We start from the raw sequence: 41,328 nt of genomic DNA on the forward strand, positions 1-41,328 counted from the left end.
GAACAGGAAGGGGATTTCCATGAAAAGATATACCATGGCCATTTTGGCAATCATATTTCTTATCATACTTGGCGCTTGTGGAACAGGCGAAAAAAGCGACACCAAGAAGGACAATGCAGAGGATCAGCAACAAGCAGGAGAATCTGCTGATGGTGAAAGGGTCATTAAGCAATTGGGCAAAGAATATACCGTCCCTGAGAAAGTGGAGAGAATTGTCATCGTTGGAGCCATTGAAGCGATGGAAGATTCGATGGTACTTGATGTAAAACCTGTCGGTGCCAGTACAACCGGTGGCGAATTTCCTAAGCTATTCACCTCCACCGTATTAAGTGATGCAGAACCGATTGGTGAAAAGACAGAGCCGAATGTGGAATCTATTTTACAACTGAAACCAGATGTCATTTTAATGAGTACCAAATTCCCTGAGGAAACGACAGAAAAAATGGAGAAGCTCGCACCGGTTATACCAATCTCCCATATTTCCGATGATTGGAAAGACAATCTGGAAACACTGGCTGCTTTAACTGGGAAAGAAGATGTTGCCAAAAAGGCACTTCAATCCTATGAGAAACAATTGGAAGATACAAAAGCCGAATTAAGCAGCTCTGTTAAAGATGAAAAAGTGTTGGCAATCCGTATCCGTAACGGCGATATTTTCATCTATCCGGAGAACGTTTTCCTCAATGCGTCTTTATATGAAGATTTAGGTTACGAAGCACCAGAGGAGGTAAAGGCAGCAAAAGCGCAAGAAATGCTTCCACTGGAGAAACTTTCAGAGATCGATCCCGACTATATTTTCGTGCAATTCGAGGCTTCGTCCAACCAAGATGATAAAAATGCCTTGAAAGATCTGGCAAAGAATCCAATTTGGCAAAGCTTAAAGGCTGTTAAAAACGATCATGTATTTGAAAATGTGATCGATCCGATTTTAGAGGGCGGACCGCTATACAGCAGAACTGAATTCCTGAAAGCCGCTTCCGATAAATTATCAGATTAATGCAGGTGGTTAAGATATGAGCAATCCATTGAAAAAGAATACAAAATGGATTTGGATGGTTGCTCCCTTTCTATTTATAGCTGTTGGCGCGCTATCCATCATGTTCGGGGCAAAGGAAGTAACTTTCCAAACATTCATAGAAACGTTCACACATTTTGATGCGAGCAACCCGGATCACCAGATCGTGATGCATGCACGCCTTCCAAGGACGATTGGTTCATGTCTGATTGGTGCGTTCCTGGCAATTTCGGGTGCATTAATGCAGGGGATGACAAGAAACTATCTTGCATCCCCTTCCATTATGGGGGTTTCCGATGGGTCTGTATTTTTCATCACATTAGGTATGGTATTCTATCCAGAGGCAAGTACTCTTGAGCTTATTTTTCTCTCTCTGGCCGGATCCGCATTTGGCGTGGCAGTAGTATTTGGTTTGGGTTCCCTATTGCCACATGGGCTGTCACCTGTGCGTTTAGCCATTCTGGGAACGATTGTCGGAACATTTTTAAGCAGCCTGGCCTCTGCGTTCGCCATTTACTTCAAAACATCCCAAAATATCAGTTTCTGGTATAATGCAAGACTTCATCAACTGGATCCTTCCATGATTAAGTTGGCTATTCCATTTGCTGTCATTGGTCTTGCCCTGGCAATCTATTTATCCAAATCGATTACCATTCTTTCTTTAGGCGATCAAGTAGCTACAGGTCTTGGAGAAAAAGCCGCACGTGTCAAATGGCTAACCATCCTTACTGTCGCGATATTAACAGGGGTTTCCGTTGCAATAGCCGGGAAAGTAGCGTTTGTCGGTCTGCTCATCCCACATATAACACGCTATCTAACCGGTTCGGATTATCGTTTGGTCATCCCTTGTGCTGGTATATTGGGAGGAATCTTTCTTTTGTCAGCCGATTTCATCAGTCGTTTCCTGAATAGTCCGTTTGAAACACCAATCAGCGTTGTTACTTCTTTCATAGGCGTTCCCTTCTTCATTTATTTAATCAAGCGTAATGGAGGGAAAGCGCATGTTTAAACAGGAAAAGAGGAAATTCATTGCTTTCTTCGGAATTGGCACATTCATCTGCATCGTATTATCCTATATCAGCCTGGTAACTGGTACATACGACATGACTTTTAAAGACGTTTGGAATACATTACTCCGTAACAATCCGCAGCCAGAACTGGATCTTGTCATCCTGGAATTCCGATTGCCTCGTATCATCATTGGAGCGCTGGTAGGATTAGGACTGGCTGTGGCAGGGACCGTGATCCAGACGGTATCCAAAAACGGGCTTGCAGATCCCAGCATCATTGGAATCAATGCCGGTTCCGGATTAGCAATTGTTGTTTTCATGTATTTTTTTATGGGCACATTAACGTCTGAAAGCTTACTTACAGCACTTTCCATGCCCATTTTCGGCTTTATCGGAGGGACCGGAGCAGCGTTGATTATCTTCATATTGGCATGGGAACAGGGGAAATTGGACCCGCAACGCTTACTTTTACTTGGGATTGCCATCAGCACCGGGCTTAGTTCCGTATCTCTATTTTTATCTTTAAAAATGTCATCGTCTGATTTTGATTTGGCGACTGTCTGGGTCACAGGGTCTATCTGGCATGCTAATTGGTACTATCTTTTTGCTATGCTGCCTTGGTTTATTTTCTTCCTGCCAGTCATTCTCTATAAAGCGTATGTGCTGGACATTTTTCAATTGCAAGAAGAAAGTGTCAAGGGGCTGGGGGTACAGACAGAAAAACAAAAAATCCTGCTTCTATTAGCAAGTGTCGGTCTGGTTGCGGCATGCGTATCTGTTTCAGGAACAATCGGATTCGTAGGGCTGATTTCTCCGCATATCGCCCGCAGGCTCATCGGCAACAAGCACAAATATATTTTACCGCTAAGTGGCGTGGTCGGCATGGTACTTGTTATTCTTGCTGATTTAATTGCCAAGAACATTGTCCAGCCTGCCGAAATTCCTGCTGGTATTATCGTAGCGATTATTGGTGTACCCTATTTTGTGTACCTGCTGTTCAAGGCAAAAGTATAAAGTTCCAATTTAAAAATAGGCAGGCAAATCCATTAAACAAGGACTTGCTTGCCTTTCATATACATTCTTCCCGGAAATCACGTACCACCTGTGATAGGAACGGCAACAGCATAGAAATATGACTTTCTCCCTGATAGCGTGCAAATCGTGTGGTCAATCCTGTCCCTTTCGCTGCCTTTACTTTTTGAAATACCTCTTTGGCTCCATCTGCCATTCCCGCCGGCTCTTCGCTGCCCACTCCAATAAATAACCTGATATGTCGCGTGTGATCCGAAGATGCTTCAGCAAGGTACTTCTGCACATACGTATGTATAATATGATTTTTCCACCAGATCGAGGGGCTTCCAGCCGCATAATAGTGAAATAAATGGCTTCGGGTACATAATGTATAGAGCACGCAAAAACCACCTAATGAATGCCCGAATATCGCTTGGCGAGTGTGATCAATCGCTATCCATCGATCAATTTCCGGCATCACTTCTTCCTCAATGAAATCTAAAAACGACTCAATGCCGCCATTTTTTGGCCAATCCATGCCGTTTTTTCTTTTTGATAATTCTTCAGAACTTGCCGGCAACGTATAATCCACGAATCTCCTTTGTGTAACATGCGGCAAGTCGGAGTCGTATCCAATTCCAACAACGACAGCGGGTTCCTGTTTGCGCGGACCGCTTGATTGAACACGTATCGTCTCCGTTACTGTAGCAAATATCGCATTCGCATCCAGTAAATAATAAACTGGAAATCCATTCGGCGGCGCCTTTGTATCCGGCCTCCAAAGCATGATACGATAGGTTGCTCCTTGCTTGTTTCTCATGGTCCATTGTACTGCGTTTGGGATCTGAAACGGTTTTGCAGCTTCCATGTTGATCTGCTCCTTCTCATTCATCATCTTTAGTGTAATGAAAAAACATCTGCATGGACATGGAACATTTTCGGAAAATGACTGGACGAATCACGGACAGAGTTCGTCGATGGAATCCAATTTCCGCAAGTGCGCATGTGCAGAATTTTCCAGCCAGGGATCGGATGGTACAAGCTTTATATTCCCCGTCCGGACTGCTGGCAGCTGCTGCCACTCCCTCCTTTGCTTTAATAATTCCCAATGCTTGCGTGTTTCATTATCCTGGCGTACCAGCATGAAAATGATATCGATTGGCAGCCTGCATAATTTATCCACTGTAACTGGGTGATGTTTTTGATCAAAGGAATGATCGTGCGGCCGGCTTAAATGTAAATCTTCAAATAGAAAGGAAAACAACGGATTGTCTGTCTCCATAAATAACGAATCACCAACCATGCGGATCACTGCTGGTTTCTTGTTTTTGAGCACTTGTCGGCACTTTGCATGGATGTGGGCAGCCTTTTGATCATACGCCTGAAGCCATTTGCTAGCCAGGTTGGTTTTCCCCAATTTATCCGCTATGTATAAAAATTGATCCCGCCACCATCCAGATTGTTGCTTAGGCAAATAAATGACTGGGGCTATTTTTTCCAATAGTTCTTGTTCCCTTGGATGAATCGCCACCGAGGTAATAATGGTATCAACGGGTTCTCGTCGGAGCTGCATGATATTTGTTTCCCAATCTTCATTGACACGGTAAGCACTTAACGGCACTGGTATTTCTTTGCGATAATGCTGATAATAATAAGACGTCCATTTCGGGTGTAATGGTGCAGCATATGGCATCAATCCAAGCGGGATAAGGTGGCCGATAACATCTGACGTATAGGCAACAATTTTTTGATTGACGTTCTTCATATAATTCGTTGGTGTCATACCTGTTTCCTTTTTGAATTTACGACTGAAATAGAATTCATCCCTATACCCGATTTCATGGGCTATCTCCCGTACTTTTAAACTGCCCTGATTCATCAGCCGCTTTGCCGCTTGCATTCGAAGCTCTGTCACGTACTCCATCACCGTTTTGCCAAATCTCTTTTTAAATACTTCGGCAAAATATTTACAACTGAGTCTGGTCAAACGCGCCAGTTCATGAACGGTCATATCTTGATTATAATGTACATCAATAAATTGTTTTACTTCCTCTATAGACAAGCAGGATTTCACATCGGCCGGTACATGGCTGTCAATCATTTGTAATAAAAAGTATTGGAAGCTTATTTGACAGCGGAATTTATTCAAGCCAGAGGAACGATGCCAGGCCCGATATATTTTTTTGCAGGATGATCCAACATTCCAATCATCACCCAGCTTTAAAACATGCGTAAATAATGGCCCATCTACCTTTATCACCGGCTGGCTGTTTTTCTGTTCCTCGTATAGTTTCATATAAAAAATATACGCCTCAAAATGCTGATTGTTTGCATGGATACCGATGATTGATCCCGGTTTACACGCATATGCTTCACAGGCATGCAATTGAATTTCTTGTTGATCAACGTGCAATAATAACTGTCCACGTGATGCAATAACAATCGCATGTGACTGCAGAAAATGGTGGTCAAGACGCTTTATATCCGAATGGTTCAAATGATCGACAGCGTCCAGTTTGATAAATATATTTTCTGTCCCCCATTCAAAAAACGTGCATGCTTGCTCCATATCAGGATCATCCTCCAAAACATAATCAATAATGATAATCATTATCACTTACTATGATACTATGGTACTCCCCCACTTGTCTATATAGAGTAAAACGCATTCGTTGAGCAGAGAATAAATCGATCCCTTTTGTTCGAATTAACTTACCATTTATCAACAGCCTATGATAAGTTTTCTTTCAAAATAAATGCCACGTATTTCTCTTAATGTCGTATGAATCCTTGTCGTAATTCAATTTCTACCGGAACTACATTTATACAATATAAAATGAAGCTTGCATCATCTTGAGCAGAATAGTATAATAACTGATAATGATTATCAATCTCATTTATATAAATCCAAAGCCACTTTTTTCCCTGTACGGACTACGTAACCGTCGTGGACTGGAGTTAGTTCTAATGAGATTTTATCATTAACCCAATATGTCTGGAGGTAGAGATGAAAAAAATTTTAATTCCGATGATGCTTGTTTTTATATTATTGATCAGTGCATGCGGGAAGCAGCCAGCGGAAAAGTCGGATGGTGAAGAATCCAATCAGGATAAAAACGACACAATTACATACCAGTCGGAAAACGGCCCCGTTAAAGTTCCTGCCCATCCGAAAAGAGTCGTTTTATTGTCTTCGTACGCAGGAGAAATGTTGTTCCTTGATGTGAATATTGTCGGGGTTGAAGAATGGTCAAAAGAGAGCCCGTTATTTAAAGATAAGTTAAAAGATGTACCTACTGTTTCGGATGAAAATGTGGAGAAAGTGATGGAATTAGACCCGGATTTAATCATTGGGGCAAGTGACAATAAAAATTTAGACAAATTTAAAGAAATAGCTCCTACAGTAACCTTTACGTATAATAAAGTGGATTACCTAACGCAACGTCTGGAAATTGGTAAACTAGTAAACAAAGAAAAAGAAATGCAAAATTGGATTGATGATTTTAAAACACGTGCTGAAAAAGTTGGCGAAAAGATAAAAGAAAAAGCTGGTAAAGACGCAACTGTTACCGTAATGGAAAGCTATGATAAAAGCATCAGCGTCCTCGGTGATGGATGGGGAAGAGGAACCGAGATACTTTACCAGGCAATGAAGTTGAAAATGCCTGATAATGTTAAAAAAGTTACCAGCAAAGAAGGGTATTATACCATGTCTACAGAGGTTTTTCCTAAATATGTTGGTGACTATTTGGTTATTACGAAATATACAGACCAAGACAATTCATTTCAAAATACGAAATTATATAAAAATATACCTGCTGTGAAGAACAATCATGTGTTTGAAGCGGACGGGAATACATTCCTGTTTAATGACCCAATCACGTTGGATTATCAGTTAGACTTTTTCGAAGAGCACTTTTTAAAGTAGGTTAAGAGGAGAAAAATGGATGAAGAAATGCCTCATCAGATCACAGATTCTGATGAGGCATTTCTCTGCTTGTATTTATTTGATTATTTCTTGCATCAATTGCTCACTGCGCCCTGTCAGTAATTCATGATGTGAAGAAACCATAGCTGTTCTCGTTGCATCTGGTTCGATAAATTGCTTCGCTTTATTCACTGCATTAGCCGCATCCTGGAAGGCTCCAGCAATCAAATGCAGTTTGCCGTCATGCATCAGAATATCGCCAGCAGCATACAACCCTGGGACGGATGCTTCACTGTTGCTGCTTCCTGCAATGAAATACTTATCTCTCATATCAACGTGAATCGAACTGTTTTCCAACAAAGCAACATCATGATCATACCCATGATTGATAATGATTTCATCGACTGGCAACGTATGTACAACCCCGGTTTGGGTATTTGTAAGTACAGCCTTTTCAATTTTGTTTCCGTCCGCACCAACCATTAAATCAGTGATAGTTGTATGAACAAGACATGCAACGGCGTTTGCTTCCAATCGGGTTACTTGTGACTCATGGCAAGAGAAATTACTTCGACAGGCAATAAAGATTTCACCCGCAACAGGAGCCAACGTATTCGCCCAATCTGTAGCAGAATCTCCCCCGCCGGATATAAGTACCCGTTTGTTTTTAAAGTTTTTTAATGATTTGACACTATAATGCAGGTTGTCAGCTTCCACCTGTTTCTTATTTTCAAGCTGCAACTTTTTTGGCGTAAATATACCACTTCCAACTGCTGCAATAATTGTCTTTGAAAGATGAGGCTGGCCAGAAGCAGTCATGATTTCAAAGACATCTTCTTCATTTTTATGAAGGGCAGTCACTTTTTCATTTAAAACAACCTCAGGATCAAACGTCAGCCCCTGTTCCACCATATTATCAATCAATTTCTGACCTGGAAGCGGCGGAACACCGCCAACATCCCATACCATCTTTTCCGGATACACATGCACTTTGCCGCCAAGATGGGATTGGAATTCAATAATCTTCGTCTTCAGCCCACGTAAACCACTATAAAAAGCAGCGTATAACCCTGCCGGACCGCCGCCAACGATCGTCACATCAAAAACTTCTTGTTGTTTATCATAGACCATATTTTCATCCACCTCACCATTGATAATGATTATCATTTACAATTAGAATACCCTTTATACGTTTCATTTGCAACCTAAAGTTCATGTATTTTTTTATTACCTTACAAAAGTGCGTGAACTCATAAAGTAAGAGTTACAACTAATAACGTGATTGACATTTTACTATTTTCACATTATATTTATGATAGTGATAATGAGAATCATTATCAGAACATAGTTTGGAGGTTGGAATCTTATGTTTTGCTTAGCCACTCAGGATATCAACATCTGTTACGGTGATCGCTGTATAGTCAAAGACCTTAATATAAAAATACCTAAGCATAAAATCACAACCATCATCGGTGCCAACGGATGTGGAAAATCCACATTATTAAAAGCAATTACACGCATTATCCGCCATGATTCCGGTTCCGTGCTGCTTAATGGAGAACATATTTCCAAGATAGCTACAAAAGAACTCGCAAAAAAAATGGCCATCTTGCCGCAATCACCTGAAAGCGCAAGTGGACTAACTGTTGGTGAATTAGTTTCCTATGGCCGTTTCCCCCATCAAAAGGGATTTGGCAAACTGCGCGCAACCGATTGGGAAGTAATCGACTGGGCATTGGATGTAACAGGTACCATGCCATTCAAACACCGACCCGTAGATGCATTATCAGGCGGGCAGCGCCAGCGCGTATGGATTGCCATGTCTTTAGCACAAGAAACAGATATCATATTCCTTGATGAACCGACAACCTATTTAGACATGGCCCACCAGTTGGAAGTACTGGAATTGCTGCAAAGACTGAATGTAGAACAAGGACGCACGATCGTGATGGTACTGCATGATTTGAATCAGGCCGCTCGCTTTGCTGACCACATGATTGCTTTAAAGGATGGAAAAGTCGTCCAGTCCGGGGATTGTCATTCCATTCTTACAAAAGAAGTGCTGCAGCAAGTCTTTGAAATCGATGGCGAGATCGGTATTGATCCACGAACTGGAAAGCCAATGTGCATCACGTACAATTTAATACGAACCGAGGAGAAACCTGCTGAGAACAAAAACAACTGGAAACCCGCTATTTTGAATCATTCCATTTCTTAACATCTGTTGAGACATGAATATTCAGCTGATGACCTCACTATCAGTAAGAATAAGGATGCAAAAAGGAAAAAGCATTTTCGAACATATTTCATGATCCAAAAAATCTACGTAAAGAGAAGCTAAGATGATGCGACTAAATAATTCGAGTTTGAAATTACCATTTTTATATAAATTTATACTAGGCTGTCTTGTCATGGCAGGTGTTTTTTTCGTTGCTATGGTTCTTGGTGCTGCTGACATTTCCATCAGGAATGTATGGAACGCGATAACATCGAATATGAACAGTGAACAGCTTTCGGTCATTCGGGAAATCCGATTACCACGCGAACTGGCAGTGATGCTGGTAGGCGCTGCGTTAGCGGTGTCTGGTGCAATAATGCAAGGTATGACAAGAAACCCATTAGCTGATCCAGGATTGCTTGGTTTAACTTCTGGTGCAAATGCGGCGCTTGCAATTGCTTTAGCGCTGTTGCCAACACTTTCCCCTTTTGGAATAATGATTGCCTGTTTTATCGGAGCGGCAGTCGGTGCCGGAACGGTCTATGGAATCGGGGCTGTCAAAAAAGGCGGGTTTTCTCCATTTAAAATCGTTCTTGCCGGTGCAGCCGTATCCACATTTTTTCAAGCAATGGCAGATGGCGTGGGTCTCTACTTTAAAATATCGAAAAACATTTCCATGTGGACTGCAGGCGGAGCGATTGGAACAACATGGCAGCAGCTCCAAGTCATTGCACCTGCGATTGGGATTGGAATGTTAATCGCCTTATTTTTATCCAGGCAAGTAACCATTCTCAGTTTGAATGAAGAAGTAGCTGTTGGCCTTGGCCAGAAAACGACACAAATGAAGTGCATTCTTTTCGCAGCCATCGTTATATTAGCTGGTGCGGCCGTTGCATTAGTTGGAAATATGGCATTTATCGGATTGATGATTCCACATATTGTACGGGCGATTGTCGGTACAGATTACCGTCATGTCATTCCAATGTCCATAGTGGTTGGCGCAATATTCATGTTATTGGCAGATACAGCAGGAAGAACATTATATGCCCCCTTGGAAACACCAGTGGCATCCATTATCGCCATTCTCGGCCTGCCCTTCTTTCTATTCATTCTACATAAAGGGGGCAGAGCTTTTACATGATCGATTCACACAAATTAAGAAAACAACGTCTTCTTATGCTTGGACTGACTGCTCTTATTATCATTACTGTTATCATTAGCATGGGGCTTGGCTATTCGACGTTATCATATGATCGCATATTGCCAACACTGTTTAATCAAGGAACGTTTAAAGAAGAATTCATCCTATTTTCTTTACGCATGCCAAGAATACTCATTACATTATTAGCTGGCATGGCTCTGGCGCTTTCAGGAGCAATTTTACAAACCTTGACCCATAACGACTTGGCTGATCCCGGTATCATTGGTATCAATTCTGGTGCCGGTACTGCTATAGCCATCTTCTTTTTATTTTTCCCGATCGAAGTCGGCTCATTTGTTTATGTACTGCCCCTGGTTGCATTTGCAGGTGCCTTTATAACGGCTGCGATCATTTATGCTTTTTCGTACAGCAGACATACAGGGCTGCAGCCGATGAAACTGATTTTGACTGGCGTCGGTTTCTCCATGGCACTTTCCGGAATAATGGTTATTTTAACTTCTTCTGCGGAAAAGGAAAAGGTAGATTTCATTTCGACCTGGTTGGCAGGAAATATTTGGGGGACAGACTGGCCGTTCGTCTGGGCCATGCTTCCATGGTTGATTATTTTCATCCCATTCACCCTTTACAAAGCACAGCAGCTGAATATATTAGGATTAAATGAACCCGTTGCTATCGGTGTCGGGATAAAAATTGAACGAGAACGCCTTTTTCTTTTGATCGCTGCAGTTGCATTGGCTGCCTCTGCCGTTGCGGTAACTGGCGGTATTGCCTTTATTGGATTAATGGCACCACATATCGCGAAAGCCCTGGCAGGTCCGAGACATCAAGCATTTTTGCTTATCGCCGTTTTAATTGGCGGCTGGCTGCTCTTGGTAGCGGACACCATCGGGCACAATATTTTAGAACCGAATGGTGTAGCGGCCGGTATCATTGTGGCAATTTTAGGAGCGCCATACTTTATATACTTGTTACTAAAAAGTAATTAGCATCCCTTCTATTTCATCCAAAACCCGATGCTGGCAGGTACCCCTTGCCAGCATCGGGTTTTTTATTATAAGAGGAAGCAAAACTGTTCCCAATTTCCTGCTTTTCCCCCTCTACAAATGATTTAGTTGACTTTCAACCAATCACCAGGCGGGTTATCCATTATTCCCTCCTGCCTATTGTACACGACCTTTCCCCGGCTAACTGTATGTGTCACGCTGCATCTGAAATGTTGACCGATATAAGGACTGTGGGAATAACGGGAATATAAATCACTCTCTTTTACGTGGTGATCCACATTTAAATTGACTACTGCAATATCTGCATCGGCGCCAACGGATAGTGTCCCCTTTTTCGGATATAACCCAAAACGTTTTGCCGGATTTAAGGAAATAAGTTCTGAAACTTTATTTAACGGTATCTGCCTTTCTATATGAGCCTGGTCAATGATGGCTTCTAATGAAAATTGTCCACCTGTAATTCCACCCCATGCTTTTAACATATCGTTCTCATAATCGGTTTTCATAGAAGTCGGACAAGGTGCATGGTCGGATGATATCATATCTATCTTTCCTTCTTTAAGCGCCTCCCATAATGCCAATCTTTCTTCTTCCTCCCGAAGCGGTGGCGCACATTTCGCAACCGCACCTAGTCTTTCAAAGTCTTCCATATTAAACAACAGGTATGGAGGACATGTTTCAACTGTTACATTCACGCCTCTATCTTTTGCTTCTTGAATGAGATCCACTGTTTTAGCATTGCTAACATGTACGATATGCAAAGGGCACCCGGTTTCTTCCGCAAATAGCAATGCTCGGGTTACGGCTTCCATTTCTGAAATAATTGGCCTTGTTTCCGCATAATCACGAGCACTGTTTGCTGATTCTGCTTCTTTTTCTGCAGTCAGTTTTTGGATTATTTCTCCGGATTCAGCATGTAAGGCCAATATTTTATTTAACTTAGCCAGTTTTTGCATTCCACGATATAAGGTTAGATCATCAACAAATTCAAAGTCTTCCGTACCCGCTTGTAACATAAATGATTTAAAACCAACTACCCCGCGCTCAGATAGCGTTTCCAATTCATCTATATTACCTGGGACCAATCCTCCCCATAATCCAAAGTCAATAACAGATTTGGATACAGCTATATCCGCTTTATCTTGCAATGCTTCGTCGTTAATGGTCGGCGGAGCGCTATTCAAAGGCATATCAAAGAATGTAGTGCATCCACCTGCTGCCAATGCTTTCGAACCATAATCAATGCCTTCCCATACGGTACGCCCTGGTTCATCCAAATGAACATGCACGTCAATCAACCCGGGCATCACATATTGGCCTCTTGCATCTAATATGTCACCATCACCATGGATCGTGTCATTCAACTCAACAATCACACCATCTCGTATAGCAATATCCATTTTGCGCGTTTCTGTTGGCAATACAACATTGCCGTTTTTTATAATTAGGTCAAATTGCTTGTTCAAACGAATCACCCCACCAATTTATTGTTCAACGTGTATGTTGGTTTGTCTACAACTTTAACCACTTTCTTCATCAGAATATAATACAACAAGATACTTAATAAAAATCCGACAAAAAATGAATATTCTCCAAAAGCCAAACTAATGAAAAAGGATATTCCATAAGCAATAAATCCTCTTACATTATAATTATTTTTGTATTTGAACGCTCCTGTGCCATCCGTTTTATAAAATTCCTCAATGTTTAATTTTCGTTTACGTAACAAATGATAATCAGCGATCATTATGCCAATAACCGGTCCCATTAATCCACTGGATACGACATTAAACCAAACCAAATTATTCGCTAACAGCCATGGCATCGTCACCAGACCTAAAAATCCCGCAATAACCGTTGCCTTTGCCCAGTTTATCTTCGGGAATATCTGCATAATCGTATAGGCAGCAGGCATTAAATTTGTTCCAGTATTGGTGGACCATTGGGCAAACGCCAGCCCTACCATACCTAAAATTAAAATGAATGGAGAACTGATACTTCCAGCAATGATTTGAACTGGATCCCATTCTCCGGTAAAAATCCCGCCAATTAAACCTACGAATAATTGAACGGCGGACAGGATAACAAATCCTATTAACTGTGCGGCGATCGCTTTTCGATTACGAGCAAAAAACCCTTTTTTTGTAAGATCCGACGAATGACGAAGTTTGCGTGTTATATCCGGACTATTCATCCCCATAGCAATCCAAGATCCTATCATTGCTACTACCCCAATGATAAACGAACCACTTCCATCACCGGACATCGCAAAAATGTCGTAAAATGTTGCATTATTTTCTTTCATTAGCCAAAATGTTACCGAGCCGATCAGTATCGCTAATACCGGAACAGCAATCCAATCAAAATTTGCCATTGCTTTTACCCCAAAAGCAGCATTCCATATTTGTAGTGCGCCAAATATAATAAGAATCAGTGTTAAATTGGAATAGCCAATTAGTATACCCAAGATCATATTCAGAGCTGCGGCCCCGATCCATGTTTGAAAGCCGAACCAGAAAATACACACAAGCATTCGAAATACAGCCGGAAAATTAACACCCTTATATCCGAAACAAGCTCTAATATAGACAATAAACGGCAACCCGTAAACGATTCCAATATCACCAGTAAGAATTAACAACGTAGTGACAAACAAATAGGCAACCATAAGACCAAGCATAATCGCTAGCGGTGACAATCCGGGATACAATTGCGCTCCAATTGTAAAAACTCCCATGTTAATAGCCATTCCAGCCCACAAAACCGTAAAATCTTTATAGGACATATCTCTCTCTTCACTGGTAGAAGGGAGCATTTCCGGGTTTCTATCAAAGGGTATATTATTCTCCATTCACAAAACCTCCTAAATAGTAGTTTACGAAACGTTCAAATGTTACTGCCAACCAATAACTTGTGCCACAAATAGTGCAATGCCCCCTATTATTAACCAAATGCCCATTAGCGGTGCGAAGAATTTAATCCACTTTTGATACGGTACTTTGGCCATCGCCAAGGTAGCCATAAAATAGCCCGATGTAGGAAAGAATATATTTGATAACCCATCCCCTAATTGAAATGCCAGAATCGTCGTTTGTCTTGAAACATCGACTATATCAGCTATTGGAATCATGATTGGCATGGCAATAACAGCTTGTCCACTTGAAGAAGGGACGACAAAGTTTATGATCGTTTGCACCAATAACATCCCCACAGCAGTGATACCTGATGGTAAATTTGCTACTAGCGAACTTAACGCGCTAATGATCGTGTCCATGATTAATCCATCTTCTAACAGCAATGCAATTCCTCTGGCAAAACCTACAACTAATGCGCCAACTAACACTGATTTACATCCGTTGGTAAATTCATGAGCGATCGTGTCCAATTTCATCCGGTGTACCAAAGCAACTAAAACGGTGATGAAAATAAAGACAGCTGAAAGCTCAGTCAAATACCATCCATGATTTATAACGCCATAGACAAACACTACTAAACCGCCTAATAAAATAATTCCAGTTAAACCATGTCGGTAGTTTGCTTTCGTGTTATTATCCTCTATCTCAACTTCGATTGTTTTATCTTCTTCCTTGGTCAAACTGGAATCCGGGTTTTTCGTAATCTTCTTTACATAGTGTAAAATATAAAGGGCCCCAGACAGTAACATTGCAAGAAAAACGATTACCCTCAAACCAATACCAGATCCGATTTTAACCTCCGCTAGCTGTTGAGCAAGTCCCACCGAAAAGGGACTAATTAATGCAGTACCAAATCCTGCTGTTACTCCGATTAAAGTAATGGCTACCGCAGTCATCGAATCCCACTTATTCGTCAAGCTTAATGATAGAATGATAGGAATATAGATTAATGTTAATTCCGGTGTACCGATAAACGATGCGATTAAACCAAAGATTACCATGATGATCGGTATCATAAAGATTTCTTTACCTTTAAAAGCTTTTGTAAAACGATTTAACCCTAGATCGATCGTCTTTGTTGCATGGATGACGCCAAAAGCACCTCCGACAATTAATACAGCGAACACTACTTCTCCTGCATCCACCAATCCTCTAGGTATAGCGGATAAAATATCCATTATACCGGATGGATTAGAAGCGATATGATGATACGTGTCTGGATCAATAACTTCGCGTCCATCTACACCATCCGTACGTTGGTATTCTCCAGCTGGAACAATCCAGGTAACAATTCCGGCTAGAATAATCGCTATAAATAACACGATAAAAATATGAGGCATACGAAATTTCATGCAATTTCCTCCTGATGTTTTTGAATATACTGAAAATTGTTCGTGTATGGGGTAGTAGTTATTGTATTCATAAACCTATTGGGAGGCGCATTCATAAATTAGTGATTTGAACTTAATCAAATATACATATCATGAATGCGCACACGACCAATTTGTGAACCACCTAGCGAACCTTTCAAAACTCCACCAATACGTTTACCGCCTATATCAAAATGAATAGCTACCAAACTTACTTATTTAAATAATGAACGGCAGTATCTAATAGGAGCTCTGTACCTTTTGCAATATCTTCAATAGCGGCGTATTCTTCAGGGTTATGGCTGCCGCCGGTTGAACGGACAAATATCATCCCCATATCTGACAACTCCGCCATAATCTGGGCATCGTGTCCTCCGCCGCTCGCCATAACAAGCGCCTCTATATCCAATTCCTTACTTTTTTCTTCCATTACTTGGATTACCTCTGTGCTTGAAGGAGATGGTTGCGTTTTCTTTTCGTTAAACGTAAAGTTCAAATCCCTTTTCCTCGCGATACGCTCTGATGCTTCTTGTATTGTTTGGTACATATGATTAAGTTGTTCCCTATCAAGATGACGAATATCGATGGATAACTCTACTTTCCCTGGAATGATATTTGTTTCCCCTGGATATACATGAAGCGAACCTACTGCACCCACAGCCGAATCACCAAAGTCTAAACAAGTTTTCTCCACTTGTTCAATCAGCTCGCTTGCCCCTAACAATGCATCCTGGCGCATATTCATTGGTGTGCCGCCAATATGATTTGACTTCCCAACAATACTAACTTGCGACATAATAATACCTGGGATCCCTTTTACGATTCCAACTGAAATATCCTTTTGTTCCAAAACAGGACCTTGTTCTATATGCATTTCCAGGTATAATTCTTGCTCCCCTTTTTTCCTCGCTACATCAGCGAACAATAAATCGGGATCGAAACCGCATTCTTTCATGGCTTCTTTTCGCGAGATACCATTTACATCTTTTCTATCTAGGTCTTCTTGGGTAAACGTACCTGTAAAAGCCATACTTCCAAAAAACGCATTACCAAATCGACTGGCTTCTTCCTCCGAAAATGATATAACCTCAAGGGGCCTTTTAATACGAATATTATTTTCTAATATATATTGAGCTACCTCGATCGCACATATGACTCCCATCGTTCCGTCATACTTTCCGCCATTACTTACGGAATCAATATGCGATCCAATCACGATCGGTTTAGCGTTTTTTATTTCTCCTTCTTTGCGTCCAATTACATTGCCCGCTGGATCTTGCTGAACAGTTAAACCAGCTTCCGCCATCCAGTCTTTTACGATATCCTGCGCTTTTAATAATGCCTTAGAAAAAGCTAATCGTGTCACACCGCCATCGTTCGTCTTTTCAATTGTAGATAATTCCTGTATTCTGCTATCAATTCGTTCATAATTAATCATAATAAACCTCCTAACACCTATTTTCCTGGTGCTATATCGTATGGGGTAAGCAGATGCTGGAGCAGGTGGTATGACACAGAGCAGCGGGCAAAACAGCCTCCGCTGCACAAGCCAATCTTCCTGTTGGTTTGGCTCGCAGATTACTCCCGCAAACGCACCATGTCAAACCGATGACTACTCGCTCTTTTCACTTTACTCCTGACCATCAACTTTCAATCTATTTACGATAAACAACCTCAAACATCTTACAACCATTTGGTGATTTCCATGGCCCATGTTTCATTCCAGGTGGACGTGAAGCGACCATACCTTCACTAAATTCTTCATTTAATGTTAAATCAATGACTGACCCTTCAATGATATAAACCTCTTCCCAGAAATCATGCGATTGAACTCCTTCGTTCGTGGAATCAACGCCAGGGGCAAATTCAGAAACGCGGACCATATCTCCTGTTTCCGGATCATGGGATATAATCCGTTGTGTTCTTCCCGGAGTGGAGTTAGGAATCTGCTCCGCTTTCATATTGCTATAATGAGTGAACTCTACTTCTGGTCTAGACATATAATCATCTCCTATTTCAACTAATTAGGTTACCGTTTTGCATGGTCCTGCCAATGTTATCTATTTGGATCCCCTATTTGTTTTTTGTTTGTACATCTGTATACATATCTTTGGTTCTTTCAAGGTGATGTGTAATGGCGTGCAGAACCAGCTGTTTTTCCCCTTTTTCCAACCCCTCAATGATGTCATTATGCTCTTGAATAACTTCTTTTTTACGGCCTTTTTTTTGGATGACTTGCGAGCCTATTAATATCGTCAGGTTATGAAAAACGTCATACGATTTCAGAAATATATTATATCCCGATATTAAAAACATCTGCCGATGGAATTCCTTATCCAGGTTCATAAACGCATAGCCATCTTCCGTTTCCATACACTTTTCCTGTCGAAGCGTAATATCCTTTAGCATTTCTGATTTTTCAGGCGTGAAGTTTTGTAACAACGGCTCGATAATTTCTGATTCAATCACCTTTCTTAACAAAAATATTTGGTCAATCTCATTGTTGGAATACTTCCTTACTTTATAGCCTTTTCTAGGTTTGAATTCGATCAACTCTTCATTTACCAGGTCCATCATTGCTTCACGCAAAGGAGTTCTTGAAACATCCAATTGGTCAGCAAGGTTTTGCTCCGTAACATACTCTTCAGATGGAAAGTTATTACTTAGAATTACATCCTTCAGGTTTTTATAGATCATGTCTTTTAGCGTTTTGGTCTTGATGTCTTCTAGCTGGAAATTTCTCATTACGAATCCCTCATTATCTTTACGTAATCATTTAATACATTATTTCATGCAGCTTTTTAAAATAAAATCGCTATGCTTCTTGCATGTATAGCTAATCTATTGATGTCAGTTTAACTGCTAGTCAGCCTTTTCTTTATAAAAATTTATATAACGCTTTTCTCCTGCTGTCAAAAATCGGAATATCCTTCCTTATTTTCTTTATATACTCCAGGTCAAGGGTCGCTTCAACACTTGTTTCACTCTGATTATCAGCTTCAGCCAACACTTCGCCAAATGGATTTACAATCATGGAATGCCCTGCAAATGTAGTGCCAGTTGGCTGGGTACCTACAATATTTGACGAAACAATGTAACATTGATTTTCAATGGCCCTTGCTTTAAGCAATGTAATCCAATGTTCAGTCCGCTCAATTGGCCATTCCGCAACGACAAATATTACTTTTGCATCGTCCAAGGCTAAATCTCTGAAAACTTCGGGAAACCTTAAATCGTAACAAATCAACATTCCTACTTTTTCTCCATCCAGTTCAAACGTCTCTACTTCAGACGTTCCACCCGTTAAGAACTCCGGCTCATTAAGCATTGGCACAAGATGTATTTTTGAATATTCATGAATGAACTCGCCGTTTCGATTAATAACAAAAGCTGTATTGCTAATACCATTTCCTTTGTTGTTAGCAATGGAACCGGCTATGATATTGACATCATACGTTTTAGCAAGGTTTTGAATGAAACTTTTAACGGGCTCTAAATGGTCAGCCGCAATTTCATGTATTCTCTCTAAATCATAACCAGTTGTCCACATTTCTGGGAGAACAACTGTATCCGTATCCGTTAAATCCGCTTTGTCAAAAAGACTTAAGACCTTTTTTAAGTTTTCATCAACATCACCAAAAATAACTTCGAATTGAAATGATTGAACTTTCATAAGGCAGCTACTCCTTTAACTTTTTAATTTCATATTCCAGCTCTATTGAACTATTCATTTTATTATTTCGTATTCCACATCTGTATGCATCCCCATAAATAAAACCATTTAATAATGGAACGGTTCCACAAAACACAACAGCACGATTTAATTCAGCATTGTTTTCTGACAAGAAATGCTTGATTTCACGTAAGGGTATAATAGAAGAAACCTTGCCTTCCTGATATTTTATCCATTCTCCATCCTTCTGTACTTCCGCATATAGCTCCAGCTCGTCCCATTCTTTTTCCACATCATCCATACGCCATTTGTCAGACGCAATTGGTTTATCACATATCTGCTTTGACTTGTGGATCGATACTGTTTCCAACCCACGATCGGTATGGTCACTACCTACTGTCACATAAAGGGATCCATCAGATTCAGAAATTAAAACAATCTCCACTTCACCACTGGTTTGATCTCCTATAACCTGGATAGCCTTTTCGTTTGTGAGAAGGTTATTTTTTAAATGGTACAGTTCCGGGATAGTCTTAGGTTCAGGGACACCAATCTTTTTTAGTTCCTCGATATGTTCCCACGTTTTTTCTTTATCCCTGCCTGAGTATCCTATACAATACAGCTCTATATCTTCCATTAATTAATACTCCTTTCGCAAACGTATGATGTATATATTATATTGTGTAAAGTATTATGTATACATTATATTTTATAACTTATACTTTGTAAAGGATTTCATGTGAAAATATTTTGTCATTTGTACCCTGAAGAATGATACCATGTTTGAAATGACGCTTGGTGAGGAATCCTATTACTAAGATATGAATGAAGAAAGGATGAGAACGATGTTGGAAGTGAAAGGTCAAGAACAAGGCGCGATGTTGGAAATCACCACACAGGGTACCGCAACCCAAGAAGATCTGCAGAAATTCAAAGAAGCGTTGCAGGCCAAGACATTGCAGGAGGAACCAATCAACATCTTGTTTATTTTCAAGAATATCGAAGGCATCACAACCAAAGGACTAATGGAAGACTTGAAGACCTTTCCTTATATGAAGAGCATCAAAAAAGGTGCCATCATTAAGGATGACACCTTTACAAAACTAGACGCAACAATTGCAAATCTTATCCCAGGAGTAGAGGTCGCCCAGTATTCACTCGATGAACTGGAAAAGGCGAGAAAATGGTTGAGGGAGTGATGGGAAAAGGTAAAATTGTAGAATGCTGCACTCTTGTAAAAAGAAGTTTCTTACGTGAAATATTTTTTGAAGAGATTTTGGAAGTGAATAGCATTTGAATGAAAGGTTTAAATACACCTAATTCAGCCATTGCATCATGATTCGAGTAAAACCAGTTAGTGCAAAATAAATAAAAGACATCATAAACACCTTTTCTCTGCTTCACAATGACATTATTAATATATATCCAATAATAAAACACTTGGTTACTCTACAACATCCTCAGCCTTTTAATAACCAATAACATGTCGGAAGTGTTATTCATCTGTTGGTGGGGCTATGAGATCTGACCCGATGTCGCCATAATCATCACTTTCTTTCTATCCGTTACGAGCAGGAAAGAAGGATGACAACCAACCACCCTTATAATTTTTATCATTCTTTAACATGGTGTAAGTCAGCCGCTTTCCGACAAAACATAATCCGAGAAGTGGCACCCGAACTTCACATCAGGAAAAAGAATCCGCATGCCGCCGAATGAGTTCGTGAAAAGCAGTTGTTTCCTCTTCATGCATGCTGTCCGGTTTCTTAGGTATTATTAATCCTTGCAAATCGTTTACATACAGGAAAAAATGGTGCGGATCTTCCCTTAATTTTTCAAACCCTTCCCAATCGAAATGGGTGGTTACATCCGCCAGCACCCGATCAATGCCATTATCCGAAACAGTCATTTTACAAGCACCCAGCACGTGTGAATAATCCTTCTTTTGCATCTGCTTACTTAGCTTGAAAAACGCGATATTATTGTATAAAGATGGGAAAACCTTATAGTAAATGATTACTACAATTAGACTGGCAACAACAGTTATGAAAGAGGTATCTAACAGAAACAGGGCTGCCAATAAAAGTGCGATGGAGCTGATCCACTTGAAATATTGTTTTTTAATTCGATGCGTATAGGAATGCTTGATGACATTCTGTTGAAATGCAGCTAGATCGTCAAAATCAAGATGAAATTGTATGGTGATTTGTAAAACTCCCTTTCGCCAAACATTGGTAATCCTAATGTAGTGGGGTCTGCCCCCCCAAAAATCGTAAAATTGTGCGTTGCAAAACCCACCGCTGGAAATTTGGAATAATTTCATATATAATGGATATAGTTAAAGAGAGAAGCGCAATCAACACTTCTCTCTCTGCAACTGCTACCGTCCGGGTGGTGGTTGTCAAAATTTATTTCTTTTGAGAACCACCCTTTTTCTTTCGACGGAGCAGGGTGGTTTTCTCTTGTTCAAGAAAAGCTTTCTTAAAGAAATGCGCGCTAATTGCGCGAACCATTCCTTTTATAACTTCTCTAAGAAAATCAAGAAATGTCTCCATGATTATCACCTCCTTTCCGTTCCATAACGATCAGGAAAGAAGAGTGACAACCAACCACCCTTACAATACACAGTTGCTTCTTTATTTTATCATACTTTTACATGTTGCCATTCGGTCATCTTTCGACAAAATACGACATAACACAAGAAGCAACTTGTCACCCTTAACATAAGAATTGCTTCTAAAAAAATCAGTAAGCAAACAAAGGTAATGCGAAACGACTTCAATAATATTGAGACACAATATCTAATAGAGCCCCAGTAAGGTGCCTTTGAAGGCATCACTGGGGCGCTTGTGATTAGTTGTCATGATGTTTGTCTTTAGTATAATTTTTAATTGCAACTTACCTGTCTTCAAGTTTATAAGCCTGCATTCATTATTATCCGCACAAATTAAGATTTATCCTTTTGGCCAATCTCTCACTGGCTTGTACCCAGCGTTTTCAAGAAAATCTAGTTCCTGCTCTCTACTTAACCCCTGCATACCAATATCCTTCTGTAGAGCATTCACATGCATTCTAGCAGTATATTCCAGTGTTTGTAATGCCATTCGTGCTTCTTTTAGACTTTTATCGTAAACAATAACACCATGATTTTCTAACAGCATAACATTTGTTTTTTTAGCCTTTTCCTTCACTGCTTGGGCAAGTTCTTGACTACCAGGATGATAATACGGGATTCTCTCTATTCTTTCCAAATAGTACATGGCCTCTACAAAGTAATTGGAAGGTAGTTGAATGTCAGAACATGCTATAAGCGTACTATAAAAAGGTGATGCATGAAGAATAGCGTTTATTTCTGGACGTTCTTCATAAATCCCCTGATGCATAATATACTCTTTTGAAGGTTTTCTTCCTTCCATAAGTCCTTCCTTGAAACATAAAGAAAAATCATCGATTTCCATTTCCCCTAGATAGGTTCCGCTTGCAGATACATAAAATTGATCATCCTGCAAACGAGCACTAATATTTCCAGCAGTACCCCATGCTAGATTATTGTCCATCATGAATAATCCGGTTTGTTGTAACTTTTTTATCACTTCTAACCTTGCCATGATCTTCACTCCCCTTAATCAAATAAATCTAGTATCCCAATCGATACAGATGGAATAAATACAATGATTAATAACGTAATTAATACGGCAATATAGAACGGGATCATCCCTTTCGTCAGCTGATCTAGCCGTACATTACCTATCTTACCGGCAACAAATAAGTTTAGACCTAATGGTGGTGTTACCATTCCAATTGCCAAGGTAACAATCATAACAATACCAAAATGAACAGGGTTTATTCCTATTTCCATTGCCACTGGAGCTAAAATTGGTGCAAGAATAATAATGGAAGCATTTGTCTCCATAAACATTCCTACCAATAATAACAGAATCACAATGCAAACCAGAAAGATCGTTGGGTTATCCGAAAAGGATGTAAACGCATTTGCAACCCGTTGGGGAACATTCTGTAACGTTAATATCCAACTAAATAATCCAGCACTAGCTATAATGAACATAATCGTCGAAGTAGTTATCGTAGCCTGTGTCAACAGCTCCCAAATGTTCTTCCAATTAATAGCTTTATAGAACAAAATACTAACCAAGAATGCATAGGCTACAGCAACGCCTGCTGCTTCTGTCGCGGTGAAAACCCCGCTATAAATACCGCCTAAGATAATCACAGGCATAATCAGTGCCGGTATGGCATCAATAAAAGCTTTTCCTATTTCTGCACCAGTTTTCTTTTGTTCCTTCAGATAATTTCTCTTTTTGGAAAGGATGATAACTGTGATGATTAGCCCTAGACCAATCACAATACCTGGGATCATTCCCGCAAGAAAAAGATCTCCAATTGAAGTACCTGCAGCTACCCCAAATAAGATTAGCGGAATACTTGGCGGGATAATAATTCCCAAAGTACCGGAAACCGCTTGAACACTTCCAGCAAATTCACTGTGGTAACCACGTTTTACCATTGCAGGTATCAAAATAGACCCCAAAGCCGCGGTTGCCGCTACACTAGATCCCGAAATTGCCGCAAAGAACATGGTAGTAATGACTGTAACAATTGCAAGTCCGCCAGAAACATGGCCAGTTATCGCATTGGCCAGATTAATCAATCGCTGTGATATACCCCCATATTCCATGATAACGCCGGCCAGCATAAACAATGGTATCGCCATTAACGGAAATGAATCCAAGGACACAAATGCACGTTGGGCTAATACAAGAAGTGGCGTATCACCAGCTACCAATAATGCTAAGCTCGATGAAAGTCCTAAGGCAATTGCCACTGGAACACCGATCAGGAATAACACAACCAATGAAATAAATAAAACGGCAATCATTGAGCAGCACCTCCTTGGTGATTCGTACGGGTCAATCTCATTTCCACTAGCACCGCAAGCGCATTCAGCAACATTAAAGTAGAGCCAATTGGAATAGCCGCATAAGCAAATGACATGGAAAATTGAAGTGTTGGAGTTGCTTGTCCAATCACCGTTATCGTAAGAATAGAACCGTAATAACTTAGAAGTGCAAAAAACACAATACAAATCCATAGTGTTATTATAGTTAACTTCCTTTTATTTTTGCCACTTAACATCTCCGGAAGAAAGTCAATAGCAATATGCTGATGGGTTCTTATCGCTAACGCGGATCCAAAAAACACAATATAAACCATTAAATACCGTGATATTTCTTCTGACCAACTTAATGGATAATCCACAATAAACCTTGTAATAACCTGTAGAACGACAAGTATCGATAGAATGATAAACACCAATGAAACAATATATTTTAAAATTTGATTGACCTTATCCATAAAATGAACATAAGCTTGCATTCCACTCCCCCCTTATTTCCTCATGTGAACGATTTCATCGTAAAGTTCACGTCCATATTTGTCCGCTAACTTTTCATTTACCGGCTGGACAAGTTCCTGAAATGGTTCCTTGTCTATCTCAATAACCTTCACTCCAGCGTCAGTGATCATTTTAAGTGATGCTTCCTCTTGATCAGCTACTATTTTATTTTGATAGTTACGAGCTTCTAATGCAGCCTCTTCTACCGCCTTTTGTTCAGATTCACTTAATTTTTCATACGTCTTATCACTCATTAATAATTGAACATACCCATATACATGATCCGTTTTAACTAAATAATCCTGTACCTCTTGAATTTTAGCACTAGCTATAAACGGAATTGGATTTTCCTGTGCATCGATTACACCCGTTTGCAAGGAAGAATACACTTCACTAAAGTTCATCGGTGTCGGATTAGCTCCCATGGCATCCCAACCTTTTACAGATGCTTCAATATTCGGAACACGAATTTTGATCCCTTTTAAATCGGTTGGCTTTTCTACTAACTTATTGCTTGTTAGTTCTCTAGGTGGCCGAACCCAAAATTCTAAGCCTCTTACGCCAGTTTCCTCCAACATATCTTGCTGCAGTTTCTTTCCGCCTTCTCCATATAAAAATTCCTCTAGATGGTCCTGATCTTCAAATAAATATGGTAATTCTAAAATAGAATATGGCTTGTAAAAATTCGACATGACACCGGCAACAAGTGCGAAATCAACCGAACCGATCTGCATTCCTTCTACAAGATCCCGATCGGATCCCAAAGTCGAACTAGGATATAGTTCGACTTTAACCGATCCGTTCGTTTTTTCTTCCACTAATTCAGCAAACTTTTTTGCACCTTGATGCCAGGCATGATCTTCACTTTGGATGTGACCAAGTCTTAACGTCGTAACGTCTTTTGAACCGGCGCTCGTTGAACAACCTGCTAAAGCGATACAAACAATCAATCCGATTATCAATAAAGTCACTTTTTTTAACGTAGTCATGAAACCCCTCCCCTAGGAATCGAATCTTACAAGTACTTTAATCGACTGATCTTCCTTTTTATCTACCATTCGAAATCCTTCTGCTGCCTGTTCTCTATCAAGTTGGTGTGATATTACTTTTTCAACCGGTATTTCGTCCCGATCAATAATAGCTAATGCTTCTTGCGTATCTGGTCGATTATATGTCATACAACCTACTAGTTCTTTTTCATTTTGTTGTAATTGCTCGATATCTATTGTCTGCTGATTCTGGAACATCGCCACTGTTACGATACGTCCGCCTTTTCTTAGCAGGTTCATTGCATCGTTTACGATACCAGGCACACCAGCTGTAATGAGTACTTTGTCAAAGGAGCCGCCCATTTCTTTCTTAGCGATTTCCGTCCAGTTTTCTTTATCTTTGGTATTCATCGTTTTGCTCGCTCCCAATTCACTGGCCGCTTGTAACGAATAATCCAAAATATCTGTGATAAGCGTTTCCTCCACCCCACGATCACGTACAGCAGCAAGCGTTAACAAACCAATAGGACCTGCACCTAGAATGGCGACCCTTTCACCTGCTTTTATATCACCCTTAAAAGCAGCATGAACACCTACCGCCAATGGTTCAACAAGCACTCCCCGTTCATAACTTACCGATTCGGGAAGTTGGATTACTTGCGATTCTGGACAAACAAAGTAATCAGCCATGGTACCAAGCCAATTCCCCATACCTGGCGCCAAGCGTACATCGGAGTAATTAATATTTCCTGTCATGACACCCTCACTTTCACCTGTCCCGATTTGCGGTTCAACCGTAACTCGATCCCCTAGTTGAACATTGGTTACATTTTGTCCTACCTCTACCACTTCACCCGCAACCTCGTGGCCAATGACAACAGGGGGTTTTCGAAACGGATGTAATCCTTTATAGGTGTGGATATCCGACCCGCAGATCCCCGCAACCACTACTTTGATTAGAACTTCATTTTCCTTAATGGTTGGCCGGTCAATTTCTTTCACTTTAACTGTTTCTGCGTCTTCTACAAATACTGCTCTCATTATGTTCACTACCCCTTATCAATAAATTACTTAAATAACATAGCCTTTGATTCTTGAAGATGTTTTTTCATAAGTGTGGTTGTTTCAGCCTGATGATTCTTTAAAGCTTCGTAAATTTCCACATGATCTTGATAAAATTTTTGAACTCTACCAGGCTCTTTACTTAAATGTCGTAGGGTAATTCTACGTAAATGATCCTGATAGTTAAGCAGAATGCGGGTGATTTCACTATTTCCAGCTATTTCGCTAATCGTTAAATGAAATTCATGATCCGAAGCTGCAAATCCCTTCACATCCAAGTTCTCCGATGCAATCCTTGTATCTTCCAGATTTCTGTATAGTTCCTCAAGATCTTCTTTATTAATTCGAGGATATATATCTTCACAATTAAACGTTTCCAATGCAATCCGAAGATTATAAATATCATTTATTCGTTCAATCGATAAGTCATTAATAATAATTCCTTGTTTGGAAGAAACAGTGACAAATCCTTCTGCTTCCAGACGAACAAGTGCATTTTTGATTGGTGTTTTACTCATCTCTAACTCATTGATTAACGTTCGTTCTGATAAAAACATCCCCGGATAATATTGTTCTTCCAGTATTTTATCTTTAATCTTTTCATAGGCGATATCCTTTAGCAGCAATGTTCTCCTCCTCTTCGTTGGTTACCGACCGACATTAAAAACATTTTCAAAAAAGTTCTCTCCGCCTAATTGGCCACCTTTTAATGCAATTTCCATCTTATCAAACCGCTTATCCTCTGCATGTGCCAGACATAATGGTGCACCAGGTGCCACAGATTTCAGAACTTCCAAACCATAAATCCCCAGCTGTGAAGTTACGAATCCCGAAGTATCTCCGCCTGATATAACCACTCGTTGTAATGACGTATTTTCCAAGATATATTTTGTCCATCTTCCTAATTGTTGTCCGATATGTGTTCCCATATCTTTCTCTCCAATTTTTTTGGTTAGCAGATCTTTCGTAGCCTTAATTACAGGATCTTCTGTCCCTCTTGCAGTATAAAGAACCACTTTCTTTTCTGATTCAAGCAATTCTATTATTCTTTCCAGGTAAGTCTCAGGAATCGCATCCTCTATTAACAATTCATAAGGTAACTGCTCCATAAAGAAGCCTGCTTGTTCAGCTTCATCTAATTGACGTTTCGTAACATCCGAAACGCTTCCAGAGACAACAAGCATTCGATCTACTTCCTTTGGTTGATGAGCCTTTTCCTTACGCTGACTTATTCCTTCTTTCAACCACTTGGTACCAAAGGCATATTCGATCCCTGAAGATCCAACCAGGAAGCGGGATGAATCGCTTTTATGTTCCCAATTCCACTGAGCAAAGCGTTCCAAATGCTTCTCTTCTGACGCATCAAACACCGTAATATCTTTCGCGTCTGAAGCAAAATCTGTATAGTCTAAATCTGACTCTAAATCAAGGATAGAAAGATAGCCGATAGATTGATCCGTCTGCTTTTGTAAATGACTGCCCAAATCCGCCTCATCCATCGGTGTCACCGGATGCTTTGACATTACAGGATGCTTATCGAGCCGGTAAACCTCGCCATGAAAATTAGCAAAGTGATTTCCGAATACTGTATATCTACCTAGATCAGGAGCAGCAACCAAGAGTGGGTATGTGCCATCTTTAAAATAGTTTCTAGCTAAATCGCTGGCATATCCAATGCTTCCTATTTCCGGTGAAGAGTCAAAGGTGGAACACACTTTGTAATGTACGAAATAGGGATTAATTTCTTTAAACTTCTCAAAAACCGGAACAAGCTCCTCCCGCATTCCATTTTTATTCTTTGCTCGTGCTGTACCAGCTACTCCAATACATTGGACGTTTTGAAACCGATTCAACATTTCTTCACTCGGTGGTTCCAAAAATAAGATGGTTTGTAATCCAAAGCGATCCAAAGCCTCCATCGCATCGGTAGAACCGGTAAAATCATCTCCATAAAAAGCGAGTAAAAAGCGCTCATTCATTGTTTGTCACTCCATTTCACACAAATAAATCTAACTTAGATCTATGTTGTATCTATCTGTAGAATAACACAAACGCTTTCATAGATCAATGCACATTTTCTGTTTTTTGTGATTTAGAAGGTTAATCTTATATTGCAACCCTCACCTAATTATCATATTTTTTCGCCTTTGTTGGCGGCCTAAATACACAAATCACATACTCCCCCCCATCCCTACAACAACACATTTTGCATCAGTTTACATTTTTTCCTCACGCGTATATATTGTTATACAATTTCACGAAAAAGTTATATTTATACCTTAATTGCATACAATCAATCCAAAGGAGTCGTTATTTTATGAAACTAACACAAGCAGAAAAAGTAGCAATGGAATTAAAAAAGGATATTATCAAGGGTAATTTAAAACCTGGCCAGCGTTTAGTACAAGAAGAAATCAGCCATAGATTAGGCGTAAGCCGCATTCCGGTTAAAGAGGGACTGAAAAACTTAGACGCCCAAGGATTTATTCACCTTGAACCCTATAAAGGAGCGACAGTCAAGGAAATTTCAAAAAAAGATATACAGGAAACTTATTACTTACGATCCATATTAGAAGGGATTGCGTGTACTCAAGCAACAGTATTATTAACTAAAAAGGCAATAGACGATCTAAATGGAATCTTAAGCGAATCTGAGGAAGCACTAAAAACGAACAACATAGAACAATTTATTTCAATCTCTCGGAATTTTCATTTGTATATTATTAATCTATCTGGATATAACCGTCTCAAGTATTTAATAGATAGTCTATGGACTGGTATTGTTCCTTATACATCTCCAGAGACACTTAATGAAGAAGGTGAATTATCACTTTCTGATCATGAGTATATTTTGGAAAGGATGATAAATAAAGATGCATCAGGCGCAGAAAATGCCATGAGAATGCACATTCAACGAGGAGGATTGCATATTGTTAAATCCATACTATAGGAATATCCCCTAAGATATTGTTCCTACATCTCCTACCTATCTTTTTTGATTCATCTCAAAATCTTGAAGTGAGAATCTTACCGCCCGTTAAGAGTGGGATTAAAATTATGAAAGGGGTGATTCATTTCAAAAGTTGAACGGTAAAAAAATGCTTCTAATCCCTTAGTATTAACTATTGAAAAACAAAAAGGAGGAAAAGGCAATGACATTATTGCAAACATTATTATTTGCCCCTGCTAATCACCCAAGAAAGGTTCAAAAGGCTTTAAATCTTGAAGTAGATGCTATCATTATCGACTTAGAAGATGCATGTGCCATTGAAGAAAAGGAAAAATCCAGGCCATCTGTCGTTAAGGCTTTACAACTTCCACGAACTCCTAAAGCCTATGTTCGGGTAAATCCGATTTCAACTCCCTATTTTTTTGGAGATATAAATGCAGTAGTTATTCCAAATTTAGACGGAATTATACTTCCTAAGGTAGAAACTGCTGAAGATTTAACCATTGCAGATTGGATAATTTCTTCATTAGAGAAGGAGCTCAATCTCCCTTATCAATCGATTGACGTTATACCTATAATTGAAACCGCCAAAGGGGTGTCAAATTTAAAATCCATTTTGAAGAATAAAAAAAGGGTGAATCGGATTGCTTTTGGAGCAGGAGATTTTACAAATGATTTAGGGATAGAATGGAATAAGTCAAGCAATGAATTATTATATACCAAAAGTAAAATTGTAATAGAATCTAGAACGGCCAAATTAGATCCACCAATTGATACGGTTTATGTTGACCTTGGAGACCAAGAAGGCTTAAAGGAAGAAACAGAGGCTGCCAAGAAATTAGGTTTTCAAGGAAAATTATTGATTCATCCTCAACAAATTGAAATTGTAAAAACAATTATCAATCCGGGTGAAGACGAAATTAAAAAGGCTGAAGAAATTATTGAGGCTTTTGAAGAAGCTGAAAAAAATGGCTCCTCTTCTATACGAGTGGGGGATCAATTTGTTGATTACCCTGTAGTATACAATGCGAGAAAAATATTGTCCCTGGCTAAAAACAAATAAGATGGCCGCAATTACTTGGAAACAGTTTCTATCCTGACAATATTATCTAAGGAGGAAAAATAATGATTTTATCTAATATAAAGGTAATTGATGCCTCAACAATAATGGCGGCTCCCTTAATAGCAACGAATTTAGGAGACTTCGGTGCAGATGTAATCAAGATAGAACACCCCCAGAAAGGAGATTCATCACGTTCTCTTAGCATGAAGAAAAACGGAATCCCTTTGATGTGGAAGTGGTTATCACGTAATAAAAGACCGATTTCTCTTAATCTAAAGGGAGGATTTGATCAAGAAGTATTTATTAAACTTGTTAAAGAAAGTGATATCCTAATAGAAAATTTTCGTCCAGGAACTTTGGAAAAATGGGGAATTGGATCCAAAAAATTACGTGAAATTAATCCAAATTTAATTATGGTTCGAGTAACCGCATATGGGCAATACGGACCATATGCTAACAGGCCAGGATTCGGAACGGTCGCAGAAGCTATGAGTGGATTTGCACAAATGACAGGTTTTCCAGATGGACCACCGACACTTCCCCCTTTTGGTCTTGGTGATACTATAGCATCCCTAAATGGTACGTATGCCGTTATGATGGCTTTATATGACAGGGATGTAAATAAAAATGGAGGGCAAGTCATCGATATTTCTATTATAGAGTCTATGTTTGCAGCTTTAGGCAGCCAAACGACTGATTACGATGCTATCGGAAAGATTCCTAAAAGAGTAGGAAATCGTGTTCCATTTTCAGCACCGCGAAATCTATATAAAACACGTGATAATAAGTATGTTTGCATATCAGGTAGCGCCCAAACTATTACAAATCGCATTTTCAAAGCTATTGGCAGAGAGGATCTAATTACCGATCCGAGATTTGTCACGAATGATGTAAGGCTTAAAAACGTTGATGCGTTAGATAACATTATAGGCAGTTGGATAATCGAACGGGACCGCGATGACGTTATCGATATATTCAAAAAGGAACAGGCAGCAATAGGACCGATATATGATATAAGCGATATATTCACTGATCCTCATTTTATTGAACGTGAAATGATAAAAGAAATTGAAGATCCGGAATTGACAACAGTAAAAATGCAGAATATCGTTCCGCGGCTTTCAAACAATCCCGGGAAAATTCATTTTGCGGGAAAGGAAATGGGAGAATGCAATGAAGAGATACTAAAGGAACTAGGCTATTCAAGCGAAGTTATTAAAAAGTTTATTCGAAGCAGAGATAACGCCTAATAATCGAGCATATCCAAGTACGAATCAATAACTACATCTACTCCTACTTCACTAACAGATCGGGTAATTACATTCATCACTGTAGAGACCATCCTTAAATCCATATACACTTTAACCCGATCTATTCCAACAAAAACTTAAAACTTAATCTTTTGTAGTACTTTCAACTAAATTATCTGCATTAGTAAACTCAACGTGTTGCTTAATGTGAGTTCTATCAATATTTTAAACTGGGGGTATTAAAAATGGGAACAAGCAATAAACAATTAATTGTAGGTATGCGTCCTTCTGTCTTTGCTATGGTATTTGTTGTGTTATTTCTTGGCCTCTATCTTGATGTTCTTCCACATGATATGCTTGTTGGATTTGTGATTACAATGGTCTTTGGTGGGCTTTTGGCATGGATCGGAGACAATATCCCAGGACTCAGAACTTTCGGTGGTTCAGCAATACTTTGTGTACTTGTACCGCCAATTTTAATATACTATAACATTTTTCCGAAAAATGGCGTTGATCTAGTTGAAAATTTCTTTGGTGATCAGGGTTTTATAAACTTTCTAGTACCGGCTTTTATTGTTGGTAGTCTATTGAGTATGGATAGAACATTTTTAATTAAAGCAGGATCACGGTTTATAATCCCTGTGTTGGGAGGTCTCATTTTTGCCTTCATTATTGGAGGGCTAATAGCAAATCTTTTAGGGTATGGTTTCAAAGAAGCAATTTTGTATATCATTGCTCCTATTATGGGCGGGGGTATTTCAGCTGGCGCAATCCCTATGTCAGAAATTTACGCCTCAAATATGGAGGTAGATTCATCTGAGGCAATATCACTAATCGTTCCAGCTGTTATGGTTGGTAATATAATTTGCATATTTATCGCAGCAATACTAAGTGGACTTGGAAAGAAAAATAAAGATTTATTTAAAGGGTTCTCAGGCAATGGGGAAATGCTCAGGTCAAAAAATGTTGAATTAGCAGAAGAGAAAGAAGTAAATTCAGCAACTTTTTTAAATCTAGGAGTTGGTCTAGTCTTATCTGGATCTATCTACATTTTCGGAAATATTATTGGTCTATTGACACCCAGTATCCATCCATATGCTTGGATGATTATTACAGCAGCTTTATTGAAAATTCTTAACGTGTTACCCTCATCGGCTGAGAAAGCTGCAGTAGAATGGAATGGTTTTATAACCAAAACAATGATCCCAGCAATACTTGTTGCAGTAAGTATTGCATTAATTAAAATTGAGGAACTTATTGGTGCCTTGTCCGATCCATCGTATGTTATTATCGTTATTGTTACAGTAGCTTTAGCATCGCTTGGTGCAGGTATCTTTGGTTTGCTAGCAAGCATGTATTATGTGGAATCATCTATTACTGCCGGATTATGCATGGCGGATTTAGGTGGCTCCGGAGACGTTGCCGTATTAGGGGCGAGTGAAAGAATGAATCTTATGGCATTTGCTCAAATGTCCTCACGTTTAGGTGGAGCTCTAATATTAATCATTATGTCATTTTTAGCTCCGCTTTTATTGTAAGCGGTATCAATTGTTAGGGTACATTTGAAATACGTATAGTAAATATTTGACGTTACATCTAAAAACTTTCCAATAAAAACAATGGTTTAATGGCTATCTTATGGAAGGCTGGGTAAGCGTAAAATAATCTCCATTTGTAATGTTACAGTTGGTGATTATTTTACGCTTACCATGCTGTATATTATTTTGCGTAGTTGGCTGAAATCAATTTACATGGAAGAGACCTATATGCCTATTTTATCTCAAACCCCATATACCAATCCGCAAACCTCCCAAAGTTTCTGACCTACATCCAACACCCTCCTGCACAACTCAATCGATGCACAGGTCGCAGGTACATCCCCTGGCTTAATTGGTTCAAATAATGCTTTTTTCTCTATTTCACTGAATAAAATTTGTCCACGTATCTCTTTGTGATAACAAAGAATACATCTGGTATTCATCCTTTTATGAAAGGCTACTCTCACTGATGTCACTGACTTTGCATATTTTTCAAATAATATTCAATCCTTCGAAGCCAAATTTCCCCGGAATGTAATACCTACCACTTAAAACCAACCTTAGTATTTTAAAACCTAAGTATCTTTAATGAAACATGTACATCAAGCGCTTCTTCAGAATCATCCAAGCTAATTGCAGTGAATTCCTCCATTTTCAACATGCGATTTTTTACTATTTTCCAGTGGATGCCTAGCATGTCGGCCGTGTTTTATAATTTTGTTTGTTATCCAGGAAAGCTGTTAGAGAAGCCAACAGTTCCTTATTCGGATAATCTGATTCGATCAGCTTCATTAACTTTGGATTAATATATCTATCTAATGATACCTTTCTTTGGAGGTTGAACAAGGTTCGATAAATACCAAGGTCCCCATAGGAAAAAATATGTTTTTCTTGCTTCGCATATTGACGTTTCCCTATCTCTAAGGCATCTTTTGCTTGCGTATATGCCTTTGGAAAATCCAACGTGGGATTAACTAATTCGGATATCCCTGCGCATATGCCAAAGCTATGGGTAAACAGTGAGTTAAGGATATTGCGTATATACTGTACGATGTACTGATCGCAGCCTGCTAAAATGAGTGCAAGTTGATTTTCGTTTATCCAGAATTTGACTAACTTTACCTTCCTATACAAATGCAATGTCAACCGATCATCGAAATTTGTCATCACTTTTGAATCGAAGCTACTATTCTCCGCAATAACGACTAAAAAACTCTTTTCTGGAGACATGGAAAGGAACTCCAGCATACTTTCTCTTTCGTGGAAAGATAAATCTGTATGATGCAACAGCTCGTCAATGATCTGTAAATAGCGTTGTTGCCTTTTTTCCTTATTCATCAGATTTTTAATGTAGTTCAATTTAATAAAAGAAGCCGCAATATGGATAGAAATCTTTTCATTGTTTGTAAGCTGATGGTTTTCTGTCGATACAAATAGGTACATCTTTTTCAAATCGTCCAACTTAATCATCATCGTATAGGCATTTGCCGATTCGTATGCGATTAAATATTCGTTTATCCTTTCTGTACGAACGCTGTCGTCCAGCTGAATCGCCACGTCTTTTTGGGAAGGGAACGCTACATTTTCGCTATCATCATAAAGCAAAACCGGGCTGTCAATGATCTTTTTTAGTGAATGGATAATACTTTCAGACAATTTTATAACACTTATAAATTTACACATTTTACACTTAAGGTTTATGACATTGGGCCTGACCCCATAATCCTCAGCACCAATTGCCACTATCATATGATCCGTTCCTGTTTCTCGAATGAATTCCGCCCATTCCATTTTCACCTTGAATATGATTCAATAATGAATAACCATTGTTTTCGTCTCCTTATGATTAGGGATTAATAATAAGAAGTTCTGTGATAGGTGCTTCCATTATACTACGTGGTCTTTTTTCTCTATTTACTACACTAGACACCCATACTGAGCACAAAATATTATGACAGTAAAATTGGCATTTTCATTAACCAAGCGCAATGAGGTTGGCTATTCTATATATCACGAGACATGTCAATGCCGCTGGCTATTCATCCGTCATGGTTTGTGACCGCCAACAATTTACCACCCCTAATAACATTAGACAAATTGTAAAACAAAATATACAAAAAATTTATAATTGGTTAAATGTTTTATTACCTCATCAAGTTTATAATTAAAATGCTCCATTAATCAGTACAACTTTAGGAAAAGAAAATTAAGTTACTTATCAAGATTTTAAATAAGGAGGGTTCTAATGAAAGCGACATTTAAACACCCAAAAACTTTAAAAGGGTGGTTCAGTTTGGCACTAATCGCTTTTATAATTTTATTAGGAAGTTGGCCAATTATTCATTTGTTTAACACTGAAGTGATTATATTTGGATTACCTCTATTAATGATATGGTCTATTGTTCTTGTTATTTTAGCGACATTTTCAATGGTCTTAATTAATAAAATAGGAGGAGTTGACTGATGTATGAATATATACCACTAATGATAACGGTCTCATATATATTTATTGCTGTAATACTTGGCTTTTTTGCAGGAAAAGGAAAAAATATGGATAGTGTGGAAGAGTGGGGAGTTGGCAGCAGAAGTTTTGGGCCAATTATGATGTACCTGTTAATTGGGGCTGGAGGAGTAAGCGCTTATACATTTATGGGATCACCGGGATGGGCTTATTCTAAAGGGGTACCCGCATTATATGTTGTTGTTTATTTAACCTATATGGCGTTTCTTGCATGGTACTTCGGTCCAAAAGTTTGGGAACTTGGTAAAAAATATAATCACGTAACCCAGTCTGCTGCTATTTCTGATCGTTATGAAAGTAAAGCATTGGGTGGTTTAGCTTCCATTGTCACCTCCATTGGTATATTGGCCTATGCTGTTATTCAAACAACTGGTGCGGCTTATATCCTAAACGTAATGAGTTATGGCTTAATCCCTACTTGGGTTGGTGTATTCTTATCTTTAGGCGCCATCTCTATTTATCTATATAAAAGTGGCCTAAAAGCTATTGGTGTAACTAATGCCTTCCAAGGTGCTCTAATGATGTTTGTATCTTTCTTCGTTGGACTATGGGCAACCAAACACTTTACTGGAGGCTTTTCCGTCGCGCCAATTTTTGAACGAGTAAAAGAAGATGTTCCTGAATTTCTTACACTTCCTGGAGCATTAGGAGATATGAACGCTACATTTTGGACAACTTCCATATTAATATCCTTCTTCTCCATTTGGCAAACACACTGGATTCAATGGATGGGATCAAATTCTAAGCAATCTATCAGAAGATCTGCAACACTATTACCAACATTCTATCTTGTACTTATACCCATGATTATCGTTGGGTTTATCGGTATATTCATGTATCCAAATATCGGAAATGCCGATCAAGTTGCTATTAAATTAGCTATTGATACCATGCCCGTTATAGTTGCTGGATTACTCGGTGCTGGGACACTCGCAGCTGCCATGTCTTCTAGTGAACCTTGTATACATGCAACAGCATTAACTTATAGTAAAGATATTTTGCAACCACTTTTCAAATGGAGTGATGAAAAAGCAGGGAAATGGACAAGACGATTGATTTTCCCAATCATGGCATTTATTATCGCACCTATTTCAATTTTAGAACCAGCAAGTCTGGTTTATATTTTATTAATAGGTTATGGATTTATTGCTCAGGCATTTCCATCTATCATTGGGATTTTCTTATGGCCAAGAGCAACGAAACACGGTGCATTCTGGGGATTATTCGTTGGTTTTATTGTAACCGTTATCTTCTCCTTCGTCATCCCACATCCGCTTGATATACATGCTGGTATATGGGGATTAATCGCTAATGCCGTAATATTTGCGATCGTTTCACTTATGACACAACCTGCTTCTAAAGAAACGATTGAACGTTTCTTTCCAGACATGGTGCAAGACCTATATGAAGATGAATCGAATGCTTTATTACAAGTAGAAACAAAATAATTAATTAGGAGGAAAATCAAATGGAAAAACAATATCTTTTTATTGATGGAGAAATTATTACCGTAAACGATAAGGATGAGATTGCTGAAGCCGTGGCTGTGAAAGGAAATAAGATTACAGCTATTGGCTCAACCGAAGAAATATTAGATTTGAAAGATAAAAACACCGAAGTTATTGATTTAAAAGGAAAAACACTGGTACCAGGATTTATCGACTCCCACTTGCATATTTCCATGTATGGAACCAATTGCGTCTCCATTTCCTGCAAGGATAAGGACATCCTGTCAATTGATGATCTTCTCCAGAAAATTAAGAAACGGGCTAATCAGACACCGAAAGGACAATGGATTCGGGCATGGGGATACAATGAAAATAGCATCAAGGATAAACGGTTCCCAACAAAAGAAGAACTAAATGCCATTACAACTGAGCATCCTATCATTATTTCAAGGACATGTGGTCATATTTCGGTGGTGAATAGCCATGCATTAGAAACTGCCAATATTGACAGGTACACTCCAGATCCTGATGGTGGAAAAATTGATAGGAATACGAAAGGTGAATTAACTGGATTATTGCTTGAAAATGCCCATATGAAAATGTTCGCAATTGCATCCTTCTCAGAAGAGGAATTATCTGACGCACATAAAATCGCTTCCGAGCATTTTGCGGAAAAAGGAATTACCTCCCTTCATGACGCAACAGGATACGGACTGGAAAATCTACGTTGTTTGCAAACTGATTCAAAGAAAGGTCTGATTAAACAAAGAGTCTATGCCATGGTCGGTGCCTTAAATGATGCACAAAATGTTGTGAAGCATATGACTCATGCGGGTGTTTTTACAGGCTTAGGTGATGATAAGTTTAGAATTGGACCTGTTAAACTCTTCCTTGATGGAAGCAGTAGTGGCCCAACGATTTGGACTCGCGAGCCTTATACAAGTGATCAAGAAAACTATGGAATTCACTATTTTTCCCAGGAAGAAGTAGACGAACTATTTATCCCTGCACATGAAAAAGGTTGGCAAATCACTGCGCATGCCCAAGGGGATGCTGCAATCGATATGCTATTAAATACGATCGAAAAAGCAAATCGACTTCATACAAGAGAAAATACGAGACATCGAATTGAACATGCGGGAATTGCTACACCTGATCTAATGGATAGAATGAAAGAGCAAAACGTTGTTCCAATTCCAAATCCCGCCTTTCTTTACGAGTATGGAGACGGATATGTTAAAAACTATGGAGAACGAGCAAAGACGATGTACCCAATGGGAGCATATGAAAGAGCCGATATACCTGCAGCTATCGGATCAGATTGTCCTGTAACAGATTTTAATCCAATGCGCGGAATTCATGCTGCAATTACACGAAGATCTAGTTCTGAACAAGTAATCGGTGAAGATAAAACAGTATCTTTACTTCAAGCCATTCGTATGTATACTTTACATGGGGCCTATGCCTCCTTTGAAGAAAATATAAAAGGAAGCATTGAACCAGGAAAACTTGCAGACTTAGTCCTGCTTGATCGTTCCATCACTAGAACAGATCTTGATGATTTACCTGAGGTTCTTGTGGAGTGGACAATGATTGACGGAGAATTAGTTTATCAAAAATCTAAAGAAGGTATCCAAGTATGAGTGGATTTCTTTCAAATGAGAATAAGATTGTTACATTGTCAGGGTCACCCTATGAAATTGGATATAAACATGGAAAAACCACAAAAAAGAAAGTATGTCAAAGCTTGCAAACGTACGAAAAAATGTTTAAAGAAACATTAGGAATAAGCTGGAAGGATGCGAGCAAAAAAGCACTATTACATGTTCCAGCAATAGAAAAATATAATGAAAATTATATAAAAGAAATGGAAGGAATAGCTGACGGTGCTTCTGTAACTTTTGAGGATATACTAACACTTAATACTAGAAGCGAAATCGCCTTAATAGATGCACCTGATGGCTGCACTTCTTTTGCACTTACCAAACCAAAAACCAACAAAACTTGGCTAGCACAAAATTGGGATTGGAAGGGTACACAAATTGATTCATTAGTTCATTTAAAAATCGAGCAAAAAGAACTGCCAACTTTACAAATGATAACAGAAGCTGGCATTATCGGAAAAATAGGCTCCAACAATGCAGGTATAGGTGTATGTCTTAATGCCTTAGTAACAAATACATGGGAACCTAAAGTTCCTATTCATTTGGGACTAAGAGCAATTCTTGAATCAGAAACATTCGAAGAAGCTATCTCTAGGGTAGGCGGGGATCAAATGGCATCCCCTGCTCATTTTTTAATTGCTTCAAAAACAGGAGAGTTGGCAAGTATGGAAGTATCTCCTATTCATACTGCAAAAATTTTATCAGCAAACGGTACTCTCGTCCATACTAATCACCTCTGTTCAGCTGAAATGAGGGGCATCATTCAAGAAGAAATAGCCTCTAATTCCTATCAGCGCCTTACGACGATGGATGAAATGATACAATTATTAGATGAAAAGGACATCAAGGAGGAGGAAGTATTCGAATTGTTATCCAATCACAAGGATTTTCCTACTTCCATATGCCGGCACTTTTTGGAGGAGACTGAGTTTAAACTAACAGAAATGGAAACTGTTTTTAGTATAGCTATGAACCTAACAGATAATGTTCTTACATGGTTAAAAGGAAAACCATGTGAACATTTATCTAAATAAAGTTATATCTGAATTATTCATACCTCTATACAAAAAAAGATGAAGGAAGCCTAAGTTCGTACCGGCACAGCTAAACCACTGTCACCGCGCAGAAAAGGGATGGTTTCGGGAACCTTCTCGTTGCAATGGTTGATAACAGCTATATGAAATCCACCACACCATTGGAAGTATAGACAATTCCTAGGCGTAGCTTAGCTTTCAAAAGTCGCCTGTGATACCATCGAAGGCAATCAAAGGATGAAATCCGATGGTTCCATAATGCGTGTTGAACGTTGCATCCTCCTGATTGCCATATGTATCTGCATGGGTGGAATCCAGATCGAGAATGATCGACTTGGCGTTTCTATATTATGCACCTTATCTAAAAGCTCCTGATTTGCCTGATTTAATTGTTTCATTGACTCATCATCAAATCTTGGGAAAAGCCAGGATAAACTTGGTTGGGAAGCTAAGGTATCTGTTCCTGCAACCTGCGTAAAAACGGGATCATTCGTTAATTAATCAGCTGTATCATCCTCAGCATATCCAGCAATGATTTGATGAATTTTTTGACGGTGTAACTGTTCATTGGCGTGAACATAGTAACGTCTATCATCTTTAAGTTTTAAATACTGTTTCAGTGTGGAGAAGAAACCAATCTTTCCATCGAACTACTGTTCCAAACATGCCACCTTGTGTAGTGGTCATTTCCAGTGTACCCAAATAATTATCGTGGCTCGTCGCGCGGGTGCAATCCTTTACAAGCTGATTACAGCCAACAAAATGTACCACTAGTGACATCTTATTTACCACCGAATGCCAAGAAATGTACCACAAAGTGACAAATAAATGTACCACTTACGCAATTACCTTCTATATAATTAATGAGCATGCCTTTGGTGTGACATAATTATAGGAGGTATTTTTTAATGATTCACTATCGAAAGATACTGGAATGGACGATGAAGGTATTAGCCTTAGAGGCATTTCAGTAAGTACAGGCAACTCTCGCCAGAAGGTAACAGAAGTTATTGTGTATTTGGCAAGTAAAAAATGTATGAAATGGCATTTAAAATTGTATGCCACTTGCCACCCCTAATTATTCATGTAA

Annotated in this window: 39 protein-coding genes and 1 pseudogene; 16 read left to right on the forward strand and 24 right to left on the reverse strand. The window is 39.2% G+C overall.

What is annotated here, in order from left to right; all coding sequences use genetic code 11:
* Positions 1–19: 19 nt before the first annotated feature.
* The 3 genes from WMZ97_RS07520 to WMZ97_RS07530 are packed head-to-tail and all read left to right on the forward strand — an operon-like array spanning position 20 to position 3,039.
* Positions 20–997, forward strand: coding sequence for an ABC transporter substrate-binding protein (locus tag WMZ97_RS07520; RefSeq protein WP_343271474.1), 978 nt, complete (start codon positions 20–22; stop codon positions 995–997).
* A gap of 16 nt (positions 998–1,013) precedes the next feature.
* Entirely contained in the window at positions 1,014–2,024 is a 1,011-nt protein-coding gene (locus WMZ97_RS07525) for a FecCD family ABC transporter permease (RefSeq protein ID WP_405027663.1), read from the forward strand.
* On the forward strand, positions 2,017–3,039 hold the full coding sequence (locus WMZ97_RS07530; protein ID WP_343271475.1) for a FecCD family ABC transporter permease: 1,023 nt from the start codon (positions 2,017–2,019) through the stop codon (positions 3,037–3,039). The genes WMZ97_RS07525 and WMZ97_RS07530 overlap by 8 nt, the downstream gene beginning before the upstream one ends.
* A 55-nt stretch (positions 3,040–3,094) precedes the next feature.
* On the opposite strand, the gene WMZ97_RS07535 is transcribed toward WMZ97_RS07530, so the two are convergent.
* Both WMZ97_RS07535 and WMZ97_RS07540 read right to left on the reverse strand, forming a co-directional pair.
* Positions 3,095–3,904, reverse strand: a complete 810-nt coding sequence (locus tag WMZ97_RS07535; RefSeq protein ID WP_343271476.1) for an alpha/beta hydrolase — start codon at positions 3,902–3,904, stop codon at positions 3,095–3,097.
* 90 nt (positions 3,905–3,994) lie between these two features.
* Positions 3,995–5,605, reverse strand: coding sequence for an AraC family transcriptional regulator (locus WMZ97_RS07540; RefSeq protein ID WP_343271477.1), 1,611 nt, complete (start codon positions 5,603–5,605; stop codon positions 3,995–3,997).
* Positions 5,606–6,043: 438 nt separating this feature from the next.
* Between WMZ97_RS07540 and WMZ97_RS07545 the strand changes: the two genes are divergently transcribed.
* On the forward strand, positions 6,044–6,964 hold the full coding sequence (locus WMZ97_RS07545) for an iron-hydroxamate ABC transporter substrate-binding protein (RefSeq protein WP_343271478.1): 921 nt from the start codon (positions 6,044–6,046) through the stop codon (positions 6,962–6,964).
* A gap of 75 nt (positions 6,965–7,039) precedes the next feature.
* On the opposite strand, the gene WMZ97_RS07550 is transcribed toward WMZ97_RS07545, so the two are convergent.
* A complete protein-coding gene (locus WMZ97_RS07550; RefSeq protein WP_343271479.1) occupies positions 7,040–8,095 on the reverse strand; it encodes an NAD(P)/FAD-dependent oxidoreductase in 1,056 nt (351 codons plus the stop codon).
* Positions 8,096–8,330: 235 nt separating this feature from the next.
* Here WMZ97_RS07550 and WMZ97_RS07555 point away from each other — a divergent pair, with 235 nt between their 5' ends.
* The 3 genes from WMZ97_RS07555 to WMZ97_RS07565 all read left to right on the forward strand — a co-directional run bounded on the left by WMZ97_RS07555 (position 8,331) and on the right by WMZ97_RS07565 (position 11,330).
* Complete coding sequence (locus WMZ97_RS07555) at positions 8,331–9,182, forward strand: ABC transporter ATP-binding protein (RefSeq protein WP_343271480.1); 852 nt, start codon at positions 8,331–8,333, stop codon at positions 9,180–9,182.
* A 127-nt stretch (positions 9,183–9,309) separates the two neighbouring features.
* Positions 9,310–10,323: a FecCD family ABC transporter permease gene (locus WMZ97_RS07560; RefSeq protein ID WP_343271516.1), complete on the forward strand. Its 1,014-nt coding sequence runs from the start codon at positions 9,310–9,312 to the stop codon at positions 10,321–10,323.
* A complete protein-coding gene (locus tag WMZ97_RS07565) occupies positions 10,320–11,330 on the forward strand; it encodes a FecCD family ABC transporter permease (RefSeq protein WP_343271481.1) in 1,011 nt (336 codons plus the stop codon). Before WMZ97_RS07560 ends, WMZ97_RS07565 begins: the two co-directional genes overlap by 4 nt.
* 122 nt (positions 11,331–11,452) lie before the next feature.
* On the opposite strand, the gene WMZ97_RS07570 is transcribed toward WMZ97_RS07565, so the two are convergent.
* The 8 genes from WMZ97_RS07570 to WMZ97_RS07605 all read right to left on the reverse strand — a co-directional run bounded on the left by WMZ97_RS07570 (position 11,453) and on the right by WMZ97_RS07605 (position 19,943).
* Positions 11,453–12,814: an allantoinase gene (locus WMZ97_RS07570; protein ID WP_343271482.1), complete on the reverse strand. Its 1,362-nt coding sequence runs from the start codon at positions 12,812–12,814 to the stop codon at positions 11,453–11,455.
* A gap of 5 nt (positions 12,815–12,819) precedes the next feature.
* Positions 12,820–14,199: a cytosine permease gene (locus tag WMZ97_RS07575; protein ID WP_343271483.1), complete on the reverse strand. Its 1,380-nt coding sequence runs from the start codon at positions 14,197–14,199 to the stop codon at positions 12,820–12,822.
* A 42-nt stretch (positions 14,200–14,241) separates the two neighbouring features.
* The gene (locus WMZ97_RS07580; RefSeq protein WP_343271484.1) at positions 14,242–15,615 is read right to left on the reverse strand and encodes a YfcC family protein; all 1,374 of its coding nucleotides are present in this window, start codon (positions 15,613–15,615) and stop codon (positions 14,242–14,244) included.
* Positions 15,616–15,844: 229 nt separating this feature from the next.
* Positions 15,845–17,071, reverse strand: a complete 1,227-nt coding sequence (locus WMZ97_RS07585; RefSeq protein ID WP_343271485.1) for a M20 family metallo-hydrolase — start codon at positions 17,069–17,071, stop codon at positions 15,845–15,847.
* Positions 17,072–17,288: 217 nt separating this feature from the next.
* The gene (locus WMZ97_RS07590; RefSeq protein ID WP_343271486.1) at positions 17,289–17,633 is read right to left on the reverse strand and encodes a cupin domain-containing protein; all 345 of its coding nucleotides are present in this window, start codon (positions 17,631–17,633) and stop codon (positions 17,289–17,291) included.
* Positions 17,634–17,706: 73 nt separating this feature from the next.
* Positions 17,707–18,378 (reverse strand): GntR family transcriptional regulator, encoded by a 672-nt coding sequence (locus WMZ97_RS07595; protein WP_343271487.1) that lies wholly within the window; start codon positions 18,376–18,378, stop codon positions 17,707–17,709.
* Positions 18,379–18,511: 133 nt separating this feature from the next.
* A complete protein-coding gene (locus tag WMZ97_RS07600; protein ID WP_343271488.1) occupies positions 18,512–19,306 on the reverse strand; it encodes a carbon-nitrogen family hydrolase in 795 nt (264 codons plus the stop codon).
* A gap of 7 nt (positions 19,307–19,313) precedes the next feature.
* Positions 19,314–19,943: a DUF2848 family protein gene (locus WMZ97_RS07605; protein ID WP_343271489.1), complete on the reverse strand. Its 630-nt coding sequence runs from the start codon at positions 19,941–19,943 to the stop codon at positions 19,314–19,316.
* A 208-nt stretch (positions 19,944–20,151) separates the two neighbouring features.
* On the opposite strand from WMZ97_RS07605, the gene WMZ97_RS07610 reads away from it, so the two are divergent.
* Complete coding sequence (locus WMZ97_RS07610; RefSeq protein WP_343271490.1) at positions 20,152–20,505, forward strand: SpoIIAA family protein; 354 nt, start codon at positions 20,152–20,154, stop codon at positions 20,503–20,505.
* Positions 20,506–20,993: 488 nt separating this feature from the next.
* Here the strand turns inward: WMZ97_RS07610 and WMZ97_RS07615 are convergent, their stop codons facing one another.
* From WMZ97_RS07615 to WMZ97_RS07655, 9 genes are all read right to left on the reverse strand, one after another.
* The gene (locus WMZ97_RS07615) at positions 20,994–21,629 is read right to left on the reverse strand and encodes a YcxB family protein (RefSeq protein WP_343271491.1); all 636 of its coding nucleotides are present in this window, start codon (positions 21,627–21,629) and stop codon (positions 20,994–20,996) included.
* Positions 21,630–21,714: 85 nt separating this feature from the next.
* Positions 21,715–21,861: a hypothetical protein gene (locus WMZ97_RS07620; RefSeq protein ID WP_343271492.1), complete on the reverse strand. Its 147-nt coding sequence runs from the start codon at positions 21,859–21,861 to the stop codon at positions 21,715–21,717.
* A 399-nt stretch (positions 21,862–22,260) separates the two neighbouring features.
* On the reverse strand, positions 22,261–22,914 hold the full coding sequence (locus WMZ97_RS07625) for a class II aldolase/adducin family protein (protein WP_343271493.1): 654 nt from the start codon (positions 22,912–22,914) through the stop codon (positions 22,261–22,263).
* Positions 22,915–22,928: 14 nt separating this feature from the next.
* Positions 22,929–24,203, reverse strand: coding sequence for a TRAP transporter large permease (locus WMZ97_RS07630; RefSeq protein WP_343271494.1), 1,275 nt, complete (start codon positions 24,201–24,203; stop codon positions 22,929–22,931).
* On the reverse strand, positions 24,200–24,700 hold the full coding sequence (locus WMZ97_RS07635) for a TRAP transporter small permease (RefSeq protein WP_343271495.1): 501 nt from the start codon (positions 24,698–24,700) through the stop codon (positions 24,200–24,202). Before WMZ97_RS07635 ends, WMZ97_RS07630 begins: the two co-directional genes overlap by 4 nt.
* 12 nt (positions 24,701–24,712) lie before the next feature.
* The gene (locus WMZ97_RS07640; RefSeq protein ID WP_343271496.1) at positions 24,713–25,708 is read right to left on the reverse strand and encodes a TRAP transporter substrate-binding protein; all 996 of its coding nucleotides are present in this window, start codon (positions 25,706–25,708) and stop codon (positions 24,713–24,715) included.
* Positions 25,709–25,720: 12 nt separating this feature from the next.
* The gene (locus WMZ97_RS07645; protein WP_343271497.1) at positions 25,721–26,749 is read right to left on the reverse strand and encodes a zinc-dependent alcohol dehydrogenase; all 1,029 of its coding nucleotides are present in this window, start codon (positions 26,747–26,749) and stop codon (positions 25,721–25,723) included.
* 26 nt (positions 26,750–26,775) lie between these two features.
* Entirely contained in the window at positions 26,776–27,396 is a 621-nt protein-coding gene (locus WMZ97_RS07650; protein ID WP_343271498.1) for a GntR family transcriptional regulator, read from the reverse strand.
* 21 nt (positions 27,397–27,417) lie between these two features.
* Positions 27,418–28,749, reverse strand: a complete 1,332-nt coding sequence (locus WMZ97_RS07655; protein WP_343271499.1) for a four-carbon acid sugar kinase family protein — start codon at positions 28,747–28,749, stop codon at positions 27,418–27,420.
* 338 nt (positions 28,750–29,087) lie between these two features.
* Between WMZ97_RS07655 and WMZ97_RS07660 the strand changes: the two genes are divergently transcribed.
* The 4 genes from WMZ97_RS07660 (at position 29,088) to WMZ97_RS07675 (ending at position 33,571) form a co-directional block, all read left to right on the forward strand.
* Positions 29,088–29,720: a GntR family transcriptional regulator gene (locus WMZ97_RS07660; protein WP_343271500.1), complete on the forward strand. Its 633-nt coding sequence runs from the start codon at positions 29,088–29,090 to the stop codon at positions 29,718–29,720.
* Positions 29,721–29,922: 202 nt separating this feature from the next.
* Positions 29,923–30,783: an HpcH/HpaI aldolase/citrate lyase family protein gene (locus tag WMZ97_RS07665; protein WP_343271501.1), complete on the forward strand. Its 861-nt coding sequence runs from the start codon at positions 29,923–29,925 to the stop codon at positions 30,781–30,783.
* Positions 30,784–30,845: 62 nt separating this feature from the next.
* Positions 30,846–32,033, forward strand: a complete 1,188-nt coding sequence (locus tag WMZ97_RS07670; protein WP_343271502.1) for a CaiB/BaiF CoA transferase family protein — start codon at positions 30,846–30,848, stop codon at positions 32,031–32,033.
* A 245-nt stretch (positions 32,034–32,278) separates the two neighbouring features.
* Complete coding sequence (locus WMZ97_RS07675; RefSeq protein WP_343271503.1) at positions 32,279–33,571, forward strand: 2-hydroxycarboxylate transporter family protein; 1,293 nt, start codon at positions 32,279–32,281, stop codon at positions 33,569–33,571.
* A gap of 568 nt (positions 33,572–34,139) precedes the next feature.
* On the opposite strand, the gene WMZ97_RS21885 is transcribed toward WMZ97_RS07675, so the two are convergent.
* Positions 34,140–34,268 carry a hypothetical protein gene (locus WMZ97_RS21885; protein WP_405027664.1) on the reverse strand — a complete coding sequence of 43 codons (129 nt, stop codon included), beginning with the start codon at positions 34,266–34,268 and terminating at the stop codon, positions 34,140–34,142.
* Positions 34,262–35,227, reverse strand: coding sequence for a PucR family transcriptional regulator (locus WMZ97_RS07680; RefSeq protein ID WP_343271504.1), 966 nt, complete (start codon positions 35,225–35,227; stop codon positions 34,262–34,264). Before WMZ97_RS07680 ends, WMZ97_RS21885 begins: the two co-directional genes overlap by 7 nt.
* Before the next feature lie 589 nt (positions 35,228–35,816).
* On the opposite strand from WMZ97_RS07680, the gene WMZ97_RS07685 reads away from it, so the two are divergent.
* The 4 genes from WMZ97_RS07685 to WMZ97_RS07700 are packed head-to-tail and all read left to right on the forward strand — an operon-like array spanning position 35,817 to position 40,238.
* Positions 35,817–36,035, forward strand: coding sequence for a hypothetical protein (locus WMZ97_RS07685; protein WP_343271505.1), 219 nt, complete (start codon positions 35,817–35,819; stop codon positions 36,033–36,035).
* Positions 36,035–37,540, forward strand: a complete 1,506-nt coding sequence (locus tag WMZ97_RS07690; protein WP_343271506.1) for a sodium:solute symporter family protein — start codon at positions 36,035–36,037, stop codon at positions 37,538–37,540. The genes WMZ97_RS07685 and WMZ97_RS07690 overlap by 1 nt, the downstream gene beginning before the upstream one ends.
* Before the next feature lie 20 nt (positions 37,541–37,560).
* Positions 37,561–39,183 (forward strand): amidohydrolase, encoded by a 1,623-nt coding sequence (locus tag WMZ97_RS07695; protein WP_343271507.1) that lies wholly within the window; start codon positions 37,561–37,563, stop codon positions 39,181–39,183.
* On the forward strand, positions 39,180–40,238 hold the full coding sequence (locus tag WMZ97_RS07700; RefSeq protein WP_343271508.1) for a C45 family peptidase: 1,059 nt from the start codon (positions 39,180–39,182) through the stop codon (positions 40,236–40,238). The genes WMZ97_RS07695 and WMZ97_RS07700 overlap by 4 nt, the downstream gene beginning before the upstream one ends.
* A gap of 62 nt (positions 40,239–40,300) precedes the next feature.
* On the opposite strand, the pseudogene WMZ97_RS07705 reads toward WMZ97_RS07700, so the two are convergent.
* A pseudogene (locus WMZ97_RS07705) lies at positions 40,301–40,888 on the reverse strand (transposase); the annotation flags it as partial.
* Entirely contained in the window at positions 40,836–41,018 is a 183-nt protein-coding gene (locus WMZ97_RS07710; RefSeq protein ID WP_343271517.1) for a hypothetical protein, read from the reverse strand. The pseudogene WMZ97_RS07705 and the gene WMZ97_RS07710, both read right to left, overlap by 53 nt.
* Between the last annotated feature and the right edge of the window lie 310 nt (positions 41,019–41,328).

It is taken from the genome of Lentibacillus songyuanensis (assembly GCF_039548255.1).
In the GTDB taxonomy this organism is placed as follows: Bacteria; Bacillota; Bacilli; order Bacillales; family Amphibacillaceae; genus Lentibacillus_C; species Lentibacillus_C songyuanensis.

Bases quoted from the DNA above. Each gene is read 5' to 3' on its own strand.
- WMZ97_RS07520 (WP_343271474.1), top strand. From the start codon at position 20: ATGAAAAGATATACCATGGCCATTTTGGCAATCATATTTCTTATCATA.
- WMZ97_RS07525 (WP_405027663.1), top strand. From the start codon at position 1,014: ATGAGCAATCCATTGAAAAAGAATACAAAATGGATTTGGATGGTTGCT.
- WMZ97_RS07530 (WP_343271475.1), top strand. From the start codon at position 2,017: ATGTTTAAACAGGAAAAGAGGAAATTCATTGCTTTCTTCGGAATTGGC.
- WMZ97_RS07535 (WP_343271476.1), bottom strand. From the start codon at position 3,904: ATGGAAGCTGCAAAACCGTTTCAGATCCCAAACGCAGTACAATGGACC.
- WMZ97_RS07540 (WP_343271477.1), bottom strand. From the start codon at position 5,605: ATGGAGCAAGCATGCACGTTTTTTGAATGGGGGACAGAAAATATATTT.
- WMZ97_RS07545 (WP_343271478.1), top strand. From the start codon at position 6,044: ATGAAAAAAATTTTAATTCCGATGATGCTTGTTTTTATATTATTGATC.
- WMZ97_RS07550 (WP_343271479.1), bottom strand. From the start codon at position 8,095: ATGGTCTATGATAAACAACAAGAAGTTTTTGATGTGACGATCGTTGGC.
- WMZ97_RS07555 (WP_343271480.1), top strand. From the start codon at position 8,331: ATGTTTTGCTTAGCCACTCAGGATATCAACATCTGTTACGGTGATCGC.
- WMZ97_RS07560 (WP_343271516.1), top strand. From the start codon at position 9,310: ATGCGACTAAATAATTCGAGTTTGAAATTACCATTTTTATATAAATTT.
- WMZ97_RS07565 (WP_343271481.1), top strand. From the start codon at position 10,320: ATGATCGATTCACACAAATTAAGAAAACAACGTCTTCTTATGCTTGGA.
- WMZ97_RS07575 (WP_343271483.1), bottom strand. From the start codon at position 14,199: ATGGAGAATAATATACCCTTTGATAGAAACCCGGAAATGCTCCCTTCT.
- WMZ97_RS07580 (WP_343271484.1), bottom strand. From the start codon at position 15,615: ATGAAATTTCGTATGCCTCATATTTTTATCGTGTTATTTATAGCGATT.
- WMZ97_RS07585 (WP_343271485.1), bottom strand. From the start codon at position 17,071: ATGATTAATTATGAACGAATTGATAGCAGAATACAGGAATTATCTACA.
- WMZ97_RS07590 (WP_343271486.1), bottom strand. From the start codon at position 17,633: ATGTCTAGACCAGAAGTAGAGTTCACTCATTATAGCAATATGAAAGCG.
- WMZ97_RS07595 (WP_343271487.1), bottom strand. From the start codon at position 18,378: ATGAGAAATTTCCAGCTAGAAGACATCAAGACCAAAACGCTAAAAGAC.
- WMZ97_RS07600 (WP_343271488.1), bottom strand. From the start codon at position 19,306: ATGAAAGTTCAATCATTTCAATTCGAAGTTATTTTTGGTGATGTTGAT.
- WMZ97_RS07605 (WP_343271489.1), bottom strand. From the start codon at position 19,943: ATGGAAGATATAGAGCTGTATTGTATAGGATACTCAGGCAGGGATAAA.
- WMZ97_RS07610 (WP_343271490.1), top strand. From the start codon at position 20,152: ATGTTGGAAGTGAAAGGTCAAGAACAAGGCGCGATGTTGGAAATCACC.
- WMZ97_RS07615 (WP_343271491.1), bottom strand. From the start codon at position 21,629: ATGAAATTATTCCAAATTTCCAGCGGTGGGTTTTGCAACGCACAATTT.
- WMZ97_RS07620 (WP_343271492.1), bottom strand. From the start codon at position 21,861: ATGGAGACATTTCTTGATTTTCTTAGAGAAGTTATAAAAGGAATGGTT.
- WMZ97_RS07625 (WP_343271493.1), bottom strand. From the start codon at position 22,914: ATGGCAAGGTTAGAAGTGATAAAAAAGTTACAACAAACCGGATTATTC.
- WMZ97_RS07630 (WP_343271494.1), bottom strand. From the start codon at position 24,203: ATGATTGCCGTTTTATTTATTTCATTGGTTGTGTTATTCCTGATCGGT.
- WMZ97_RS07635 (WP_343271495.1), bottom strand. From the start codon at position 24,700: ATGCAAGCTTATGTTCATTTTATGGATAAGGTCAATCAAATTTTAAAA.
- WMZ97_RS07640 (WP_343271496.1), bottom strand. From the start codon at position 25,708: ATGACTACGTTAAAAAAAGTGACTTTATTGATAATCGGATTGATTGTT.
- WMZ97_RS07645 (WP_343271497.1), bottom strand. From the start codon at position 26,749: ATGAGAGCAGTATTTGTAGAAGACGCAGAAACAGTTAAAGTGAAAGAA.
- WMZ97_RS07655 (WP_343271499.1), bottom strand. From the start codon at position 28,749: ATGAATGAGCGCTTTTTACTCGCTTTTTATGGAGATGATTTTACCGGT.
- WMZ97_RS07660 (WP_343271500.1), top strand. From the start codon at position 29,088: ATGAAACTAACACAAGCAGAAAAAGTAGCAATGGAATTAAAAAAGGAT.
- WMZ97_RS07665 (WP_343271501.1), top strand. From the start codon at position 29,923: ATGACATTATTGCAAACATTATTATTTGCCCCTGCTAATCACCCAAGA.
- WMZ97_RS07670 (WP_343271502.1), top strand. From the start codon at position 30,846: ATGATTTTATCTAATATAAAGGTAATTGATGCCTCAACAATAATGGCG.
- WMZ97_RS07675 (WP_343271503.1), top strand. From the start codon at position 32,279: ATGGGAACAAGCAATAAACAATTAATTGTAGGTATGCGTCCTTCTGTC.
- WMZ97_RS21885 (WP_405027664.1), bottom strand. From the start codon at position 34,268: ATGCTAGGCATCCACTGGAAAATAGTAAAAAATCGCATGTTGAAAATG.
- WMZ97_RS07685 (WP_343271505.1), top strand. From the start codon at position 35,817: ATGAAAGCGACATTTAAACACCCAAAAACTTTAAAAGGGTGGTTCAGT.
- WMZ97_RS07690 (WP_343271506.1), top strand. From the start codon at position 36,035: ATGTATGAATATATACCACTAATGATAACGGTCTCATATATATTTATT.
- WMZ97_RS07695 (WP_343271507.1), top strand. From the start codon at position 37,561: ATGGAAAAACAATATCTTTTTATTGATGGAGAAATTATTACCGTAAAC.
- WMZ97_RS07700 (WP_343271508.1), top strand. From the start codon at position 39,180: ATGAGTGGATTTCTTTCAAATGAGAATAAGATTGTTACATTGTCAGGG.
- WMZ97_RS07710 (WP_343271517.1), bottom strand. From the start codon at position 41,018: ATGTCACTAGTGGTACATTTTGTTGGCTGTAATCAGCTTGTAAAGGAT.